We start from the raw sequence: 54,093 nt of genomic DNA, 5'->3' as shown, positions 1-54,093 counted from the left end.
GGCGCCTGGCCCACCAGGGCCAGGGCAAAGCCTGCCTCCTGCAGCGCCTCGGCGATGCCGAGGCCCACGCCCTGATGGCCCCCGGTGATCACGGCGAGCCTCATGCCATCCTCCGCGCTGCGCGCAGCGAGAGGGCGGCGATGGTCAGGGCCGGGTTCACCGCCGCCGAAGTGGGCAGGACCGAGGCATCGGTGATCCAGAGGTTGGGGTGGTCATGGGCGCGGCTGAAAGGGTCCACCACGCTGGTGCGCGGGTCCGCCCCCATCCGCGCCGTGCCGCATTGATGGCTGGGCGTCTTGCGGTCGAAGGGCCGCGACAGGACCAGGGGAAAGCCCGCCTGGCGCAGCTTGGCCTTCAGCGTCCTGACGAGCGCCAGATGCGCCTCCCAGTTCGACCTCCGCCAGTCGAGGCAGATCTGGCCGTCCCGCAGCGTGACGCGGCTTTCGGGATCGGGCAGGTCCTCGGACATGGCGTAGAAGTCCCAGGAATGTTTCGCGATCCAATGGGCGATGAGGCCCGGTACTCCTTGGGCCTGCAGGATCGGCCCCGAGATCTTGCCCAGAAGCTGGATATTGCCCAGGGGTGCGCCCTCGGGGCCCTTCAGGTAGAAATCGTTGATCTGGAAGGTCTTTTGATAGATCGCCGCGTTCCGGCGCAGGGGATGCACCGCCAGCACCGCCGAGGCATTGTGGTTCATGAAGTTCCGCCCGACCTGGTCGGAGCCATTGGCCAGGCCCCTGGGGTGGCGCGCATCGGATGACCCCAGAAGCAGCGCCGCCGTCTGCACGGCCCCTGCGGCCAGGGCGAAACTCTCGGCCTCGATGGTCTGCGGCTGGCCGTTCTGCAGGACCTCCACCGCCAAGATACGGCCCGTGGCATCGGCGCGCAGCCGCGTGGCGCGGGTCTGGGTGAGCAGGGTCACATTGGGATGACGCAGCGCCTGGATCAGCGCGGTCTCGGCATCCATCTTGCCGGAACCCGCATTGGGGAAAGCATCCCAGGGCGTGGGCGCACGTTTCAGCCAAGCGTCCAGGTCCACTCCCAGCGGCAGGCTGGAGGGATGCAGGCCCACCGCCTTGAGCCGGGCGCGGGCCCAGGCGATGGAGGTCTCGTCCGGCACGGGCGGGAAAGGATAAGGGCCCGAATGGGGCGGTTCGGTCGGATCCTCGCCGATCTGGCCGCGGACGTTGTAAAGCCGCTCGGCCGCCTGGTAATCGGGTTCCAGCTCGTCATAGCTCAGCGGCCAGCCCGGGGTCGTGCCGCCCATGTGGCGGAGCGGCGAGAAATCCTCGCGGCGATAGCGGATCAGCACCGCGCCGTAGAATTTCGAATTGCCGCCGACATAGTAGTAATTGCCGGGGTTGAAGGGCTGGCCCTTGCCGTCCAGCCAGACCTGGCGCGGGCGGAAATGGCCGCGGCCAAAGATCGCGCGGTCGTCGCGGGTCTCGGGCGTGTCGGTCAGGTGATCGCCGCGCTCCAGCACGAGGATCCGCCGCCCAGAGGGCGCCAAGGCCGCCGCCAGCGTCGCCCCGCCCATGCCGGAGCCGATGATGACGAGGTCGGGACGCATTACGGGGCGATCCTTTCCTCGGTCTTGGGATCGAAGGCCACGGCTTTTTCCATGTTGACGGCAAAGTCGAAGACCTGGCCGGCCGCGACCGAAGCATCGGCGCGCATCCGGGCGATCGTGTCGCGGCCGCCCAGCGTCATGGTGACGAAAGTATCGGCGCCGGCGGGCTCGGTCACGGTGACGCGGTTTTTCAGGCTCACGATATTGCCGGACTTGCGGTCGGCGCCCTCGGGGTCGGTGATGGCCTCGGGGCGGATGCCCAGAAGGATCTCTTGCCCCGCCGCCAGGTTGGTCTGCGACAGGCGCAGAAGCTGGGGAGCACCTTCGCTGTCGGTGATCTGGGCGTGATGCGCGCCCTCCTGGACCACGACTTTCGCGGGCAGGATGTTCATCGCCGGGCTGCCCATGAAGGTCGCCACATAGACATTGGCGGGCGTGTCATAGATCTCTTTCGGCGTGCCCAGCTGCTGGACATGGCCCTTGTTCATCACCGCGATCCGGGTCGAGAGCGTCATGGCCTCGATCTGGTCATGGGTCACATAGACGATGGTGGTTTTCAGCTTTTGATGCAGCTTCTTGATCTCGGTGCGCATGTCGACGCGCAGTTTCGCGTCCAGGTTCGAGAGCGGTTCGTCGAAGAGGAAGACATCGGGGTTGCGGACCAGGGCGCGGCCCATGGCCACCCGCTGGCGCTGCCCGCCCGAGAGCTGTCCGGGCTTGCGGTCCAGAAGGTGGTCGATCTGGAGAAGCTTGGCCACCTGGGCGAGGGCGCGGTCACGCTCGGGCTTCGGCACCCCGTGCATTTCCAGGCCGAAGGTCATGTTCTGCCCCACGGTCATGTTGGGATAAAGCGCATAGCTCTGGAACACCATGGCGATGTTGCGCTTCGACGGATGCACCCCGTTGACCACACGGCCCTTGATGGCGATCTCGCCGCCCGAAATCGCCTCGAGCCCCGCGATCATGTTCAGAAGCGTGGATTTCCCGCAGCCCGAGGGCCCGACGAGGACGAGGAACTCGCCCTCCTCGACCTGAATGTCGACACGGTGCAGGACCTGGACCTGGCCATAGGATTTGGTGACGTTGCGGATATCGAGGAAGCCCATAGGTCAGCCTTTCACGGAGCCAGCCATCAGGCCGCGCACGAAATAGCGGCCTGCGACGATATAGACGACGAGGGTGGGAAGGGCGGCAAGGATCGCGCCCGCGAAGTGGACGTTGTATTCCTTCACGCCGGTGGACGACTGCACCAGGTTGTTCAGCGCCACGGTCATGGGCTGGGAGGTCCCGCCGAAGGAGGCTCCGAACAGGAAGTCGTTCCAGATATTGGTGAATTGCCAGATGACCGAGACGACGGCGATGGGACCGGACACGGGCAGAAGGATGCGCCAGAAGATGCGGAAGAAGCCCGCGCCGTCGATCTGGGCCGCCCGCACCAGCTCGGTCGGGAAGGCGGCATAGTAGTTGCGGAAATACAGCGTCGTGAAGCCCAGGCCATAGACGACATGGACCAGCACCAGGCCGGGGACCGAGCCTGCGAGGCCGAGTTTGCCAAGCGTCACCGCCATGGGGATCAGGACGATCTGGAAGGGGATGAAGCAGGAAAACAGCATCAGCCCAAAGACCCATTTGTCACCGCGAAAGCGCCATTTGGTCAGGACATAGCCATTCAGCGCGCCAAGGATGGTCGAGATCGCCACCGCCGGCACGACCATCAGGATCGAGTTCAGGAAATAGGGGCGCAGGCCCGTGGGCTCGACCCCGATCTGGGCGGTCGACCAGGCGGCGCCCCAGGCCTCCAGCGTCCAGACCTGCGGCAGGGCCATCATGTTGCCTCCGGTGATCTCGGAGAGGGGTTTGAAGGAATTCACCCCCATGACGTAAAGCGGCAGAAGGTAGAAAAGCGCGAAGAGCACCAGGACGAGCTGGATGCCTGCGCGGGCGGCGCGGCCGGTGCCTGCGGCGCTCTCTTGGGCCACGGCGGACATCAGGCTTTCTCCTTCAGTTCGGCATAGATGTAGGGGACCATGATGGCCGCCACGGTCATCAGCATGATCACGGCCGAGGAGGCGCCCACGCCCATCTGGTTGCGGGTGAAGGTGTAGGAATACATGAAGGTCGCGGGCAGTTCGGTGTCGCGGCCCGGGCCGCCTCCGGTCAGCGCGATGACCAGGTCATAGGATTTGACCGACAGATGGGCCAGGATCACGAAGGCCGACATGAAGGCGGGGCGCAGAAGGGGAATGACGATGCGGCGGTAAAGCTGCGGGGTCGAGGCGCCGTCGATCTGGGCGGCCTTCAGGATCTCGTTGTCGATGCCGCGCAGGCCCGCCAGGAACATCGACATGACGAAGCCGGAGGTCTGCCAGACGGCCGCGATGACGATGCAATAGATCGCGAAATCGCCATCCTTGATCCAGGTGAAGTGGAACGAGGTCCAGCCCCAGGATTGCAGGATATGCTCCAGCCCGATGCCGGGATCGAGGAACCACTTCCAGGCCGTGCCCGTGACGATGAAGGACAAGGCCATGGGGTAAAGGTAGATCGGCCGCAGCATCCCCTCGCCCCGGATCTTCTGGTCCAGGAAGATGGCCAGCATCAGGCCAACGCCCATGCAGATCGTGATGTAGAGCCCGGCAAAGATGCCGATATTGACGATGGCGGTGTTCCAGTTCTCCAGCGCCCAAAGCTTGGAGTAGTTGGACAGGCCGACGAACTTCCACAGCGGCAGCATCTTGGACCCGGTGAAGGACAAGATGACCGTGAAGAGGATGAAGCCGTAGACGAAGAAGATGGTGACGGCGAAGGAGGGGGCCAGCACGAGTTTGGGCAGCCAATCCTGCAGGCGCGTGCGGAAATCTGGCTGGGGGGATCCAGTCATGTTGGGCACTCCGGGACGTTTGGGGGGAGGGGGCACCCGAAGGCGCCCCCAGATCGTTACTTCGCGGCAGCGACAGCGGCGGCCAGCGCCGTGGCCGCCTCGGTTCCGCTGGCGAACTTGCCGTTCATCGCGCCGGTGATCACGTCATAGGCGGCGTTCTTGACGGCGGCAGGGGCTGCATGGCCATGGGCCATGGAGCCCACCAGCGAACCCTTGGCATTGGCCTCGGCCAGGTCCGCGATGCCCTTCTTGCCGCAGTCGTCGAAGTCGGTGTCGGGCACATCGGTGCGTGCGGGGACCGAGCCCTTGACCACGTTGAAGGCCGATTGGAAGGTCGGGCTCTCGATGGCCTGGGCCATGGCGAGTTGCGCGGCCTTCTTGTCATCGCCGTCCACGTTGAACATGGCGAACTGGTCCGAGTTGAAGGAGACCGCGCCTTGCGTGCCGGGGAAGCGGATGCAGACGAAATCGGCGCCGGGCTTCTGGCCCGCCTTCAGGAACTCGCCCTTGGCCCAGTCGCCCATGATCTGCATGCCCGCCTCGCCCTTGATCACCATGGCCGAGGCCAGGTTCCAGTCGCGGTTCGAGAAATTGGCATCGAGATAGGAGGAGAGCTTGATGAAATGGTCGAAAGCCTCGGCCATCTGCGCGCCCCCCAATGCCTCGGGGTCCAGTTCGACGAAGGCCTTGTTGTAGAAATCGACGCCCTGGGCCAGGACCATCGAGTCAAAGACCGTCGCATCCTGCCAGGGCTGGCCGCCATGGGCGATCGGCGTGATGCCCGCCTCTTTCATCTTGTCCAGCACCGTCACCAGTTCGTCCCAATTGGTCGGAACGGCCAGGCCCGTCTTGTCCAGCGCCGCCTTGTTGATCCAGACCCAGTTGGTCGAATGGACATTGACCGGCGCCGAGACCCAATGCCCGTCATACTTGGCGAAGCGCTGCAGGGCCGCCGGGATGACCGCATCCCAGCCCTCCTTGGCCGCCACCTCGTCGAGGTTGCCCAAGCTGCCCTGTTCGGCCCAGTCCTGGATGTCGAAGCCCAGCATCTGCACGGAGGTCGGCGCATCGCCCGCATTGACGCGCGCCTTCAGCGTCGTCATCGCAGCCTCGCCGCCCCCGCCCGCGACCGGCATGTCGACCCAGCCGATGCCTTGCCCGGCCAGCATGTCCTTCAGCACATTCAGCGCGGCAGCCTCCCCGCCGCTGGTCCACCAATGCAGCACTTCCACATCGGTCGCGCGGGCAAAGCTGGTCGTCATCGCCAGAACCGCCGCAGCCGTCATGGTCTTCCCGAAAAATCCACGCATCAGATAGCCTCCCGTTGATTGCGTTTCTCTCGTTGACCCCTGACCCAGCGTCAGATCGTCTTCACCCAGGGTGCGCGCGTGCGGCCAACCCGCATCGCGACCGATTTCACCTCGAGGAATTCCTCCAGCCCGTAAGAGCCGATTTCCCGGCCGAGGCCGGATTGTTTCATGCCGCCGAAGGTGACTTCGGGGAAACCGTCCATCCAGGTGTTGGTCCAGATGGTGCCCGCCTGCACGCGGCGGGCGAAGGTCAGGCAGGTGTGGACGTTTTCGCTCCAGACGCCCGCCGAGAGGCCATAGGAGGCGTCGTTGGCCAAGGCGATGGCCTCCTCCAGGGTGCGGAAGGTCAGGACCGAGAGGACCGGGCCAAAGACCTCTTCGCGGGCGATCGCCATGTCGGCGGTGACATGGGTCACGATGGTGGGGGCGTAGAACTGGCCCTTGAGGCCCGGGATCACCAGCGGGCCGCCGCCGAGGGCCACCCTGGCGCCCTGGGCCTCGGCCGCGCGGACGAAGCCGTCGATCTTGGCATTGTGTTCGGGGGTGACGATGGCGCCGACTTGCGTGGCCTCGTCCAAAGGGTCGCCAAAGGCCACCTGTTTCGAGAGTGCCACGACGCGGGCGGTGAAGGCCTCGGCGATGTCCGCGTGAACGATGATCCGGCTGCCCGAGTTGCAGCATTCCCCGGCGTTGAAATAGATGCCGAAGGTCACGGCATCGGCGGCGCTTTCGAGGTCGGCATCGGGGAAGATGACTTGCGGGTTCTTGCCGCCAAGCTCCAGGGCGACCTTCTTCAGGCTCTTGCCCGCCTCGGCGGCGATGGCGCGGCCGACGGCACTGGACCCGGTGAAGGTCACCATGTCGACCTCCGGGTGGCTCACCATCCGCGCGCCCACCGGCTGGCCGAACCCCAAAACGATGTTGACCACGCCCGCAGGCAGGCCCGCCTGGACCAGCAGCTCGCCCAGCATCGCGGTGGTCGAGGGCGTCAGTTCCGAGGGTTTCACCACGCAGGTGCAGCCCGCGGCCAGGGCAAAGGGCAGCTTCTGGCTGAGGATCCACATTGGGAAGTTCCAGGGCGTGATGACCGAGACCACGCCGCGCGGCTCCTTCAGGACGAGGCCCAGCATGTCGGGGCCCAAAGTGTTGTGGCTGTCGCCCTTTTGCGTCCGCGCCAAGGAGGCCGCATAGCGCCAAAGGTCGGCCGAGCCCGTCACCTCGCCCCGCGCCTGGGCGATGGGCTTGCCGGTCTCGAGGCATTCCAGAAGGGTCATGCGTTCGGCGTGCTGTTCGATCAGGTCCGCGACCCTGAGGAGGATCGCGGCGCGGGCCTTGCCGGTGGTCTCGGCCCAACCCGGCAAGGCAGCCCGGGCGGCCTCGACAGCGGCATCGACTTCAACCTGGCTGCCCTTGGCGGCGGTGCTGACGACCACGGCATGGGCAGGCGAGAGACGCTCCGACACCGCCCCATCGGCGCTGTCCTGGAACTGGCCGCCGATCAGGTGGCGGGCGTGGAAGGGCGCGGGAAGGGGCTTTCCGGTGGCATGGGTCAGGGTCAGGTCATTCATCTCATGCACCTTTGAAATCGGGTTTGCGTTTGGCGCGGAAGGCTTCGACACCCTCGGCCTTGTCCAGGCTGGCGGCCGTCATGCCCGAGGCGAGCGCCTCGATCAGAGCGGGGGTGTCCTCGCCGCGACCGGCATGGATCATGTATTTCGCCACTTCTGTGGCGCGCGGAGAGGTCTCGGTCAGCCGGGCGGCGATGGTCATGGCGGCCTCAAGCGGCGTATCCGAGACCTCGGCCACGAAGCCCAGGGCATAGGCGCGTTCGGCCGAGAGGCGGCGCCCGAACAGCGCCATCTCCTTGACCACGGGCTCTGGCAAGAGGCGGACCAGCCGCTGCGTGCCCGACCATCCCGGCACGATGCCGACCCCGGTCTCTGGCAGGGCAAGCGTCGCGCCCGGGGCCATCACCCTGATGTCGCAGGCTGCGGCAAGCTCCAGCCCGCCGCCGAAGGCATGGCCTTGCAGGACGGCGATGGTCGGGCAGGCCAGCCGCGCCAGACGGTCAAAGATCCGGTGGCCGCCGCGCACCCAGTTGCGCGCGAAGTCCTCCGGCGAGAGCCCGCCCCAGGCGTTGATATCCGCCCCGGTGCAGAAAGCGCGCGTCCCCTCGGCGGTCAAAAGCAGCCCCCGGGCGCCCTCGCGCTCCACATTCTCCAGATGCGCCGAAAGCGCCTCCAGCATCTCCACGGTCAGGGCGTTCAGCTTGGCCGGGTTGTCGAGCCGCAACTCGACCAGCTCGCCATGGCGGATCAGGTGGATCATGGCTGCCACCCCATCGGACCTTGCGCCAGGATCGACAGGGGCAGCGTCACCGCCTCGGGCGCCACCCGCACCCGCCCGCCCGAGGCCGCCACGATGTCACGCGCGGGCTCGATGCCCGGCATGATCTCGGTCGCCACCAGGCCCTCCGGCGTCAGACGGATCACGCAGCGTTCGGTGACGTAAAGCACCTTCTGCCCCTGGGCCACGGCGCGGGCCCCCGAGAAGGTGACATGTTCCACCTTCTCGACCATCTTGGTGAACTTGCCCGGGCGCACCACTTGCACGCCCTGCTCGGTCAGGGCGATCTCGGCCCCGGCCTCGAACCAGCCGGAGAAGACGATCTCCCGCGCATGGGAGGTGATATCGACAAACCCCCCGCAGCCCGCCGTCAGATAGGGCTTTTTCCCCAGTTTCGAGACATTGACGTTGCCCTCCACGTCCACTTCCATGAAGGAGAGGAAGGACAAATCGAAGCCGCCGCCCTGGAAATAGGTGAATTGCTGGGGCGAGGGCATGAAGGCATCGGCGTTCGAGGCACAACCAAAGGCAAAGCCCGTCAGCGGCATGCCCCCCACCGCGCCCTGTTCTATGGCCCAGGTGACGGCTTGGGGATGGCCTTCCTCCAGCAGGACATAAGGCACCATGGCCGAGATGCCGAAGCCGAGGTTGGCGGTCATGCCCGCCCGCAGTTCCATCGCGGCACGGCGGGCGATGATCTTTTCCACGCCATGGGCGGCGGGGGCAAAGGAGGCCCAGGGCCGCATGATCTCGCCCGAGATGGCCGGGTCATAAGGTGTCTCGCAGGTCTGCTTCTGGTCGGGGTCCAGCACGATCAGGTCCACAAGGTGGCCCGGCACGCGGACGTCATGGGGCCGTAGCGAGCCCCGCGCGGTGACGCGCTTGACCTGGGCGATCACCAGGCCGCCATGGTTGCGCGTCGCAATCGCCTGGTCGAGGCCGCCGAGATAGGCGCCCTCGTGTTCATAGGTCAGGTTGCCATGCTCATCCGCCGTGGTGGCGCGCAGGAGGCAGACATTGGGGGCAATGTTGGGGAAATGCAGCCAGGTCTCGCCCCCGAACTCGACCCGCGCCACGATGGGGGCCGCGGCGCCCTTGGCATTCATCGCGCAGCCCTCGCGGACCGGATCGGCAAAGGTCTCGAGCCCCACCTTGGTCAGAACCCCGGGCTTCCGCGCCGCCACGTCGCGGTGCATGTCGAAGAGGATCCCCGAGGGCACGTTATAGGCCGCGATCCGATCCTCGGTGATCATCTTCCAGATCTCGGGCATCGGCAGGTTCGAAGAGCCCGAAGGGTAAGACCCCGCGATCACCCGGGTCAAAAGCCCGTCCTGGGCGATGTGGTCCATGCCCTTGACGCCATACATGTCCCCCGCCGCGATCGGGTGGATCGAGGTGAGGCCGCGCGGATGCCCCTCGGCCCGGAACCGCGCCCCGATGGCCTCCAGCATCTTGTCCGGGCAACCGAGCGCCGAGGAGGAGGAGACCGTCAGGACCGCCCCATCGGGGATGCGCGATGCGGCCTCTGCCACGGATACCAGTTTGCCCATCTTCCCCTCCTCACGCGGCTTTCCGCGATTCTCCCTTTCGGGATCGTTCCAAATTGATTACTGGAACGTTCTATATCTGTCAATCGCCCTGTATGAAAGGAACCACCGATGCTGACCCGCTATGCCTTCTTCGAAGGGGACCTGACGCCCGGCCTGGAAGCGGCCTTCCGCGAGGCGGTCCGAAGCGAGCTTCTGCCGACCTGGGAAGCTTATCCCGGTGCCGTCGCCGTCCGGGTCAGCTTTGGGGTGGAACGCGACGCGGGCGCGCCCTCTTTCCCGCTTGTCCTGGCGGTGGATTTCCCCGATCGCGCGACGCTGGAGCGCGCCCTTGCCAGCCAGGAGCGCCTGGACAGCCGCGCCGCGACCCAGCGCGTGCTGCCCCGTTTCTTCACCGGCCGCATCCATCACCATGTGACGGAGTGCCTGTGATCATCCGCGCAGGCGCGTGACCAGGTCGACGGCGGCCCGGGCCTTGTGCGCAATCGCCTCCCAGGCACCCGTGGCGATATCGGCCTGGGTGGCGATCCAGGTGCCGCCCACGGCGCGCACCTGCGGCAGCGCCAGCCAATCGCCCAGGGTCTCGGCGGTCACGCCCCCGGTGGGATTGTAGCCAAGGCCAGTATGGACATAGGGCGCGGCGATCGACTTCAAGAGCGCGATGCCGCCGGCCGGGACGGCGGGGAAGAACTTGACCATCTCGCAGCCAGCCCGCAGCGCCATCTGGACCTCGGTCGCGGTGGCGATGCCGGGGGCGAAGGGCAGGCCCGCGCCTTGCGCCTCGGTCAGGACCAGGGGGTCGATCCCGGGCGAGAGGGCGAAGCGGGCGCCTGCCGCCTTGGCCTCGTGAACCTGGTCTTCGGTGAGGACCGTGCCCGCGCCCACCAGCATGGCGGGGCGGTGACGGGCGATCTCGGCCAGGCCAGCCAGGGCCTGGGGCGTGCGCAGGGTGATCTCGGCCAGCGGCAGGCCGCCCGCGATCAGCGCATCGGCCAGTGGCAGGGCATCCTCGGCCCGGTCGAGGACGATGACGGGGACGACGCCAAAGCGGGCAAGCTCATGGAAGACGGACATCTGGGGCCTTTCAGTCAAGCGGCAGGAGGGCGGATTTCGGCGCCCGGGCGCCGGGGTGGCGCAGGACCACGGAGGAGAGCGCCTGGCCCGCGCGGATCGCCCGGTCCACGGGGTGCCCCATCATGCGGGCAGCAAGGTAGCCCGCGTTGAAGGCATCCCCCGCGCCGGTCGTGTCGCGGATCTCCGACACGGGCGGGGTCTCGATCTGGCCCGCGTGGCAAGTCACCGGCCCGGCGCCGTTCTTAACGACGACCTCCGTCACGCCCGCCGCCTGGAAGCGCTTCAGCGTGGCCTCGGGCGAGGTATCGCCGAAATGCGTCTCCTCGTCGTCGAAGCTGGGCAGGGCGATGTCGACGAGCGGCAGGATCGCGGTCAGGGTCTGGCGCAGCTCCTCGGGCGAAGGCCAGAGCCGGGCGCGGATATTGGGGTCGAACGACACCCGGGCACCTTGGGACCGCGTACGCGCCAGGGCGGAAAACAGCGTTTCGCGCGCCGGGGGCGCCAGGATCGCCAGGGTGATCCCCGAGAGGTGGATGAGCGATGCGCCCGTCAGCGCGGCCTCCAGCGCCTGGGGGTCATCGGCCAGGTGGCGCGCGGCCGAGGTCTCGCGCCAGTAGTGAAAGCTGCGCTCGACGCCATCGAGCTCGATCAGGTAAAGCCCCATCCGGCGGTGATCGTCGCGCGAGACGCCCGAGACATCCAGCCCATCGGCCACCATCTCGGCCGCAAAGGCATCCGACAGCGCGTCCCGCCCCAGCCGCGTCACCATGCCGACCCGGGCGCGGGGGCCGAGGACCTGGGCCATGTGCCAGGCCGTGTTGAACGTGTCGCCCGCAAAGCCCCGGGCGTAAAGCCCGCCCTCGACCGGGGCCAGTTCGATCATCGCCTCACCGATGGCGCAAAGCTTCGGGGTCATTGCGCCTCCGGCCAGGGGGTGGCGCGGATGGCGCCGGTCAGCCAGGCGGGCCAGTCGCGTTCGAAGAAGCTCCGCGCGGGATCAAGGGCGCGGTTGGGCCGCGTGCTCAGGTGCAGCGCGCCGTCCTGCCAGCGGACCAACATCTGCGCCTCGCGGTCCTGGGCCCGTTCTTCGCGGAAGCGGTAGCTCTCCAGGGGCCCAAGCGCGCTTTGCGGCAGGCCGGTGCCCGAGGGCTCGCAGATCGCCCGCGCCCCGCGGGAGCCGGCGCCCTGGGAGATATAGTGGTCCAAGGCCGTCAGCACGGCCTGCGAGGCCAGGGCCATCTGGCGCCACTGAACCGCACGCGCCGCCTCGGCGGGGCGGGAGGGGGCCACGCCCTGCGCCTGGACCCTTGCCACCAGCGCCTCCGAAGCCAGGCGGGCCGTGCGGACCTCGTCGGGGGTGCAGAGGATGCCGGCATGGTCGCTCATCCGGGCCTGGATCTCGTCCTTCAGCGCCTTGACGCCAAGACCCCCGGGCCGCAAAGCGGCGCGCAGGTCGGTCAGCGCCTCGGCCAGCCCCTCGGGCGCGGCCACAGCCGTCTCCGCGCCCGCCGCATGTTCGGCCACGCGGGTGCCGAAGACCTGGCCCGCGTTCAAGGCGGCGCCCCCGGGACGGGTGACGCCATGGGTGCCAGCCGCCTCGCCGACCGCATAGCAGCCGGGCAAGGAGCTTCTCCCCCAGCTGTCCACCGCCACGCCGCCGTTCATGTGCTGGTTGTTGACGGCGAACTCCAAGGGCTCGGCCGCGATGTCGACCTTGTAGCGGCGGTAAAGCTCGATCGCCAAGGGGTTCATGTGGCGCAGGCGGTCGATGGGAAGCGCTTGCACGGCGCCCGCCGTGGCCAGATAGGTGCGGACATCGGGGTCAAGGCGGTCCAGCGAGAAGGCCTGGTCGATCGCTTCCGGATTGCGGTTGAAATCCATGAATACCCGGCGGCCCATTTGCGTCTCGCGGAAGATCGCAAGGTCGATGAGGCTTGACCCGAAATCCAGCATCCGCGTCGCATGGAAGGGCCATTGATAGCCCTTGCGGAAGATGTTCGACGCCATCTCTTGCGTCGTGCGGTAGTAGTCCTTCAGGAAGGCATGTTCGCGGCCCTCGGCATCGACCGAGAAGAGATGCGGCAGGGCCTGGACATAGGTGCCCGAGAGGTTCCAGGGAAAGCCCTCGCGCCGCGTGCCGATGCCGAACTGGCTTTCGGTGAGGTTGACCAGCGTGATCCCGGCCTCGAGCGCGAGGCCAAGCGCGCCGAAACAGCCGTTGGGATAGACAGAGTCGCGGTAAAGCTCCCCGGGCCCGCCCCCGGCCAGCACCACGACAGGGGCCGCGAAGACCGTCAGCCCATAGGGATTGGCCTCGCTGCGCGCCGCCATCCGCATCGCCAGAAGCCCGGTCACCCGGGACTTCCGCAGGATCGAGACGGCGGTCGTGTGGTTCAGGATCGGCACGCCAAGGCGCAACGCCTCTTCCGCCAGGACCTTGACCATCAGCCGAGAGGTGCGCGGCCCGCAAGAGGTCGCGCGGCCGACCTCGTCATGGTCGGTCTGGTAACGCAGGGTTCCGCCCAGGGCGTCCTGCGGCAGGGGCAGGCCCATGTATTGCAAGGAGGCCATGGCGCGCACCGAGCCCACGGCCTCGACATAGGCCGTGTCCGCATCCATCGCGCCACCCGCGCCGATGGCCTGGGCCATCGACCGGAAATTGTCGCCCCGGTCGGCGGTATTGGCGGTGTGCAGCGTCTGCTTGTCCGAGCCCGAACAGGCCGAGGTCCCGCCCCAGGCGCTTTGGCTGATCACCACCACATCGACGCCGCGCCGCTTCATCTCGACGGCCGCACGCAGGCCCGCTGCCCCGCTGCCCACCACCACGGCGGCGGCACGGATCAAGGGCAGGCCCTGCGCGGTCTCGGTGGGCGGGGTCTCGGGGGGCAGGCGCGGCATCTCGATGTCGGTCAGGGCGTCGAGGATCTCTTGGGTCATCTCCATCGTCAGGCCCCCGGGATATCGACCCAGGCGCGGGTGGCGGCCGAGGTCATGCAGGCGTCGACGATCTGGCAAATGTGGTGGCCGGTGTCGAAATCCGGCCAGGACGGGCGGCCCGTGGCGATGGATCGGGCGACCTCACAGGCCTCGATGATCTTGGTCTCGTTATAGCCAAGCGCGAAATTCGGCAGGGGCAGGAAGGCGCGGTAGGTGGGGTTCTCTGGCCCCACGTCGATGGCACGGTAGCCCCGGCGGCCTTCGCGGTCATCGTTGGTGTAGAACTGCAGCCGGTTCACCTGGTCGTAATCGTAGGCGAGGCTGCCCTTGGTGCCATAGATCTCATAGGTCTGGCGGAATTTGCGCCCGGTGGCCACGCGGCTGAAGTCGATGATCCCCGAGGCGCCGTTCTCGAACCGGCAAAGAAGGTTGGTGGCATCGGGATTGGTGACTTCTCCCCCGGGGCGGCTCCGGGTCAGGATCAGGTTCTCGGCGATCAGCGAGGAGACGCGGCCCACCAGGAATTCCATGAAGCTGAAGACATGGGAGCCCGTGTCACCGATGATCCCCGTGGGGGCCAGCTTGCCATCGGCGCGCCACATGAAGGGGGCGAGCGGGTCGCCGAAGACATCGATATGCTGGCAGGCCTTGAAGAGGCGGATTTCGCCGATCTCGCCCGATTGGATGATCTCGCGCGCGAGGTCATGGACCGGGTTGCGCGGGAAGGCATGGCCCACGCGGCTGATGACGCCCTTGGCCCGGGCGAGGTCGGCAAGCTCCCGCGCCTCGGCGGCTGTATCGGCGAGCGGCTTTTCACAATAGACATGCTTGCCCGCCTCAAGCGCCGCCTTGGCGACGGGATAATGCAGGTGATCGGGCAGGCAGATGTCGATCAGGTCGATTTCGGGATCGGCCACGACCGACTGCCAGTCCTGCAGGATCCGGGCGCCGGGCGCGCGCGCCGCCAGATCGGCCGCCGCTGCCGGATTGGCCTCGACCAAAGCCACGACCCGCGCGCGCGGCGCATCGGCGAAGAAATGCGGATAGGTGGCCCAGGCCATGGTGTGAACCTTGCCCATCCAGCCACTGGCGCCCAGAACCGCCACTTTGATCTCGGTCATGCTTTCCTCCCGAATCCGCCCAAGGCGGGAAAATGGAACCTTCCAATAAAATAGTGGAAGGTTCCAAAATGGTCAATCCGAGAGATCAGGCGTCAGATGTTCTCGCGCGTGTGGATCTGGAAGGGCACGATGCGGGTGTGGTTCACCCCATCGGCCGGAGACTTCGCGGCCCGGATCATCCCCCCGATCAGCGCATCGGCCAGTTGCCGCAGGGGATGGGCGATCACGACGGAGAGGGTGCCGTCCAGAAGCCCGGCCCGGGTGCTGTCCATCAGGTCATAGCCCACGACGACGAGGTTGCGCCCCGCCCGCCGCAGGGCCGCCATGGCCCCGGTGATCCCTCCGCCCGAGACGAAAAGGGCCTTCAGGTCGGGGTTCTGGGTCAAGAGCCGTTCCGTCATCTCCTCGGCCACGGCGGCGGATTCGAAGGTCGAAAGCGGCTCCAGCAGGGTGAACTCCGGGGCATATTCGCGGAAATAGGACCGGAAGCCGGCCTCGTTCATCTCCTGGTTCCGATAGCGCGGATTGCCCATCAGGATGCCGATCTTGCCCGGTCCCTGACAGAGGTGATGCACCGCCCAGGCCGAGGTCCGCCCGACCTTCCAGTTGTCCAGGCCCACGTAATGCACCAGCCCCGCCGCCGAGAGCTGACCGATCAGCGCAAAGACCGGCAGGCCTCGGGCTTGCAGGGTCTCGACCGCCTCGGTCACCACGGGATGGACGGCCGTGGTGACGCAGACCGCATGACAGTCCTCGCCGAGCGCCAGGATGCGGGCGGCGGTGTTCTGCGGCGAGAGGTCGTCGAGGAACTCGATCCGGACCTCGACATCGACCGACTCCAGCGCGGCGGCGGCCTCGCGGATGGCGGCGGCGCAGGTCTGGTAGAACTGGCGATGTGGCTGCAACAGAAGCACGCCGAATCGAAAGCGCGGCCGGTGGGCTGCGACCTTGGCCTCGATCGTGCCGAGGCCATAAAAGCCGATGCGCGCCGCCGCCTCTTGCACCAAAAGCCGGGTCGGCTGGCGCACATTCTCGGCCCCCGCCAGGACGCGATTGACGGTGGCCACCGAAACTCCGGCGGCTTTGGCGAGGTCGGGGATGGTTGGACGTGTCATTTCATCTCATTTTCCGGTCTCGCGTGATACGCTGAGACGAAATCCATGGCGTGAAACATCGCATCTTGATCGAAGCCCCGTCAAGCGGGCAATGTCGGCCGCAACGACGGGCTGCGGCCCCGGGGGAGAGTTTCGGACAGCCAAGCGACCGCAGGGGCGATGATTTCGCCCCCTGGCCTCGCTTTGCCTGAAGGAGGGAAAGATGGACGACCTGCAATTCGGCACGCGGAACAAGAGGGGCGATTGGGCGCCGAAAGAGCCATTGCAGATCGCCTCCTCCTGGGCCGTCCCCTTCCGCCTGGGCCAGTTCCTGAAGTTCATCCCGGGATACCTCTTCCCGTGGAATGCCTTCCACATTGCGACGGCGCTCCTCTACTGGTTCTACGTCGTCCCGCCGGTCGAGACGCTGCAAACGCTCTCCTGGGGCTGGGCGCTCTGGCTTTACGCGGTCAATGCGGCGGCGATCTTCGCCCTCTACGGCTCGGTCGAGTTCTTCTGGTACGTCAAGCGCAAGCAGGGCACGCGGTTCAAGTACAACGGCAAGTTCCCGGCCGATCAGCCCTCGGATGTCTTCTGGTTCAAGAGCCAGAACATCGACAACTTCCTGCGGTCGTTCTTCATCTCGATCCCGCTCTGGACCCTGGTCGAGGTGATCTTCCTTTACGCCTTCGCCAAGGGCTATGTCCCCTGGCTGACCTGGAGCGCCAATCCCGTCTACCTGGCCGCTCTGGTGCTGCTGTGCCCGGTGATCCACGAGGTGCATTTCTTCTGCATCCACCGGCTGATCCACACGGACTTCCTGTACAAGCACGTCCATTCCGTCCACCACAACTCGGTCAACCCCTCGCCCTGGTCGTCGCTGTCGATGCATCCGGTGGAAGGTTTCCTGTACCATGCCGTGGCGCTCTGGCACCTGGTCATCCCCTCCAATCCGATCGTGGCGATGTTTCAGCTGCATGTCGCGGGGTTTGGCGCGGTGAACGGGCATATAGGCTTCGACAAGCTGGAGATCACCGAGGATACGCCTTTGGAATCCCATGCTTACGCCCATTACCTGCACCACAAGTATTTCGAGGTGAATTACGGCGGCGATGGTCTGATCCCACTCGATAAGTGGTTCGGCTATTGGCACGACGGCACCAAGGAAGCCGAAGCCCGCATGGAAGCGCGCTTCGAGGCCAAGAAGGCGCGGGCCAACGCCAAGCGCTGATCCCCGGGCGGGAGGCCCGGGACACACCCAAAGCAACCGCCGGAGCACCGGTACAACGGGAGGAGAGACCATGACTTTTGCACGGACCTTGAAGGCGGCGGCGCTCGCCACGCTGATGGCAAGCTCGGCGATGGCCGCCGATATCGCGGTGATCGGGGGCTCGAACGACGATGCCTTCTGGAACATCATCAAGAAGGGGATCGACGATGCGACCCCGGCGGTCGTGGCCAATGGCGGCTCGGTCAACTACCTGCGCCTGGTGAATTACGACAACTTCGCCCCCGACGTGGTCCAGCTGATCCGCACCGCCATCGCCCAGGAGGTCGACGGCCTGGTCATCCCGAACTGGGTGCCGGAGGCCGAGGATCCGGCGATCAAGGAAGCCGTGGCAGCGGGCATCAAGGTCATCCTGATGAACGCGGGCGGCGCGGAGAAGGCCAAGGAACTGGGCGCCATCAACTACGTGGGCTCGGATGAATATGTGGCGGGGCAGGCGGGCGGCGCCTATTTCGGCAAGGCCGGGCAGAAGAACGTGCTGTGCGTCAACACCCTTCCGGGCGCGGCCAATACCGAGGCGCGCTGCAAGGGCGTGATCGACGCCATCACCGCCGCGGGCGGCAAGGGCGCGCAGCTCCCTCTGCCCTCGACCTCGTTCGGCGACCCGACCGCCGTGGCTGAGGCCATCAAGGCCGAGATGCTGAAGGACGAGACCATCGACGGCGTCATCACGATCAGCGCGGGCGATGCCGACAGCGCGGCCATCGCCGTGGCCCAGGCCGGACGGACGATCTCGCTCGGGACCTTCGACATGAACCAGGCGGGGCTCGACCGGATCAAGGCCGGCACGCAGTCCTTTGCCATCGACCAGCAGCCCTATCTGCAAAGCTACCTGGCCGTCTCGATCCTGGCCTCGGCCATCGACTTCGGCACCGACCTGCCGACCAACCCGGTGCTGACCGGCCCGGGCATCGTCGATGCGTCCAACATCGATGCGACCCTCGCAGGCGTCGCCAAGGGCGCACGCTAAGCCTGCAGGCCCGCCGTGCGCGCGGCGGGCCCATCTTTCCGGGGGAGACATGATGAACCGCAATTCCACCCTGGGCGGGCTCTTGCGCCGTCCTGAAGCTGGGGCTTTCCTTGGCCTTGTCGCTGTCCTTGGCTTCTTCGCCATCTTCGGCGGCGTGACCTTCCTTCTGCCGGGCGGGATGGCCTCCTGGATGAATGTGGCCGCCAACCTCGGCCTGATCGCCATTCCGGTCGGCCTGTTGATGATCGCCGGAGAGCTGGACATTTCCGTGGGCGCCATGGTGCCCTTTGGCGCCATGACCGTCGCCGTCCTGTCGGGCCATTACGGGCTGCCGATCTGGGCGGGCATCGCCGTGACCATGACCTTCGGCGTTATGATCGGCCTGATCAACGGTTACATGGTGATCAAGTCCGCCGTGCCCTCCTTGATCGTGACGCTGGGGACTTTGTTTGCGGTCCAGGGCGTGGTCCTCGGCCTGACCGTGCTGATCACCAAATCCACCTCGGTGGCTCTGACCGTCACCGGCCCCGCCAAGGCGATCTTTGGTGACTTCGTCATGGGCGGCCAGGTGCAGGTCATGGTGCTGTGGTGGCTGGCGGTGACCGCGGGTTATATCCTGTTTGTCCACTTCTCGCGCTATGGGAACTGGATCTTCGCCATGGGCGGCGACAAGGTTTCCGCCCGCAACGCTGGCATCCCGACCGAGCGGATGACCATGCTGCTCTTCGTCCTGTCCTCCACCTCGGCCGCCTTCGTCGGCATGTGCCAGGCGATCCTGTATAACTCCGCCCAGGTGGCGGGCGGGCAAAGCTTCATCTTCAACGCCATCATCTCGGTCGTCGTGGGAGGCGTCCTGCTGACCGGGGGCTTTGGGTCTGTCGTGGGGATCTTCTTCGGCACGATCACCTTCGCCATCGTGACCCAGGGCATCTACTACACCGATTTCGACCGCAACTGGTCGTCGCTGATCATCGGCGTGCTGCTCCTCTGCGCCGTCCTGATGAACAACACCTTCCGCAAGATGGCCCTGGCCTCTGCCCCAAAAAAGGTCGCGAAATGAGCACGATCCTGTCCCTTCAGGGTGTCAACAAAAGCTTTGGCCCCATCGATGTGCTGCATGACATCAACCTGGATGTGAAGGCGGGCGAGGTCCTGTGCCTGCTGGGCGACAATGGCGCGGGCAAATCCACCGTGATCCGGCTTTTGTCGGGCGTGCATCAGCCGACCTCGGGCCAGATGGTGATGGATGGCAAGCCAGTCACCTTCCGCAACCCGCGCGAGGCCGCTGACCACGGCATCGCCACGGTCCACCAGTTCGGCGGGACCTTCCCCCTGATGTCGATCGGCCGCAGCTTCTTTGTCGGGCGCGAGCCCACGCGCTGGGTTGGGCCCTTCCGCATCTACGACCGTCGGAAGGCCAACGAAATCGCGGTCAAGGCGGTGCAGAACTTCGGCATCACAAGGATCGACGACGGCGACAGGCTGGTCGGCGGCCTCTCGGGCGGCGAGCGTCAGGCCTTGGCCATCGCCCGCGCCGTCCATTTCGGCGCACGGGTGCTGATCCTGGACGAGCCCACCGCCGCCTTGGGCGTGAAACAGGCCACCCATGTCCTGCGCATCGTCAACGAGGCCAAGAAGCGCGGCCTCGCCGTCATCTTCATCACCCACCAGGTCATGCATGCCATGGCGGTGGGCGATCACTTCGCCGTCCTGATCCGGGGCGCGGTCGCCGCCGACTTCCACAAGGGCGAGAAGACCCGCGAAGAGATCACCGACCTGATGGCCGGTGGCGCCTCGATGTCCGCCCTGGAGGCCGAGATCGCGGCTTCAGCGTAACCCGGGGGGCTCTCCCATTCATCCCCCGGACATGCGCCCAAGGGCGCATCACGACGGTCCGGGCCGTTCCACTGGCCCGGACCACTTCGACAAGGAAACCGACATGCCCACCTGGATTCGCGCCTGCGCCACCGAGGATATCGACGCCGACGACATGATCCGCTTCGACCATGGCGCCCGGACCTTCATCATCGTCCGCTCCGAAGACGACACGTTCCACGCCCTGGACGGGATCTGCAGCCACGAGAAGGTCCATCTCTGCGATGGGCTGGTGATGGATGGCCGCGTCGAATGCCCGAAACACAATGCGACTTTCGATTACCGCACCGGCGAGGCGAAACGTGCGCCCGCCTGCATCAACCTGAAGACCTTCCCCGTCAAAGTCGAGGATGGCCAGGTCTACCTGGAGCTGTGAGATGACCTTCCAACTTGCTGCCTGCGCGGAAATGCTGTGGCGCGACAAGCCCATCGCCTGGCGGGCCGCGCGCCTGAAGGAGATGGGTTTCGGCGTGGGCCTGTGGAATTGGCCTGCCTGGGATATCAACGCGCTGATCGCCACCGGGGCGAATTTTACCATCATGAACGGCTATCTGCAGGGCCGCCTGACCGACGCCGAGGGCTGCGAGATGCTTCTCGCCTCCGCCGCCGAGACGGCCAAAGTGGGCCAGCGTCTGGGCGTCCACCGGCTGAACCTGCATGGCACGGGGCTGGGGGACATGGGGATCCCGATCCCCCGGATCGGCGCCTTCGCCCCGGGGATGGAGCAACGCGCCCGCGACACCCTGCACCGGATCTGTGACCTGGCCGAGGCCTCGGGCCAGGTCTTCACGCTGGAGAACCTGAACCCCATCGACCACCCCGGCTGCCCCTTTGGGTCGACGGCGGCGGTGCTGGGCCTCGTCTCGGCAGTCAACCGGCCGCAGCTGCGCATCAACCTCGACCTTTACCACACGCAGATCGGCGAGGGTGATTTGATCCGCTGGTGCCAAGCCTGCCTGCCCTGGATCGGAGAGGTCCAGGTGGCCGACAACCCGGGCCGGAATGAGCCTGGGACTGGCGAGATCAACTACCCCGGCGTGGCCCGCGCCTTGAAGGCCATGGGCTATTCCGGCCCCGTCGGCCTCGAAGGCTTTGCCTCGGGCTCCGAAGAAGCCGCGCTCGAGGCCTTCCGCAACGCATTTACGGTGTAACCATGGTCCACAAAGCCAACCGTCCGACCGTCCATGACATGCGCGCCATGAAAGCGCGGGGCGAAAAGATCTCGATGCTTTATGTCACCACGCTGGAGGAAGCCGCCGCCGCCGATGCGGCTGGCATCCATATGCTGTCGATCGAGAGCCGCTTCTTCTCGCCGGAGATGCGCGAGGCGGCCGGGCGCTGCTTTGTCCAGGTCGGCCTGCCCTTCGGCCCTTACGGAGGCCTTGCGACGGCGGAAGACTACCTCCGCGCGGCCTTCAAGTTCACCGCCATGGGGGGCGATTGCTTTTACTGCGCCGCAAGCCTCGATATCCAGAAGGCGCTTTGCGACAACCACATGCCCGTCGTGGCCCATGTCGGTCTGATCCCCTCCTATATCACCTGGACCGGCTGGCGCGCCGTGGGCAAGACGGCTTCCGAGGCCCGGGCCGTCTGGGACCATGTGAAACGCCTGGAATCCATCGGCTGTTTCGGCGCCGAGCTGGAAGTCGTCCCGGACCGCCTGGGCGCCCTCATCAGCGCCAATACAACCATGATCATGCTGGGCATGGGCGCGGGGCCGGGGGCCGATGCGCAATACCTTTTCGCCGAGGACGTCCTTGGCTGCACGGATGGCCACAAGCCGCGCCATGCCAAGACCTACCGCAACTTCGCCGCCGAATATGCACGGCTGCAGGAGGAGCGCATCGCGGCCTTCCGCGAATTCATCGCCGATGTGAACTCCGGCGCCTATCCGCAGCCGCAACACGATGTCGCCATGGCGGACGACGAATACCAGGCCCTTCTGGCCGATCTTTCAAAGGACAAGTCATGCTGAACACTGCTCTCCTCGGCGCCGGCCGGATCGCCGGCGTCCATGCCACCGCGATCTCGACCCATCCCGGCTCGCGCCTCGTGGCGGTCGCCGATATCAATGCCGAGGCTGCGGGCAAGCTCGCCGCCCAATACGGCGCCGAGGCTCGCAGCGTCGATGCGATCCTCGCCGACCCCTCGATCAACGCGGTGCTGATCGCCACCTCGACCGACACCCATTCCGACCTGATCGAGCGCGCCGTGGCCGCGGGCAAGGCGGTGCTCTGCGAAAAGCCGGTGGATCTGTCGCTGGCGCGTGCGCAGGCCTGCCTTGCCAAGGTGGGTGGCGCCCCGGTGATGATCGGCTTCAACCGCCGCTTCGACCCGAACTTCGCCGGGCTGAAAGCCGCCCTGGATGCGGGCGAGATCGGCAAGGCGGAACTGCTGTCCATCACCTCCTTCGACCCCGCCCCGCCGCCGGTGGCCTATATCAAGGTCTCGGGCGGGATCTTCCGCGACATGATGATCCACGACTTCGACATGGCGAATTTCCTGATGGGTGCCGCGCCGGTTGCGGTTTTGGCCACCGGCTCCTCGATTGTCGATCCCGCCATCGGCGCGGCCGGAGATGTCGATACCGCCGTCGTGACCCTGACCTACGCCGACGGCCGCATCGCGGTGATCAAGAACTCGCGCAGGGCGGTCTATGGCTATGACCAGCGGGTCGAGCTTCTGGGGTCCGAGGGGCTTTTGCAGGCAGGCAACATGCTGGAATCTACTCTGGTGAAATCGACCACGGGCGGCGTCACCAGCGCCAAGCCGACGTATTTCTTTCTGGAACGCTACATGCCCGCCTACCGCGCGGAATGGGCGGCCTTCGTGGGTGCCCTCCACGCTGACCAAAGTGTGCCTGTGACGCTTGAGGACGGCGTTGCAGCCTTGGCGATGGCCGAAGCCGCAACCCTGTCGTTGGCCAAGGGCGAACCGGTGCGGTTGGCGGATCTCGGCTGACCGAGAGGAAAGGGAAGGTCGTTCGTTGGAAGCTTCGAACGACCGCTTCGGCGCATTGTTTGACCCGCTCCCATGGGCTGCAACTGACCGCTTTCCGCCCCTTGCAACGATCCGGGCCTGATCGAATTGTTCCGCCCCTTGTGACGATCCAGGCCGTCATCAACGAGGTTGGCCCCTTGCGACGAACCAAAGTCACATCGACATTCGCTCATTACCATTCAATGGGGGTTCCAGAGGGATCATGTCCGAACGGCAGTCAGTGAGTTATCGAAACCCCGAGGATCTGTTGTCTGATCCAGGTCGTTCTCGGGTCGGTCTCGTTCCGTCGGTGCCAGAAGACCGAGACCGGGAACCTCCGCACGGGAATGGGCGGCTCAGCTGTGACGAGGCCGAAGCCCGCTGCAAAGGCACGCGCGACGCGGGCTGGCAGGGTGACGAGGGCGCCAGACTCGGCTGCGGCGGCCAGCGCGGGCAAAAAGGCCGGCAGGCCCAGGATCACGCGACGGCTGCGGCCCATGGCCTCCAGCTGGTCGTCCACCACCCCTCGCAGGTCGCCTCCGGGTGAAATCAGCACATGGTCGGCGGCGCAGTAGGCATCGATGCTGATGTCCGGCGCCTTTGGCAGGGCTTCAGGCCGGCCCGCGACCAGGAAGGATTCCTCGTAGATTGTCTTGCCGGAAACCATTTCCGGCAGTTCCCAGACGAAGCCCAGCACCAGATCGGCCCGGCCTTCCGACAGGGCGTCCATGGCGGCTCCACGCCCCAGCGGCAGGACCGACAGGGTTAGTCCGGGGGCGAGCTGACGCAGCCGCGCTGCAAGGGGCGGGATCAGGACGGCCTGTTCGGCATCGAGCGCTGCGATGCGGACAAGGCCCGTCGCCGTGGCGGCGTCGAAATCCCGCGCGGCCCCCAGCGCGCCCCGCAGGGCATCGACGGCTGCGGCAACTGGCGCCTCAAGGGCAAGTGCGGTGGCCGTGGGCTCCATCCCATGCGGACGACGCAGGAAAAGCTCATCCCCGAAGATGTCACGCAGCCGCTTCAGCGACTGGCTGATGGCCGACTGGGTGAGGCCCAGTTCGGCCGCCACATCCAGCGCCTTGCGGTGCCGCACCAGCCCCAGAAAGACCAGGAGCAAGGTCAGGTCCAGGCGGCGGAGTTCTGATGTGCTTAACTCAGACATGATGCTTATTCATTATCAATTCTTTCATTTGCCGCATATCTCGGATGCGCAGAATGAAGCAAGGAGAAAGTGGGATGCGCGTCGCGATCATCGGCACCGGAAAGGTCGGCTCTGCCATCGCCAGGGGACTGAGGGGCCGTGGCCATGCCATAGGCCTTGGTGCGCGCGATCCGCAGGCGGCCGAGGTCGTCGCGCTGGCCTCCGAGACCGACGCCAGGCCGATGCTGCCGGCTGACGCCGCCGAGGCCGCCGATGTCATCATCCTGGCCCTGCCCTGGGGCGTGGCCGAAGGCGCCGTCAAGGCCCTGGGGTCGCTGGAAGGAAAGACCGTCATCGACTGCATGAACCCGCTGGGGATGATCGACGGCGCCCTGGGCCTGACGGTCGGGCACAAGACCTCGGGCGGCGAGATCGTGCAGGGCTGGCTTCCCCAGGCGAATGTGGTCAAGACCCTGAACCAGGTGGGGGCCGAGATCATGGCCCGGAACGCCCATTTGCCTCTGCGCCCGGTCATGTTCATGGCCTGAAACGATGCGGGCGCGAAGGCGCAGGTGGCGGAACTTCTGACCGACCTCGGCTTTGCGTCGCTGGACGCGGGCGACCTGACCAAGGCCCGCCTGCTGGAGCCCTTCGCCATGGTCTGGATCAACCAGGCCCTGTTCCGGGCCAAGGGCCGCAACTGGGCCTTTTCGGCGGTGGAGGGCTGAGCAATGACCGACATCCTGACCGCCTCCTGCCACTGCGGCAAGGTTCACATCACGATGCCCGCCAGCGCGGCCGGGGTTTTGGCCTGCCATTGCGGCGACTGCCAAAAGATGCATGGCAATTTCAACGCCTTCGTCGCCGCCTCCCGTTCCGACATGACCGTGACAGGAGAGGAGGCGCTGGTCTGGTATCAATCCTCCGAGGCCTCGCGCCGGGCTTTTTGCGGGACCTGCGGTGCGCGGGTGGTCAAAGAGATCACCGCCGCCGGACGCTGGCTGGTCTCGGCCGGGCTGATCAACGGGCCGACGGGCCGACGGATCATCAAGAACCTGTGGGAGCCGTCGAAGCCCGACTGGTACGACCTGCCCAAGGTGGCGTCATGACGGGTCCGGTCACCATCGTCGTGCGCCGCAGGGTCAGGCCCGGGCGCGAGACGGATTATGAGGCCTGGCTGGAACGCCTGACGCACGGGGCGGCTGCGCAGTTCAAGGGCTATCTGGGGGCCGAGTTCCACCGCCCTGCCACCCCCGGGGGCGCCTATCGCAGCGTCTTTCGCTTTGACAGCATGGACCATCTTGACGCTTTCGAGCGGTCGGACTTCCGGGCCGCAATGCTGGCCGATGCCGCGCCGCTCTTTGCCGCCGATGCGGCTTGGGAGCGGCTGACCGGCCTTGAGTTCTGGTTCGACCCTCCCCCCGGCACGAAGGTCCCGCAACCGAGCCCGCACCGCATGGCGCTGGTTCTGATCGCGGTGGTCTTCACGCTGGTGCTGGCACTGAACCTGATCCTGGGGCCGCTGATGATCGCCTGGCCGCTGCCGCTTCGGGTGCTTGTGACGGTCTGCATCCAGGTCGGGCTGATGACTTACGTCATCATGCCCCGCCTGACGCCGCTGATCGCCCGCTTCATCTATCCGAAATCGAAAACCCTCTGAAAGGACGAGACAATGTCTGCCTCCATCGACGTGCATACCAAGAAAAAAGTCCTGATGATCGCCGCCAACCCCGGCACCTCTCCCACCACCGGCTGGCCCGTGGGCTTCTGGTGGGCGGAGCTGACCCATCCCTACTGGACCTTTTCGGAAGCCGGCTACGAGATCGAGATCGTCAGCCCCAAGGGCGGCGATCTGGTGGCCGACGGGTTTTCGGACCCCGAAGACCCGTCGGGCTATTCCGCGCATGACCTGATTTCTCTTGGTTTCAAGAAGTCGGCCACCCATGCGGCCCTCCTGAAAGGCACGAAATCCATCGCCGAGGTGGACCCGACGGCTTATGACGTGGTCTTCCTGGCCGGGGGGCAGTCGCCCATGGTCACCATGATCGACGACACCGCGCTGCATGCCTTCGTGGCCCGCGCCTATGAGGCGGGCAAGATCGTCTCGATCGTCTGCCACGGCACCTGCATCCTGCTGAGAACGCGGCTGTCTAACGGCGACCTGCTGGTCAAGGGCAAGACCTGGACCGGTTTCGCCAACAGCGAAGAGGCCTTCGCCGACGCCTGGGTGGGCCAGAAGATTCAGCCCTTCTGGATCGAGGAAGAGGCGAAGAAGCTCGAAAGCACCAACTTCGTGGTGAATTCGATGTTCAAGGCCTTTGCGCTGCGCGATCGCAACTTGATCACCGGCCAGCAGCAGTTCTCGGGCGGGGCGGCGGCTGAACTGGTCGTCCAGACGCTGGGCCGTTGAACGCACCGGGCCGGGTCAAAGGCGCCCGGCCCGGCCTCTCCACATCCTTGGGAGCCATCATGAACCACCCCCCGCAGACTGCTGTCCTGACCCATGCCGAAGGCCGCAAAGCCAGCTGGTTCGAACTGTTCTTCGACCTGGTCTTCGTGGTCGCGGTGGCAGCCCTTGGCGGTGCGCTGTCGCATCACTACGACTGGGCGGGCCTGGCAGAGTTCGGGTTTCTGTTCCTTGTCCTCTGGTGGCTCTGGCTGGGGCACACCTTCCATGCCAGCCGCTTTGACGAGGACCGTCCGGACCAATGGGCGATCGGCTTTGCCCAGATCCTTGCCGTCGTGTTCATCGCCCATGGGGCCGGCGACGCCTTCGAGGCCCGCGCCTGGGCCTTTGCCGGGGGCGTGGCCGGGTTCAAGGCCTTGCTGATGCTGGGCTACCTGCGCGAGATCCGCAGGCCCGGGCTGTCGCGTCTTTGCACGCTCTACGGCGCGACTTACGGGGGGCAGGCCCTGCTCTGGGCCGGGTCGATCTGGACCGAGCCTGCGACGCGCCAGACGCTCTGGGCGCTGGCCCTGTTGATCGACGTCGCGACGCCCTTCCTTGTGGCGCGTGAGACCCATCACGCGCCGCCACACCCGGAGCATTTACCCGAAAGGTTTGGCCTCTTCACCATCATCCTCCTGGGCGAGACCGCCGCCGCCGCGGTCCATGCCCTTGACCACGGGCCCGAATTGCACGGCGACACCCTTGCCGTGGCGCTGATGGGGGCGGGCTTGGGCTTTCTTTACTGGATAGGCTACTTCCGCCGCGCCCGCGGCAATGCCGAACGGCACATCGCAGATGCCGCTGCCGGGCGGAGCCTGCGGCTCTGGGCTTACGGCCACATTCCGCTCTATCTCGGAATCGCAAGCCTCGGGGCTGGGACGGTCTATCTTGCCCATCACATCGACCTGGCAGGGCCCGCGCCATGGGTGTTTGCCCTGGGGGCGGCATGCGCTATGACCGGGGTCACCCTTGTGTCCTTTGCCACCCACGGCCGCTCGCTTTCCTCGGGTTGGCCCTACTTTCTTGCTGCCTTGATTGCCGCCGCTGCGCCGGTTGTCTCATCAACTGCACCCGTCTTGGTCGCGGGCATTCTGGCCCTGGCCGTTGGCCAGATCGCGATGTCCCTGGCTTTCCGCAGGATGGGTTGAACGGAGAGACAAGACTTGCAGTCTGGAACGACTGCTTTCCGCCCCTTGCGACCATCCACGCATGGTCGGCGTGCCCGGCCCATTGCTGACGGTCGTCGCCCGAAGTGATCTTTCGAGAGCCAAGGGAAAGCAGTCGTTCGACGGCTCGAGGGTCTTGGGGAACGATCGCTTGCCTGTTCCGAACGGGACCTGGGGCGGCTTTGGCCGACCCTCGCTGCGGTGCCCGTGCAGGTCCCCGAAACCGACCGACCGTTTTCGCCTCGGCGCTCTACCTTTGGCGCGGGACGGGACGTTTCGAGGTTGGCGGCCTCCAGGCACGGCTTTTGCAAGCCCTGCCTGGTCCAGTCATTGGTCCCCGCTCTGGAGAAGCATTCAGGAGCCTGCTACGCGTCGGCGACAAGGCGGGAAAGGCGGCGGAGGCCGCATCGACCGCCCAGGGGCAAAGGCACGGCTGACCTTGCAGGAGAAGCCTCCAGCCGTCAGCCGGGGTTACAACAACAGCCGATGCGTGGTGGGCGCGAAGCGGCGTTCCATCGTCGCATCGGGGTGTCGGGGGCGCGGGGGGAGATCCAGCGCCACGGTGGCACCTGTCCGGATCGCCTCTTCGATGGCGAGAAGTGCCACCATATCGGCCAGGCCTTCCGCGCCGTCGGCTTCGGGCGCGGTCCCCGCCGCGATGCAGTCCGAGAAATAGGCCAACTGCCCCGCGAAGTGATCCACCGCCGGGAAATCGGTGACCGTGACGCGGTCCCCCTGCCGCAGCCGCAGCGACATGGCGTTCTCGAAGCGGAAGGCGGGGTCAAGGATCAGCTCGCCCTGGGTGCCGAGGACGCGGCAGTATTCGACGCCTTCCGTGCCGAAGGAGCAGAAGAACTGCGCCAGGCCTTGCGGGAAACGCAGGGTGACGGCGACATGAGCGTCGATCTCGGTGAAACGGGGGTCCTGTGGCGGGCGGGAGGCCATGGCCTGAACCGCCAGGGGCTCCGCGCCAAAGACATGGCGGGCGGCGTTCAGGCAATAGACGCCGATGTCTTGCAAGGGCCCGCCCCAGTAGCTGGCTTGCAAACGGTGGTTGCCAATCGCGCTTTGGAAGCCGAAGGCAGAGGTGAAATGTACCGGCTGGCCGATCTTGCCCGCCCTGATCGCCTCAAGCGCGGCCAGCGTCCCGGGCTCGTTGTGCAGCCGGTAGGCGGTCATCAGGAACCGCCCCGAGGCCTCGGCGGCCGCGATCATGGCGCGGCTTTCCTCCAGCGTCGTGGCCAGCGGCTTTTCCACCAGGACATGCTTGCCCGCCCGCAAGGCCCGAATCGCGTAATCGGCATGCATCGAGTTCGGCAGGGCGATATAGACCGCGTCGATCCGGTCAGAGGCCACCAGGGCGTCGTAGTCGCCATAGCCCAGGACCTCGGGGATGGCGTGGAAATCCGCGAGCTCCCGCGCGCGGGGATGGCCGGAGACCAGGGCCTGCACGCGGGAATTGCCGGTGGCAGGAACGCCGGGCAGGAAGGCCTCTTGCGCGATCCAGCCCGCGCCGATGACGGCATAACGGATCATGCGCGCACCGGTTTCTTGCCGAGAATGATCATGGCCAGGATCTCCTCGTCGGTCACCTCGTCGACCTTGACCGTGCCGACCAGTTGCCCGTTCTTCATCACCGAGGCTCGGTCGCAGAGCTTCATCACATTGTGGATGTCGTGCTCGATCAGGATGATCCCCAGGCCTTGCGCCTTCAGCTCCTGGATCAGCTCCGCCACCATCTGGGTCTCGTGCGGGCCAAGGGCGGCCGTGGGCTCGTCCATGATCAGGATCTTGGCGTTGAAATAGACCGCCCTTGCGATGGCCACCGATTGCCGCTGCCCGCCCGACAGCGCCGAGACCGGCACGTTGAACTTGCGGAAGTTCGGGTTCAGGCGACCCATGATGCGGCGGGTCTCGGCCTCCATCCGCGCGTCGTCCATGAAGCCCAGGGGCGTCAGCATCTCGCGCCCCAGGAACAGGTTGGCCGAGGCGTCCAAGTTGTCCGAGAGTGCCAGGGTCTGGTAGATCGTCTCGATGTTGAAGGCGCGGGCGTCGCGAGGGTTCTGGATGGTCACCGGCCGCCCCTCGATCAGGATCTGGCCCTGGTCGGCCTGGTAGGCGCCCGAGAGGCACTTGATCAGCGTCGACTTGCCCGCGCCGTTGTGGCCCAGAAGCCCCACGACCTCGCCCGGACGCAGGTCGATGGTGACGTGATCCACCGCCTTGATGCCACCGAAGGAAATCGAGATGTCGCGCATCTCCAGAAGCGGTGTCATGTGCGTTCCCCCATGCGCTTGCGGTAGAAGATGTCGATCCAGACGGCGATGATCAGCACGCCTCCGACGACGATGTTCTGAAAGGGCGTGTCCACCCCGATCATGGCCATGCCCGATTGCAGCGATTGCATGACCAAGGCGCCCAGAAGCGCGCCATAGATCGTGCCGACCCCACCGGCCAGGGCCGTGCCCCCGATGACGGCGGCGGCGATGACCTTGAGTTCATCCAAGGTGCCGATGTCATTGCCATGGCTTTGCAACCGCGCCTGGGCCACCAAAGCCGCAAGCCCGCAAAGGAACCCCATCAGCGCAAAGATCTTGACCGTCATCATCCGGGTGTTGATCCCCGAAAGCTCGGCCGCATCCGGGTTTCCGCCGATGGCATAGATATAGCGCCCCAGCCTTGTCTTGCGGGCGATCACCGTCATGGCCACCGCCACCGCCACCAGGATCAGCACCGAGATCGGCAAGCCGTGATAGGCGACATAGCCCTCGGGGACGTCCATGCCCTGCGCCTCGAACATGCGCTTGAGCTTGCCCACCGGGATTTCATAGGAATTCACGAGCGCCACGAAGCCCAGGATGCCGCCGGCGATCATGGCAACCAGCAGGCCCTCGGCCCAGACGGGCTTGACCAGGAAGCCATGCCGCATCTTGCCACGCCGCGCCGCGATCACGGCTGCGGCTGCGGCCAGGGTGGCAAGGCCGCCCAGGACCCAGCTCCACTCCGGCCCCATGACGCCCTCGGTCCCGCCGAAGGCCAAAAGCCTTGGGTCGCGCAGCGCGACCGATTGGCCGTTGGTCGTGTACCAGGCGACGTTGCGCCAGATCAGCAAGCCCCCCAGCGTCACGATGAAGGAGGGGATGCGCTGATAGCCCACCATCCAGCCCGTGGCCGCCCCCATCGCCGTGCCCACGCCCAGCCCCAAGAGGATGGAGACGACCAGCGTCGTCCCGGTCCCAAGCCCGGTCACCGGCACCAGCCACTGGGTCTGCAGCATCCCCATCAGGGCCGAGCAGGTTGCCAGCACCGAACCCACCGAGAGGTCGATATTGCGCGAGACGATGACGAAGACCATCCCCGTCGCCATGATGCCCACGGAGACCGTCTGCACCGAAATGTTGAAGATATTGCGTGCCGAAAGGAACGTGCCTCCGGTCTGGAATTGAAACACCAGGCAGAGCACCGCAAAGGCGATGATCATGCCAAAGAGGCGCTTGTCCAGTTCCAGCGTGTCGGCAAGGCTGCGGCGGGTTGCATCGCTCATGGTCTTGTCCTTGCAAAAAGGGCGCCGCCCCCGGGGGGACGGCGCCTGTTCTGTCCGAAGGGTTTACTTGCAGACCTCGACGGTCGCGCCGCCCTGGCAAAGCAGGTCCTTGGTGATCCAGCCCGCATCCAGGACGACGTTCAGGTTGTCCTTGGTGATCGGAACCGGCTTCAGAAGCACCGAGTTCAGGTCCTTGCCGCCGGGCGACTTGAAGACGGCCGAGCCTTCGATCTTGTCCATCGCGGTGCCCGAAGCCAGGGCCACGGCGATTTCACCGGCGGCCTTGCCCAAGGCGCGGCTGTCCTTCCAGACCGAGACGGTCTGCGTGCCAAGCGCCACGCGGTTCAGCGCCGCCATGTCGCCATCCTGGCCCGAGACCGGCATCCCCGCCAGGCCCTGCGCCGTCAGCGCCGCCACGACGCCGCCCGCGGTCCCGTCGTTCGAGGCCACCACGGCATCGACGCCGTTGTTGGTCTCGGTCAGGATCTGCTCCATGTTCTTCTGGGCATTGGCGGGCTGCCAGTCGTCGGTATAGGCCTCGCCCACGATGGTGATGTCGCCCGCATCGATGGCCGCCTGCAAAACCTCTTGCTGGCCGCCGCGCAGGAAGTCGGCGTTCGGATCGACGGGCGAGCCCTTGATCATGACATAGCGGCCCTTGGGCATGGCCTCCAGCACGGCGCGGGCCTGCATGCGGCCAACCTCCACGTTGTCGAAGGTCAGGTAGAAGGCGCGCGGATCGTCGATCATGCGGTCATAGCCCACAACCGGGATGCCCGCATCGGCTGCGGCATCCAGGGCCGGCCCGATCGAGGCCGAGTCCTGCGCCAGGATGATCAGCGCCGAGCACCCTTGGGTGATCATGCCCTCGATATCGGCCAATTGCTTGGTGGCCGAGGTCTGGGCATCGGCCGAGACATACTTGGCGCCCGCAGCATCCAGCGCGCCCTTGATGGCGGCTTCGTCGGTCTTCCAGCGCTCTTCGCGGAAGTTCGACCAGCTGACGCAGACCGAAAGGTCGGCCGCTTGGACAGTCGTTGCCAGCCCGGCCACCGCAACGGTGGCCAGCAGAATGGACTTCATCATTGGTATTCCTCCCTTGGAATGCTGGCTTCCCGGGCCAGCGGGCGTATTCGCCGGGCTTCATAAGATGCAGATTCGCAATCTTTGTCAATTTCAATCTCACGCAATGGTCATTGCCAACACTGTTTTCCGCTTCGCAACGTCCAATGCTTGCGCGGGCGGCGCCCGGGCCCTAGTCTGACGCCCAAAGGAGAGGCCCATGTCCGACTACCGCCCGCCCGAGACCTATGAAGACCTGATCCGTCTGATCCATGACCGCTATGAGAACACGTCGAAAAGCTATCAGAAGATCGCGCTGTTCCTGACGCAGAACCCCAATGACGTGGCGGTCATGTCGGTCAATGCCATCGGCGAGAAATGCGGCATCCATGCCTCGGGCTTCGTGCGTTACGCGCAGACGCTGGGGTACAAGGGCTTCAAGGAGATGCAGACGGTCTTCCAGCGCCGCCTCTCCACCGCCGCCCCGGGCTTTGACGCCCGCATCAAGGCGCTGGAGCATGAGCTGGGCGCGACCGAGGGCGGCATCGGCCATCTGCGCGACCTCGTGGTGCGTGACATGGCCTCGTTGCAGGATCTTTTGGCCAATACCAGCGCGGCGGATATCGAAGCGGCGGCGGCCCTGATGGAGGCGGCCGATACGATCTACCTGGCGGGCCAGCTGCGCTCGGCCCCGGTGGTGGAGCTCTTGCGCTATGTCCTGACCATGCTGGGCAAGCGGACGGTGCTTCTGGACACGGGCGGGGGGCTGGCCACCCATATGGCCAAGGTGGCGCGTCCCAGTGACCTGCTCTTCGCCGTCAGCTTCCGGTTCTATGCGACCGAGGTGGTGAACGTGGTCGAAGAGACCGCCGCCCGGGGCGTGCCCGTGGTGGCGATTTCCGACTCGACGCTATCTCCTTTGGCGAAATCCGCCCGGGTGCTTTTTGCGGTGCCCGAGCACGAATACACCTTCTCCCGCAGCCTGGCCGCGCCGATGTGCCTCGCGCAGGCGCTGTGCGTGGCGATGGCCGGCCTGCAACAGGGCGAGAAGCCGCGCATCCCGGTGGTGACTGGTCCGTAAGAATTGGCCGGTAACCCGGGGTGTACCCCGGGCTACGCCAGTGACACGCGCGCACCCTTCCGGCAAGGTCGCTCTGTTTCGACAGCGTAGCCCGGGGTAAACCCCGGGTCTGGGCCCGCATGGAAAGGGGCGGGACGGCTGCTCCATCCCGCCCCCCTCGATGCGGCCTCCCATGGGAGCGGGGTTACAGCCGCAAAGGTCCATCCGGCGTGGGCATGCCGCCCGCGACGGCACCCCAGACCGATTGGTCGAAATTCACGATGGCGCCGGTCATCAGGCCCGCGTCGTCCGAGACGAGGAAGTTGACCGCCCGCGCGGCCTCCTCGGGATCGACCAGGCGGCCGAAGGGCAATTTTGCGGCTGCCTTGGCCTCCCAATCGGGGTCCTGTGCCTCTTGCAGCCCGCGTTCGTTGTCGGACGCCATCCAGCCGACGTTCAGCTGGTTGACCCGGATGCGGTTGGCGAGGACGGAGAAGGCGGTGTTGGCGGTCAGGGTCGTCAGCGCCCCTTTCGACGCGCAATAGGCGTTGATGAAGGGCTGCCCCGCCAGCGCGCTGATCGAGCCGATGTTGCAGATCGCGCCCTGGATGTCCTTGGCGATCATCAGCCGGATCGCCTCCTGCATCAGGAAATAGGGCCCGCGCACATTGGTGGCGAAAAGCGCGTCAAAGGTCTCAGGCGAGGTGTCCACGATGGTCCCCCGCGCGGTCGAGGCGCCCGCGTTCACCAGCACATCGAGCCGGCCGAAGAGCCGGTCGGTCTCGGCCACGACCTTGCGGCAATCCTCCACATTCCCGAAATCGGCCTGGACGAAATGCGCCCAAATCCCATGCGCCTCGGCGATGTGGCGCGCCACCAGGGCGCCGCGCTCGGCATTGCGCCCCGTGACCACGATCCCCTTGGCCCCCGCCGCGGCCAGCCGCCGCGCAATCGCAGCCCCCAGGCCCTGCGTGGCCCCGGTGACGACGCAGACCTTGCCGTCCATCCGGTTCATTTGGCCACCTCGTAGCCCGCCGCCGCCATGACCCGCAGCAGCTCCTTGTGGCCCTTCTTGGCCATCTCCAAGGGCGGAGAGACCTTCGGGTCCTGCTCTGCCTCGACGACGAACCAGCCCTCATAGCCCTTGGCGGCGAGCGCCTTGACCAAAACCTCGAAGTCCAAGGACCCATCACCCGGCACGGTGAAGGCCCCCTTCACGACAGCATCGAGGAAAGACTCCCGGCTCCGGTCCAGCCCATCCACCACGGCCTGGCGGATGTCCTTGGTATGGACATGGGTGATGCGCTTGTGGTGGTTCTCGATCACCCGCAGATTATTTCCACCCGCAAAGGCCATATGGCCCGCATCGAAGAGAAGCGGCACGGTGGAGTGCTTCATAAGCAAATCCAGCTCCTCTTCCGTCTCGATCGCCGCCGCCATGTGGTGGTGATAGGAGATCGGCATGCCATTCCCGGCGCACCAGTCGGCGAAGTCAGAGATCTTGCGGCCGTAGGTCGCAATCTCGGCCTCGGTGAGCTTGGGTTTCGTGGCCAGGGGCGCGGATTTCACGCCCTGGACCGAGCGCGCCGTCTCGCCATAGACGATGCAAGGAGCCCCCGCCGCCTTGAAGAAGGCATGCTGCGCGGCGATGCGGTCCTTTTCGACCTCGATATCGCCATCCAAGAGCAGCCCCGAGAACCAGCCGCCGCAGACGGAAATCCCATGCCGCGCCAGGATCGGACCCAGTTCGGCCATATCCATCGGAAAGCGCCGCCCGGTCTCCATCCCGGTAAAGCCCGCGACGGAGGCCTGGCGCAGGCACTCCTCCAGGGACACATCGTCCGAGAGTTCGGCCAGGTCGTCATTCCACCAGGCGATGGGGGCAATGCCCAGTTTCGCTTTCATATTAGACTCCGATACGTTGCTTGGCGCGGATGGCGATCTGGGCCTCGCGCGCCTTCTGGACGCTTTCGCGGTTGGACACTTCGGGGACGCCCACGTCCCAATCGGCATCCCCGGGGACCCAGGAATAGGCATCCGTGGTGATCGCAATCACCGTGGTCCGGTCATTGCCCCGCGCCCAGTCGAGCGCCTCGGCCAGGTCGGCCAGGCTTTCCACTTTGCGCGACAAAGCCCCCATCGAGGCCGCATGGGCCGCGAAATCGACATGCAGCGGGTTCGCCTTGTCGGTGATCCGGCAATCTTGCAAGAGGTTGTTGAACCCCGGCACGCCCTTGAATTGCTGCAGACGCGAGATCACCGCGTAACCGCCATTGTCGCAGACCACCACGATCATCTTGTGACCCGAAAGCACCGTCGAATAGATGTCCGAGTTCATCATCATATAGGTCCCGTCGCCCAGCATGACGATGGGCGTTCCCCCCAGGCTCCCGGGGCCCTCCTGGGCCATCGCACAACCCCAACCGGCCGCGATCTCATAGCCCATGCAAGAGAAGCCGAATTCCAGGTCGAAGGTGTTGGGAGACTTCACCCGCCAGCCCTTGGCGACCTCGCCCGGGATGCCGCCCGCCGCGGCGATCAGCGTGTCATTGGGGGCGGCGAAGGCATTCACCACATTCACGACCTGGGCATAGGTCGGCACCGGGGCATTGGTGGGCGCCTGGTGGCTGTCCAAAAGCGCATTCCATTCGGCGAAGAGCGCCTTGCCGCGGGCCAGATGCTCCACCCGCCAATCGCCCAGGGCGGCGTCCAGTTCCGTCAGACCCTCCAAGGCGTCGCAGACCACGGGCAGCGCGCGGTGCTTCAAGGCATCGAACCGCGCGGCATTGATGGCGATGAAGCGGGCATCCTGGGCAAAGGCGGTCCAGGAGCCGGTGGTGAAATCCTGCAACCTTGTGCCGAGGGCCAGGATCACATCCGCCTCCTCGGCCAGGGCATTGGCCGAGGTCGAGCCGATGATCCCGATCGGCCCGCAATGGGCCGCGTCGTCATGGGTCAAGCCGCCCTTGCCCGCGATGGTCTCGACCACGGGGATGCCACGCTTGACGGCAAAGGCGCGCAAGGCCTCTTCGGCGCCGGAATAGCGCACGCCGCCGCCCGAGATGATCAGGGGCTTCTTGGCGGTCTTCAGCAAAGCCGCCGCCTCGGCCAGGGCGTCACGGTCGGGGCGGGGGCGGGGGATGCGCCAGACGCGCGGTTCAAAGAAGGCCTCGGGGTAGTCGAAGGCAATCTCCTGGATGTCCTGCGGCAAAGCGATGAAGGCCGGGCCGCAATCGGCCGGGTCCAGCATGGCGCCGACCGCCTGGGGCAAGCTTTGCAGCAATTGCGCCGGATGGGTGATGCGGTCCCAATAGCGCGTCACCGCCTTGAAGGCGTCGTTCACGGTGATCGTCGGGTCGTTGTAATGCTCGACCTGCTGCAGCACCGGATCAGGCAGGCGGTTGGTGAAGGTATCCCCCGCGATCAAGAGCAAAGGCAGGCGGTTGGCATGGGCCGTCCCCGCCGCCGTCACCATGTTCAAGGCGCCCGGCCCGATGGAGGAAGTGGCCACCATGATCTGCCGCCGCCGCTTGGCCTTGGCAAAGCCGATGGCGGCCAGGGCCATGGACTGCTCATTCTGCCCGCGCCAGGTCGGAAGCTGGTCCTGCACGGCCTCCAAGGCCTCGGACAGGCAGGTCACATTGCCATGGCCGAAAATCCCGAAGACCCCGGCGAACAGCGGCACGCGCTGCCCTTCGATCTCGGTCATCTGCGCACAAAGCCAGCGCACCAGAGCCTGCGCCATCGTCAGTCTTGCCATCTTCCCCTCCTCGGATTCGCGGCTTCAGCATAGGGGATTGCATTGACCATTGACAATAGGCAATGGAAGCAATGAATATTGTTGCAAGGAATCTGCCCCCGCCATCGGCTCGGGGCACAGAGGGGGAACCACATGATCCGTATCGCCGTTCTGGGCTGCGGCCGCATCGGTGTGATGCACGCGGCCAATATCGCCGCCCATCCGCGCGCGGCCCTGGCGGGTGTCTATGACATCCATGCGCCGGCCGCCCTTGGGGTGGCCAAGACCACGGGGGCGCGGGTTTTCGCCTCGGTGGAGGAATGCCTGGCCGATCCGGGCGTCGATGCCGTGCTGATCGCCACGGCGACCGACACCCATGCCGACCTCCTCGAGGCCTGCCTGGCCGCAGGCAAGCCGGTGCTCTGCGAAAAGCCCATCGACCTGTCGCTGGCCCGGGTGAAGACCTGCGCCGAGCGGATCAAGGGCAATACCCTGCCCGTGCAACTCGGCTTCGTGCGCCGCTTCGACCCCGGCCACCGCGCCGTGCGTCTGGCCATTCAGGCGGGCCAGATCGGAGAGGTCCATCAGGTCACCATCACCTCCCGCGATCCGGGGCTGGCACCCGAGGCCTATCTGCGCGCCTCGGGCGGGATCTTCCGCGACATGACGATCCACGACTTCGACATGGCCCGCTTTATCTTGGGCGAGGAGATCACAACGGTCTTCGCCACCGGCTCGCGGCTGGTGGGGCCCGATCTGATGGCGGCCTTGGGCGATTTCGACACGGTCACCGTGGTCTTGACCACCGCTTCGGGCAAACAGGCGGTGATCGGCAATTCGCGCCGCGCGGTCTATGGCTATGACCAGCGGGTCGAGGCCTTTGGTTCGGCCGGCATGGCGATTTCGGAAAACCGCCGCCCCCATGCCATGCGCCTGACCGGGGCCGCCACGACCGATGCCGCGGCACCCCTGCTGGATTTCTTCATCGAGCGCTACCGCGAGGCTTTCGACGCCGAGATCGACGCTTTCGTCACCGCCATCGAAAGCGGCTCTGCGCCGGAGGTGGGGTTCGAGGATGGGGTCCAGGCCCTGGTCCTGGCCGAGGCCGCGCTTCTCTCGGCCACCGAGGGCCGTGCCGTTCAAGTCTCCGAGGTGCTGTGATGTATGGCTCTTTCGGATTGTTCATCGGCGGCGCCTGGGTCCAGGGGGCCGAAACCGCCCCGGTCTTTTCCCCGGTCAGCGAGAAGCCCCTGGGGGATTGCCCCCAGGCGGGTGTGTCTGACACCGAGGCCGCCATCGACGCGGCCGCCCGGGGTTTGAAGGCCTGGGCTGCCACCCCGGCCTTCTCCCGCGCCGACGCGCTGCACAAGATTGCCGACGAGATGACCCGCCGCACCGATGAGGCCGCGCGGATGATCAGCCTCGAAACCGGCAAGCCGATTGCCCAGGCGGGGCGGGAATGGGGGCTCTCCATCGACCAGTTCCGCTGGTATGCCGAGGAGGCCCGCCGGATCTATGGCCGCATCGTCGAATCCCGCGTGCCGGGTGGCCGCTTCGAGATCCACCACGAGCCGGTTGGGATCGTGGCCGCCTTCACCGCCTGGAACTTCCCGGCGGCGCTGATCGCCCGCAAGGTCGCGCCGGCCTTGGCGGCGGGCTGTTCCGTCATCGTCCGGCCCTCCTCCCAGACGCCGGGCGTGGCCATGGTCATGGTCGATTGCTGCCGGGCAGGGGGGCTGCCGGAAGGGGCCTTGGGGCTGGTCGTGGGGCCGACGCAGGCCACCTATGCGCCGATCATGGCGGACAAGCGCGTCCGCAAGGTCTCTCTGACCGGCTCTACCCGCGTGGGTCAGCAGATGATCCGCGACGCGGCCTCGACGCTGAAGAAGGTCTCGATGGAGCTCGGCGGCAATGCCCCGGTCATCATCTATGACGATGCCGACCTCGAGGCCTGCCTGAATGTCACCGTCCCCACCAAATTCGCCAATGCCGGTCAGGTCTGCGTGACGGGCGACCGGTTCTATGTCCATGAAAGCCTGCATGACGCCTTCGTCGCGGGCTTCAAGGCGCGGGCCGAGGCGATCAAGCTGGGCGACGGGCTTGACCCAACGGTGGGCATGGGGCCCTTGATCAACGCAGGCCGCCTGGACGAGATGGAGAAGATCACCGCAGGCGCGCTCTCCGCAGGCGCGCGTCTGGTGACGGGCGGCGCAAGGGCGGGCTTCAACGCGGGCCATTTCTACCTGCCCACCGTCTTGGCCGATTGCACCGATGACATGGCCGTGATGGCCGAGGAGAACTTCGGCCCCATCGCCGCCATCACCCGCTTCCGCGACGAGGCCGAGGTGCTTGGGCGCGCCAATGCCTGCGACATGGGGCTGTCGGCCTATGCCTTCACCTCGAACCCCGGGCGGGCACGGCGCACGGTGGCGGCGCTGAAGGCCGGGATGGTGGGGATCAACTCCTTCGCCATGGCAGCCTCGGAGGCGCCCTTCGGCGGCACCAACCACTCCGGCATGGGGCGAGAGGGCGGCGCCGAGGGCATCCGGGATTACCTCGACGTGAAATCCAGCCAGGTGGTGTGGGCATGATCGCGAACCGTTTGAAATCCCTTTGGGCCGAGGGGAAACCCGCCATCAACGGCTGGTGCAGCATCGGCAACCCCTTCACCGCCGAGATCATGGCGGCGCAGGGGTTTGATAGCATCACCATCGACATGCAGCATGGCGCGCTGGATTACAGCGCCGTGCTGCCGATGTTCCAGGCGATGCGGGCGAGCGGAGCCGTGCTCATGGCCCGCGTGCCCTGGAACGAGCCCGGGGTGATCATGAAGGCGCTGGATGCGGGCGCCTATGGCATCATCTGCCCGATGGTGAACACCGCGGCCGATGCGGCGACCTTCGTCAAATGCCTGCGCTATCCGCCCCATGGCGAGCGCAGCTTTGGCCCGACCCGCGTGTCTTTCGCCGCCGGCGCCAATTACGCGGGCGAGGCCAATGACAATATGCTGGGCCTCGCGATGATCGAAACGGCGGAAGCCTTCGCCAATGTCGATGCCATCGCGGCCACCCCGGGGCTCGACGGGCTTTACATCGGCCCGGCCGACCTGACGCTAAGCCTGACGCAAGGCCGCCTCGCCCCCGGCTTCGACCGCGAAGAGCCCGAGATGGTCGAGGCGATCCAAACCATCCTTGCCGCCGCCAAGAAAGCGGGCATCCGGGCGGGCCTCCACTGCGGCACGCCGGACTATGCCGCCAAAGCCATCGGCTGGGGCTTCGACCTGACCACGGTCGGCGGCGACTCACGCTTCCTCTCCGCCGCTGCCGGGGCCGCGGTGACGCGTTTCCGCGCGCTGACCCAAGGCGAAGCCCGCACCGAAAAGGGAGCCTATTGATGCCCCATCTTCTCGTGGCCGGAAAGCTGCACCCTTCTGGGCTGAAGCTCTTGCAAGGCTCGGGCCATAGTTTCGATTATGTCGAGGCCATCACCGAGGCCTCCTATCAAGAGGCCCTGCCGCGGGCCGAGGCCATCGTGATCCGCACCCAGCCGCTGGGGGCCGCGTCCATTGCCAAGGCGCCGGGGCTGCAGATCGTCTCGCGCCATGGCGTGGGATATGATGCGGTGGATGTGGCGGCGCTGAACGCCCGGGGCATCCCGCTTTGCATCGTGGGGGATGTGAATTCGGCCGGCGTGGCCGAACATGCGATGATGCTGATCCTCGCGGCCTCCCACCGGCTTATCGCGGCGGATCGGGCGACCAGGTCGGGCAACTGGGCCTGGCGGAACGGGCTGCAGACCCATGAAGTCGCGGGCAAGACCCTGCTGATCGTGGGTTTCGGCCGGATCGGGCGGCATCTGGCGGGGATGGCGCGGGCCTTCGGCATGAAGGTCGCGGCCTATGACCCCTATGTGACCGACTGGCCCGATCTTGCCACCCGCGTCACCGATCTGACCGAGGGCCTGCGCGCGGCCGATGCGGTCTCCTTGCACCTGCCGCGTGCGGACCGGGTGATCCTGGGCGCCTCCGAGCTTGCCGCGATGAAGCCCGGCGCGGTCGTCGTCAACACGGCACGCGGCGGCCTCATTGACGAGGCCGCCCTGGCCCGCGCCCTGGCCGGTCACCTTGGCGCCGCCGGGATCGAAGTCTTCGACGCCGAGCCTCCGGCGCAAGATCATCCGCTCTTTGGCTTGGAAAACGCCATCCTCACCCCGCACAATGCCGCCCTGACCGTGGAATGCGCCGAGCGCATGGCCCTGGCCTCGGTGCAGAACGTGCTTGATTTCTTTGCGGGGCGGCTCGACCCCTCGCTGATCGTGAACAAGGTATCCTGATGAAAAAGCGTCTCAACATCGGCCTGATCGGCACGGGTTTCATGGGCAAGGCCCATGTCTTCGGCTTCACCTCGGCCCCCAAGGTCTTTGACCTGCCCTTCGATCTGCATCTGCACACCGTGGCCGATATCACGCCCGAGGCCTCCGAGCGCGCGCGCCTCGCCCTGGGCTTCGAACAGGCCACCGCCGATTGGCGCAGCATCATCGCCGATCCGGCCATCGATGTGGTCTCGATCACCGCGCCCAATGCCCTGCACAAGGAGATGTCCTTGGCCGCCATCGCCGCCGGCAAGCATGTCTATTGCGAAAAGCCGCTGGCGCCCCTGGCCGCCGACGCCCTGGAGATGACCCTCGCCGCCGAGGCCAGGGGGGTGAAGACCCAGGTGGGCTTCAACTACCTCTGCAACCCGATGCTGGCGCTCGCGCGTGACATGATCCAGGCCGGAGAGCTCGGTGAGATCCGCGGCTATCGCGGGCTCCATGCTGAGGATTACATGGCCGACCCCAATGGGCCCTGGACCTTCCGCCACGACCCGGCAGGGGGCGGGGCGCTGGCTGATATCGGCTCTCATGCCTTGGCCACGGCAGAGTTCCTGTGCGGCCCGATCACCCGCGTCATGGGCGATTGCGTCACCATGATCCATGAGCGCCCCGACGGCCGCGGCGGGCGCCGCGCGGTGACGGTCGACGACCTCGGCCGCGCCTTCCTGCGGTTTGAAAACGGCGCCTCGGGTTCCATCGAGGGCAACTGGATCGCGACGGGTCGCAAGATGCAGCATGACTTCGAGGTCTATGGCACCAAGGGCGCGCTGGCTTTCTCCCAAGAGCATTTCAACGTGTTGAACTTCTTCAACACCGCAGACCCCAAGGGCCGCCAGGGCTTCCGCCGGATCGAAGCTTCGCCGGATCACGCGCCCTATGGCCTTTTCTGCGTCGCGGCAGGCCACCAGATCGGCTTCAACGACCTCAAGGCCATCGAGGTCGCAGGCTATGTCCAGGCCATCGGCGGCGCGCCCGAGCCCTTCAACTTCCGCAAGGGCCTGCGCATCCAAGCGCTGGTCGAGACGATCCAGGCCTCCTCGCGCGAGGAACGCTGGATCGACGTCAAATGAGCCTGCGGGTTGGGGTCATCGGCCTCGGCGTCATGGGGGCCGATCACGCGCGGGTCTTGCAGGGCGAAGTGCGGGGCGCCCATCTGGCCGCCACCTGCGATCCGGTGGGGGAGTGCTCCCACCGCGACCCGCATGAGATGATCGAGGTGGTCGATGCGGTGGTCATCGCCTCGCCCGATGCAACCCATGCGGATCTCGCGCTGGCCTGTCTCGCGGCGGGCAAGCCGGTGCTTTGCGAAAAGCCGCTCGGTGCCACGGCGGCCGAGGCCTGGCGCGTGGTCGAGGCCGAGGTCGCCTTGGGCCGCCGCTTGGTGCAGGTGGGCTATATGCGCCGCTTTGACCCGGCATATCTCGCGATGAAGGCCTGCGACGTGGGGGAGCCCGCGCTCTTGCACAACATCCACCGCAATGCCCAGGCGCCCGATTGGTTCGTGGGGGCCATGCCGATCACCAACTCTCTGGTGCATGAGATCGACATCTCGCGCTGGCTTTTGGACGACGAGATCACCGAGGCCCGGGTGGTGGGCCAGGACCCGATGCTGGTGACGATGCAGACCGCCAAGGGCGTGCTGATCTCGACCGAGGTCTTCATGAATGCGGCTTACGGCTATCACGTGCATGCGGAATTGGTGGGGCGGGCGGGGACGGTTGCCATGGCGCAGCCGACCCGGGTGCTGACCAACCGGGCGGGCGCGCATGGCCATGGCTATCCGATGAACTGGGTGCCGCGCTTTGCCGAGGCCTACCGCGCCCAGATGAATGCTTTCGTCGCGGGGGCCCGCAGCGGCAGCCTTGCGGGCGCCTCGGCCTGGGATGGCTATGCGGCCACGGCGATTGCCGAGCAGATCATCCCGGGGCTGGCCTCGGGCCTGCCCCAGACCATCACCCTTCCCGCCAAACCCCAGCTTTACGAGGCCTGAATGAAATTCGCGATCAACCGGACCTGCGCGCCGGGGCTTTCCCTTGCCGATTTCATCGCTTTGGCCCAGAGAGTGGGCGTCGGCGCGGTGGAAATCCGCAATGACATCGAGGGAAGGGAATTCGCCGATGGCACGCCCGCCGCCGAAGTCCGCGCAAGGCTGGAGGATGCGGGGCTCGTCGTGGCCTCTGTCAACGCGTTGCAGCGTTTCAACGACTGGACGCCCGAGCGCGCGGCGGAGGCCGAGCGGCTGGCCGCCTATGCCGCCGCGCTTGGCGCGCCGGGGCTGGTGCTCTGCCCGGTCCATGTGCCCGAGGGCTGGGACCAGGCGCGCTCCGAGGCGCAGCTGCGGGACGGCCTTGCCGGGCTGGCGCCGATCCTGAAAGCCCATGGCGTGACGGGCTATGTCGAGCCGCTTGGCATGACCCATTCCACCATGAAGCGCCAGGAAATGGCCGTGGCTGCGATGGAGGAGGTCGGCGGGCCCTGGCAGCTTTGCTATGACACCTTCCAGTTCTTCCGCTGCGGCGATGACCGGCTCTTCCCCGCCCATATCGGTCTGGCACACATGTCGGGCATCACCGACCCGGGCGCGCCGGGTGACCTGGTGGAACCCCAGCGCGGCCTGATCTTCCCGGGCGACCGGGTGGGCAATATCGCCCAGCTTCAGGCGCTGAAGGCGGCGGACTACCAGGGGTTCGTCTCGATGGAGCCCTTCTCTCCCGCCGTCCAGAACGACCCCGACCTGGCGCAGCACCTGAGGGCCAGTCTCGACTACGTCGCAGCTCTCCTGGCCTGAAAGGCAAAACCCCCGCCGGATCGCTCCGGCGGGGGGTTCCTTTTGCGCCCTCAGGTCCTTGTCTTGACGCCCGAGGATCTGCGGCTGGCGAGCGTCGTCAGCACGGCCGCCACGATGATCACGGCGCCCGTCGAGGCCTGGACGTAAAAGGACGGCACCTGCGCCAGGGTCAGCAGGTTGTTGATGACCCCGATCAGCAAGACGCCCGAGACCACGCCGATGATGTTCCCCTTGCCGCCGCCAAGCGAGACGCCTCCGATCACCGCCGCCGCAAAGGCCGAGAAGATGATGCCTTCGCCCTGCGTCGTCACCGCGCTGTCCAGGCGCCCGGTCATCAGCACCCCCGCCAGCCCCGCCAGCAGCCCGGCAAAGACGAAGGCCGACCAGATCACTCGGTCCACGTCGATGCCCGCCGCCCGCGCGGCCTCTTCATTGCGGCCGATGGCGTAAAGCGCGCGGCCATAGCGGTGGTATTGAAAGATGCAGCCGACCAGCACCGCCACCGCCAGAAAGACCAGGACCGAGACCGGAAGCCCCGCGATCTTGGCCGAACCGAGGTAAGTCAGCGCCGCGCCCGGGGAGTATATCGACCGCCCGTTCGAAATGATCAGGATCGAGCCGCGCAGCAGAACCAAAAGCCCCAGGGTCGAGATGAAGGGGTTCAGCCCCACCCGCACCACCATGAAACCATTGAAGAACCCGATGAGGCCCGCCGAGCCCAGGGCCACCAGAAGCCCCGCCCAGCCCGGCAGCTCGACCCCATATCCCCCCGCCGAGGCCGAGGCCATCAGCACCGCCGCCAGCATCGGCGCAAAGCCCACGATGCCCTCCAGCGACAGGTCCAGCCGCCCGATCAGCACGACGAAACTGAGGCCGATCGTGGTCAGGCCCAGGACCGAGACCTGTTCCAGGATGTTGATCAGGTTGATCGTCGACAGGAACCGCGGCGCCACCACCGCCCCCACGATGACCAAAAGCAAAAGCACCGGATACATCGTGAAGCCATGCGCCACGAATCCCTGCCCGAAGGCCTGCCACCGCGACCTCTCTGCGCGCACCATCATGCCACCCCCTCCATCCGCAAGATCAGATCCTTCATGCTGTAATCGCCCACCAGTTCGCCCACGATCTCCTCCTCGAAGACGATGACGACGCGGTTGGCGAGTTGTGAGATTTCGTCCTCTTCGTCCGAGACGACGACGACGCCCATGCCCTTGGCCGCAAGATCGCGCAGGAGGCCGTAAAGCTGTTCCTTGGCGCCGACATCGACGCCGCGCGTGGGGCTGAGCGCCACGATGACCTGCGGATCCCGGCACAGCGCGCGGGCAAAGACCACCTTCTGCTGGTTGCCGCCCGAAAGCTGCCCCACCGGCTGCTCCAGCGAGGCCGCAATCACATTGGTCCGCCGTGCAAGGTCGCCGACATGGGCCGCCTCCCGCCCCCGGTCGATGAAGCCCAAGCCGCCCGACAAGAGGTCGAGGCCGCCCAGGGTCACATTCTCTCGCACGCCCAGAAGACCCACATAGCCCGAGGCATGGCGGTCGGTGGGCACCAGGCCAATCACCGGCAGCTTGCCCGAGGGGCTAAAGACCCTGCCCCCCAAAGGCGCCTTGTGACCGGCAAGGATCATGGCCAGATCCTCTTTGCCACTGCCCACCGGGCCCGCCAGGGCCACGATCTCGCCCTTGCGGACCTGGAAATCGACCGTGCCCTTGCCCAGGCGCAGGCCCCGCGCCTCCAGCAGCGGCGGCGCGGAGGCATCCGTGAAATCCTCGCGCACCGAACGCTGGGTCTTTTGCCCCATCATCAGGTCGGCGATGGTCTCGACGTCGAGGCTGCTGACCGCCGCCCGTTCCGTCACCGTCTGGCCATCGCGCAGGATGGTGACGGTGTCGGCGATCTCGAAGACCTCATCCAGGTGATGCGAGATATAGACGAAACTCACCCCTTGGGCCTTCAAGGCCCGCACATGGTCGAACAGCACGCGCTTTTCGGCATTCGAAAGCGCGGCGGTGGGTTCATCCAGGATCATCACCGGAACGCCGCGATTGAGCGCCTTGATGATCTCCAGAAGCTGCCTCGTGCCCGCGCCCAATTGCCCGGCCAAGGCCGTCGGGCTGATCTCGATGCCCCAGGTCTCCAGAACCTGGGCCGCGCGGGCGATCATCTGGCGGTGACTGACCCAGCCGCGCCGGCGCACGGCGGGGTTTTCCAGGAACAGGTTCTCGGCCACGGTCAGCAGATCGAACAGACGCGGGGTCTGCTGGACATGGGCGATCTCGTCCCGCAGGGCGGCCGCATAGCTCTCGCCATTGGCGATGATATCGGCCTGGCCGATGCGGACCCGCCCGCTGTCGGCCGCCACGATACCGCTGAGGCACGAGACCAGCGTCGATTTCCCCGCGCCATTGCGGCCCAGAAGCGCGTGGATCTCACCGGGGAGCACGGTGAAATCCACGCCCCGAAGCGCGCGCGTGGAACCGAAGGTCTTGGTGATCTGGCGCATCTCTACGATGGGCGCCTTGGGTTCCACGACCATCGCTTACTTCGCCAGCTGGTTGGCCCAGAGGCCCGCGTCATCGACATTGTCCGCCGTGACGAGCGTCGCCTTCAGCTGGTATTGCGGCCCGACCGGGGTCTCGATGACCTGGCCATCGTCGCGGGGGCCAAGCTCGATCTTGCCGCCGCCCGAGACGAGCTCGATCAGCTCGGCCGTCTTGGTGGCATAGGCCGAGAGGGGCTGGGACACGGTCGCATCCAAGGCCTTGTCGCGGATGAGCTGCAGGCCCTGGGGCGTGCCGTCGATGGCCACCCGGATGACCGAGGCCGCATCGCCCACCGCCGCATCGCGTCCGGCGGCCTTCAGCTGCGCATTGACGGCGGTCGCCATGAGTTCCGAGGCCATGAAGATCCCCGCAAGGTCCGGCGTCTGGGTCAGCACGTTCTGCGCCGCATCGGCCGCCATGTCGGCGGTCCATTCGGTCGGGCGCTGGATCACCTTCACATCCGGTGCCAAGGCCGCCATCGTATCGGCAAAACCCTTCGAGCGGTCCAGACCATTGGGCGTGGTCAGGGCGCCCTGCAGCTCCAGCACAGTGCAGGTCTTGGCGGCCCAGCACTCCTTGCCCTGCAGGCGCTTGGCCATTTCGGTGGCGCCCTGCACGCCCGCATCCAGGTTGTCGGCGCGGATCGTCGCGGTGACCATGCCGCCGGCCGGGGCGTCGTCGATGGAAAACACCAGCGCGCCGGCCTCATTCGCGCGCTTGACCGCCGGGACGATGCCGGCCGAGTCCAGGGGCGCAAAGACGATGACATTGGCGCCATTGGCGATCAGGTTTTGCAGCGCATCGACCTGGGCCGCGATATCGCCATTCGGGTCGGGCGAGCCCACGACCGTCATCCCCTTGTCGGCAAAGGCCTTCAGCGAAAGCTGCAGCATCAGGGTCTGGAAATCGTCTTTCAGGAACTTGGGCGTAAAGCCGATGGCCACCTTGGAATTGTCAGCCAGGGCGCCCGTGGCCATGGCAGCCAGGGTCAGCGCACCGAGCGTGCGGCGGGTCAGTTTGTTCATGTCTTCCTCCACTGTTGCAGGCGCGCCTTATGGGCGCCCGTCCTCGTCCCGGGCTTTCGCCCCGGTCCCTCTGGCCTTCGGAACCCCCTCCCCGGGGTCCTGTCAGGCGATCTCTGCGACTTGCACCAGGCGGCGCTCGGCCAAGGAGCGGTAGGCCGCCTCGGCCAGGATCAGCGCCCGGCGGCCGTCCTCGAAACTGGCCAGCGGCTGGGCGCCCTGTTCGACGCAATCCACGAAACCGTCGATCTCGGCCATGAAGGCCTCGAGATAGCGTTCGAGGAAGAAGAACTGATAGGGCTCGGCGCCTTCGGTCCGGGTCGCGGTGAAACGGCGCAGCTCATGCGGCTTGCGGTTGTCCGAAATCAGCATGCCCTTCGATCCCATGAGCTCCACCCGCTGGTCATAGCCGTAGACGGCGGTGCGCGAGTTGTTGATGTGGCATTGCTTTCCGCTGCCCGTGCGCAGGATGACCATGGCGCTGTCGATCTCGTTCAGCTCGGCGCCAAGCGCCGGGTCGATCAGCGCGCCGGCGAGGGCGAAGACCTCGGTGGGCTCCTCGCCCAGCATGAAGCGGGCGAGGTCGAAGTCATGGATCGTCATGTCGCGGAACAGCCCGCCCGCGGCCTCGAGGTAGGCGCGCGGCGGCAGGCTAGGGTCGCGCGAGGTGATGATGACCTGGTGCAACTCGCCGATCTCGCCCGCCTGCATGGCCTTGCGCGCGGCGGAATGGCCGGGGTCATAGCGGCGGTTGAAGCCCAGCTGGATCGGCAGCTTGGTGCCCTTGATCCGGTCGGCGCAGGCGTTGACGCGGGCGAGGTTCAGGTCGATGGGCTTTTCGCAGAGCACCGCCTTGCCCGCCGCCACCGCCATCTCGATGTAATCGGCATGGGTGGGGGTCGCGGTGGCGATCAGGACGGCATCGACCTGAGGGCTGGCAAAGACCTCTTCCGCACTGGCGAAGGCGCGCACACCCTGAGCCTCGGCCACCTTGGCCGCCGAGGGCGCATGCAGGTCATAGACCCCGGCCAGCGTCGCGCGGGGATGGCGCGCCACATTGGCGGCATGCATCTGCCCGATCCGCCCACATCCCAGAACCGCCATGCGCAACATCTTCTCCCCCTCACGCAAATCTTTCTTCGTTGGTGCAATACCTGTTGCATGATCCTGAGTCTGTCAATAGGAATTTTGAAAGGATGAACTTCGCAATATGTGATGCAATGGAGGATGGCATGAGCAGGGTGGATGGCAAGGTCGGGATCGTGACCGGGGGAACGCAAGGCTTGGGCGCGGCGGTGGCGCGGCACCTGGCGGCCCAGGGCGCGCGGGCGCTGGTGACCTGCGGGCGGAGCCTGCCCAAGGGTCAGGCGGTGGCCCAGGCGATCGAGGCCGAGACGGGATGCCAGGTGCGCTTCGTCCAGGCCGATCTGGAAAGCGTCGCCGATTGCCGCAAGGTGGCGGCGGCGGTGGATGAATTCGGCGGGGTCGACATGCTGGTCAATGCGGCGGGCATCACCGACCGGGGCGACATCCTGACGACAGATGAGGCCCTCTTCGACCGGATGTTCGCCATCAACACCCGCGCGCCGTTTTTCCTCATGCAAGAGGCGATCCGGCGCATGGTCCAGGCGGGCAAGCCGGGCGCCGTGGTCAATATCGGCTCGGCCGCGGCCCATTCCGGCCAGCCCTTCATCTGCGCCTATAGCGGGTCAAAGGGCGCCCTGGCGACGCTGACGCGCAACGTGGCCTTTGCCGCGATGAAGAACCGGGTGCGGGTCAATCAGCTGAACATCGGCTGGATGGCGTCGGATGGCGAGGACCGGATCCAGCGCGACTACCACGGCGCCGATCCGAACTGGCTGGAGGCCGTGGCGGCCTCGCAGCCCTTCGGCCGGCTTCTGGCGCCGGAAGAGGTCGCCAAGGCGGTGGCCTTTTTGCTGTCGGACGACTCCGGGATGATGACCGGCGCGGTCATCCATTTCGACCAGTCGGTCTATGGCGCCTACCCTTCCGCGCCCCCGGTCCCCGAGACGGCACTGAGCGCCTAAAGGCAGTTGTAGCGGGTGTAAAGCAGGCTGGGCGTGAGGCGGCTGGCCGGCTGGACACCCGCCCGCGCCTGGGCGATGCAGTCCACCGCCCCTGCGATCTCGCGGTCGAAGTCATGGCCGATCGTCACGTCCATCACGCCTTTTTCCAGCAAGATCCGGACGTTGGCGGTCAGCTCATGGCCCACGAAGACGACCTTGCCCGCCAGCCCCTCATCCTCCAGCGCCCGCCCAATCCCCAGGTTCGCGCCCGAGACATTGTAAATCGCCCCTGGCGCGCCATGCATCGCGATATGGCGGCGGATCGCGTCATAAACCACCTCGACGCTTTCATCCGAGCTCACCTTCTCCTCGATGCTCAGCATCGGAAACTCGGACCGCAGCACCTGGCGGAAGCCCTGTTCGCGGTCCAGCTGGCAGCGAAACGGCACCGAGCCCACGAACAGCACCCGCCCCGGCGGATGGCGCGGCATCAGCCGCCCGCAGAACCAGCCCGCCGTCGAGCCGCTGGCAAACTGGTCCGAGCCCACGAAGGCCGTCCGCCCCGAGGAGGGCAGGTCCGAGGTCAGGCAGACCACCGGCACGCCCCGCGCCACCACGCCCTGCACCGCCCGGTTGACCGCCGGATGTTCGCGCGCCACCAGCACCAGCCCATCGGCCCCCTCGGCCACCGTCTCGATGCGATGCGCCATCTCTTCGGCGCTGATCGCGTGGGAAACATGCAGCTCGGAGTGGAATTCGACCTCCGGATGGGCCACCCAATAGCGGTCCGCCGCCTCGGCCGCAGCCTGGTTGAACGACCGCCCTGATTCCGCCAGAAGCCTCAGCCGCAGCCTCTCGCGCGGCGCGGCCCGGGGCTCAGGCGGAGCCTGGTCGACCCGCGCCGCCACATCGCTTTGCAAGATCGCCTGAAGCTCGCGAAAGCCCGAAAGCCCAAGGGTCTGCGCCAAACGCACGAGGCTGGAGGCATGGACATCGCAGCGCTTGGCGACCTCGGCTGAAGACAAGAGCGCCACCGCCCCGGGATTGGCCAAGAGGAAATCCGCCAGCCGCCGCGTGCCCTTGGAGAAATTGCCCTGAACGGCCAGAAGGTGGACGCGAAGCTCGTCAGCGGTGGTGGGTTTGGCCATATGCATCTTCCTGTTGTGCAGGAAGCATAGCAGTCGGTCAGAGATATGCAAGTTTCATTGCATTAGCGCCCAAATGCGTGCGTTGGCGGCAACCTCTACCTTGGCATGAAGATTGGACCGGGTGTCTTCCCGTCCGCGATGAGGGCAGCCTTTCGCCGCAAACCTCGCGCAACCATTCTTCGCCACGCATGCTGGGCCATCTGCTTCGTGCCGTAATCTGGCGGGGAAAAGTCGACAAGATATGGTTGATTGGCCGCTCTAGAGTTTGCCTGAAAAGTCTCGGAACTGACCCAACGGCAGCTTTCCGTCCCTTGCAACCATCCGCGCGTGGTCAACCTTCTCGTCCAAAAGCAGACGGTCGTGCTCGGATACGGCGCAAGCCGGGCGGATCTGGAAGGAGCAATGGATCGCACTTCCCGTTCGGCCAGTTTTGGTCACGGGACGGCCGGGACTGATCTCGCCATGGTCGCCTGCGGCAAGCATCAAGCCTCCAGCTGAATCAGTGTGACGTGCTCATGGATGACGCCGCGCCGGATCCACTCCTCCGGCAAATGGTCGTCATATTGGCCGAGACGGTAGAAACGGGACCAGGTCCTCGCCCATCCGTCGAGATGCGAAATCTGAAACACCGGCGAACTTCTGAACCTGGCGCCCAGACGGATCGTGGGATGCTTTTCGACATGACCGATCAACACCGGGCAGCCCCGGTCGAACACCGCGCACCAAGGATCCACAAAGGGGGCGTCATGCAAGTCAGACGCACCGGGTCTCTCGCGGCTGGGATCGTCGAGGTGACGCAGGATATCGTCCAGCTGTGGCGCCTCCCCGAGGGCCGGCCCGAGTCGAAACAGGAGAATGAGGGCCACGAACACGGGGTTCTCCTGCAAAACGTCTATTGGGTTCGAGGTTTGCATCTCGGCCCGGACATGTTCGATCATGGCGGACAGCGGCCTGATCGGCGGAAGGTTCAACACGGGTGACATTTGAATGCCCTTCGTCAGTTGAGTCTTGACTTGTTCTCGAAGGCCAGGGCCGCCTCGATCATGCGCTGCACCATGCGAAGGGATAGCGCTGCCGTTCCCCCCGATCGTTCGACGAGGTCTTGGACCACTTCGATCCCCTCCTTCGACAGATCGCGCCGCCGTCCAACGCGTTCGGCGAAGGCGATGAGATGTTTCCTTGTGGGGAGGCCGACATGGATCGGCGGACACCTGCTTCTCAAAGGAGCGGGAACAGGGCGGATGTCGTTACCGGTCAGGAACCAGCTGACGAGGGACATGTCGAAGGGAATCTCGAAGTAAGGACAGTTCCACTTTCCGGCCGTCGAGGGTTCGAGCAGCGGCAAGAGGCCGTTGCAGAGATCAAAACTGTTCCCTTGTCTGCTGGTCATCCCGCCAGCCTTCTCGATCTCATCCATGATCGCGATCGGGTTCCCTGGGCGCGCTAGCCCAGATGCGACTTTGGTTTGGTGGAGAGTTTCGCCTTGCGATGACCTCGGCCAAGGACATGGGCGCGGAAGACTTCGGCGGGGGTTCGGAAGCCCAGGCACTTCCGTGGGGTCTCGTTCAGGGAAATTCGGCTTGCATTTCTGCGGCGATCTCATCCGCGCGATGTTCATTGGCAAGCCGGAAAAGATTGATTCCGTCACGGAGCGGAAACAGCCGCTCTCGGTCTTCCTTCTTCAGGTGCGCCATCCCGGAGGCGGCCTGCCTGCGGTCCGTCAGCGCTTTCGCCCGTCGCGAAATCCTGTCGTGGTCGTCGTTGACCACGTGAACGACGGGGCTTTTGATCTCCTCTGGCAGATCTTCCGATGGGGTGCTCTGCGCGCCTTCAGCCTCATTCGATAGGTCAACCATCTTGACCGCGCGGGCGCGTCTGAGCTTGCGAAGAACCTCCACAAGATGGCTTTCGAGATCCCTTTGCGTTTGATTGGGCGGGAAAGGACATTTGATGAAGGGGAACGTGGGCATGGTGGGACTCTTTTGGCAACGCGGGACCATTGGCTGGTCGCAGGACAGCCAAGGCGATCTCTGGAGGATGGGGTTAGGCCAGGTTTTGGGCCCTTCAGCCAAGGCGCAGTCGGTCGCGCAAGCGCCGTCAGGTCGTTTCGAGCATGTCGTTCATCCGGTCCGGCAGGCAAACCTTTGCTGGCGCCCGCAGTTGCGATCGTAGGCGTGCGAAAACCGGGTCTCCTATTGGGAGACCGGCGTTCTGGGCGGGTGACGTGATTCCTTGGCATCACGCTAAGGCTGGATAGCCGCGCCCGTCAACCCGGATTCCGCAGGCGCAAACAATATAAGTATATGTTTCAGAAAAATAAATTTGCGAAATTCGGACTGCGAGCCAAGGTATGGCTCTGTCGTTAGGGTGAAGAAGGGCGGGCTTGTTCCGCGCAGGTCCAACGGAAAGCCTCCTGGCTGGGCGCGAAAGCCATAGACAGTGCGACTGTGGAAATCCCGTCAGGTAGCGAAAAACATCCGGGAGCGTCGACGTCTTTGGGGGGCGAATACGGAGCCTTGCCTCCTATCGTAGACTTGACGATCAAGCATCTGAACAGGTCGGGGACGCGTCGTGAGGCGCAGGACAGAAGCCCGCTTTGACTTCCTGGAATGCCACGCCCTTAGACAGGTTGTTTAAAACGTTCCGGCTTGATCTCAAAGTTTGGCGTCCGCCAGATCCAGGCGTCGATGGGCTTCACGGCCAATGAAGATTTGGTCACCGGCAACCTTTGCTACGATGCCACCGGGAGGAAGCATTTATCCAGCTTGACCTTCGCTCAACACTTTTTTGATGTCACGACAGACAGTTACCTGATGCCCTTGATGTCGACTGCCGTCGGCGCGACCGATTCGTCGTCGACATGGCTGCCGGCCATTCCAGAATTTCTCGGTTCTCTGGCCTCCGCGCGCGTCCTAGGTTCAGGACTCATTGAGTTTCAGAGCCAGAAGATGACAGTTGCGGCGAGTGCGATGGCCGAGAGGTAGACCTTGGGACATCTGTCGTAGCGGGTTGCGATCCTGCGCCAGTCCTTGAGG

55 protein-coding genes and 3 pseudogenes (1 of these 58 only partly in view) are annotated in these 54,093 nt (G+C 65.9%); 26 read left to right on the top strand and 32 right to left on the bottom strand.

Features of this window, described 5'->3' with window-relative positions:
- The 9 genes in view from GV832_RS17505 to GV832_RS17465 are tightly spaced (at most 56 nt apart) and all read right to left on the bottom strand, a layout consistent with a single transcriptional unit that may run on beyond the window.
- On the bottom strand, positions 1–104 hold the 5' portion of the coding sequence (locus GV832_RS17505; RefSeq protein ID WP_168776174.1) for a 3-ketoacyl-ACP reductase. The gene continues 649 nt to the left of window position 1, outside the view; the window shows 104 of its 753 coding nt (coding positions 1–104); the start codon lies at positions 102–104; its stop codon lies off the left edge, out of view.
- On the bottom strand, positions 101–1,570 hold the full coding sequence (locus GV832_RS17500; protein WP_168776173.1) for a GMC oxidoreductase: 1,470 nt from the start codon (positions 1,568–1,570) through the stop codon (positions 101–103). The genes GV832_RS17505 and GV832_RS17500 overlap by 4 nt, the downstream gene beginning before the upstream one ends.
- Positions 1,570–2,676 (bottom strand): ABC transporter ATP-binding protein, encoded by a 1,107-nt coding sequence (locus GV832_RS17495; protein ID WP_168776172.1) that lies wholly within the window; start codon positions 2,674–2,676, stop codon positions 1,570–1,572. Before GV832_RS17495 ends, GV832_RS17500 begins: the two co-directional genes overlap by 1 nt.
- Positions 2,677–2,679: 3 nt before the next feature.
- Positions 2,680–3,558 carry a carbohydrate ABC transporter permease gene (locus GV832_RS17490; protein WP_168776171.1) on the bottom strand — a complete coding sequence of 293 codons (879 nt, stop codon included), beginning with the start codon at positions 3,556–3,558 and terminating at the stop codon, positions 2,680–2,682.
- Positions 3,558–4,451 carry a carbohydrate ABC transporter permease gene (locus tag GV832_RS17485; protein ID WP_168776170.1) on the bottom strand — a complete coding sequence of 298 codons (894 nt, stop codon included), beginning with the start codon at positions 4,449–4,451 and terminating at the stop codon, positions 3,558–3,560. Before GV832_RS17485 ends, GV832_RS17490 begins: the two co-directional genes overlap by 1 nt.
- A 56-nt stretch (positions 4,452–4,507) precedes the next feature.
- Positions 4,508–5,761, bottom strand: coding sequence for an ABC transporter substrate-binding protein (locus tag GV832_RS17480; RefSeq protein WP_168776169.1), 1,254 nt, complete (start codon positions 5,759–5,761; stop codon positions 4,508–4,510).
- Positions 5,762–5,811: 50 nt separating this feature from the next.
- A complete protein-coding gene (locus tag GV832_RS17475; RefSeq protein ID WP_168776168.1) occupies positions 5,812–7,329 on the bottom strand; it encodes an aldehyde dehydrogenase family protein in 1,518 nt (505 codons plus the stop codon).
- A gap of 1 nt (position 7,330) precedes the next feature.
- On the bottom strand, positions 7,331–8,089 hold the full coding sequence (locus GV832_RS17470; protein WP_168776167.1) for an enoyl-CoA hydratase/isomerase family protein: 759 nt from the start codon (positions 8,087–8,089) through the stop codon (positions 7,331–7,333).
- The gene (locus tag GV832_RS17465) at positions 8,086–9,657 is read right to left on the bottom strand and encodes an acyl CoA:acetate/3-ketoacid CoA transferase (RefSeq protein WP_168776166.1); all 1,572 of its coding nucleotides are present in this window, start codon (positions 9,655–9,657) and stop codon (positions 8,086–8,088) included. Before GV832_RS17465 ends, GV832_RS17470 begins: the two co-directional genes overlap by 4 nt.
- A 108-nt stretch (positions 9,658–9,765) precedes the next feature.
- Here GV832_RS17465 and GV832_RS17460 point away from each other — a divergent pair, with 108 nt between their 5' ends.
- Positions 9,766–10,086 (top strand): hypothetical protein, encoded by a 321-nt coding sequence (locus GV832_RS17460; RefSeq protein WP_168776165.1) that lies wholly within the window; start codon positions 9,766–9,768, stop codon positions 10,084–10,086.
- Here GV832_RS17460 and GV832_RS17455 read toward each other — a convergent pair whose 3' ends face one another.
- From GV832_RS17455 to GV832_RS17435, 5 genes are all read right to left on the bottom strand, one after another.
- Positions 10,087–10,728, bottom strand: a complete 642-nt coding sequence (locus GV832_RS17455; protein WP_168776164.1) for a bifunctional 4-hydroxy-2-oxoglutarate aldolase/2-dehydro-3-deoxy-phosphogluconate aldolase — start codon at positions 10,726–10,728, stop codon at positions 10,087–10,089.
- Positions 10,729–10,738: 10 nt separating this feature from the next.
- Positions 10,739–11,644, bottom strand: a complete 906-nt coding sequence (locus tag GV832_RS17450) for a sugar kinase (protein ID WP_168776163.1) — start codon at positions 11,642–11,644, stop codon at positions 10,739–10,741.
- Positions 11,641–13,671 carry an FAD-dependent oxidoreductase gene (locus GV832_RS17445; RefSeq protein WP_227754505.1) on the bottom strand — a complete coding sequence of 677 codons (2,031 nt, stop codon included), beginning with the start codon at positions 13,669–13,671 and terminating at the stop codon, positions 11,641–11,643. The genes GV832_RS17450 and GV832_RS17445 overlap by 4 nt, the downstream gene beginning before the upstream one ends.
- 2 nt (positions 13,672–13,673) lie before the next feature.
- Positions 13,674–14,786: a Gfo/Idh/MocA family protein gene (locus GV832_RS17440; protein WP_168776162.1), complete on the bottom strand. Its 1,113-nt coding sequence runs from the start codon at positions 14,784–14,786 to the stop codon at positions 13,674–13,676.
- Positions 14,787–14,878: 92 nt separating this feature from the next.
- Positions 14,879–15,901, bottom strand: coding sequence for a LacI family DNA-binding transcriptional regulator (locus GV832_RS17435; RefSeq protein ID WP_168776161.1), 1,023 nt, complete (start codon positions 15,899–15,901; stop codon positions 14,879–14,881).
- Positions 15,902–16,103: 202 nt separating this feature from the next.
- On the opposite strand from GV832_RS17435, the gene GV832_RS17430 reads away from it, so the two are divergent.
- The 8 genes from GV832_RS17430 to iolG (GV832_RS17395) all read left to right on the top strand — a co-directional run bounded on the left by GV832_RS17430 (position 16,104) and on the right by iolG (GV832_RS17395) (position 22,974).
- On the top strand, positions 16,104–17,111 hold the full coding sequence (locus tag GV832_RS17430; RefSeq protein WP_168776160.1) for a sterol desaturase family protein: 1,008 nt from the start codon (positions 16,104–16,106) through the stop codon (positions 17,109–17,111).
- 70 nt (positions 17,112–17,181) lie between these two features.
- Entirely contained in the window at positions 17,182–18,138 is a 957-nt protein-coding gene (locus GV832_RS17425) for a substrate-binding domain-containing protein (protein ID WP_168776159.1), read from the top strand.
- Between the two features lie 49 nt (positions 18,139–18,187).
- The gene (locus GV832_RS17420) at positions 18,188–19,198 is read left to right on the top strand and encodes an ABC transporter permease (RefSeq protein WP_227754504.1); all 1,011 of its coding nucleotides are present in this window, start codon (positions 18,188–18,190) and stop codon (positions 19,196–19,198) included.
- Entirely contained in the window at positions 19,195–19,974 is a 780-nt protein-coding gene (locus GV832_RS17415) for an ATP-binding cassette domain-containing protein (protein WP_168776158.1), read from the top strand. Before GV832_RS17420 ends, GV832_RS17415 begins: the two co-directional genes overlap by 4 nt.
- 103 nt (positions 19,975–20,077) lie before the next feature.
- Positions 20,078–20,389, top strand: coding sequence for a MocE family 2Fe-2S type ferredoxin (locus tag GV832_RS17410; protein ID WP_168776157.1), 312 nt, complete (start codon positions 20,078–20,080; stop codon positions 20,387–20,389).
- Between the two features lies 1 nt (position 20,390).
- On the top strand, positions 20,391–21,164 hold the full coding sequence (locus GV832_RS17405) for a TIM barrel protein (RefSeq protein WP_168776156.1): 774 nt from the start codon (positions 20,391–20,393) through the stop codon (positions 21,162–21,164).
- Positions 21,165–21,166: 2 nt separating this feature from the next.
- Positions 21,167–21,988 (top strand): 3-methyl-2-oxobutanoate hydroxymethyltransferase, encoded by an 822-nt coding sequence (locus GV832_RS17400; RefSeq protein ID WP_168776155.1) that lies wholly within the window; start codon positions 21,167–21,169, stop codon positions 21,986–21,988.
- Positions 21,982–22,974 (top strand): inositol 2-dehydrogenase, encoded by a 993-nt coding sequence (gene iolG, locus GV832_RS17395; protein ID WP_168776154.1) that lies wholly within the window; start codon positions 21,982–21,984, stop codon positions 22,972–22,974. Before GV832_RS17400 ends, iolG (GV832_RS17395) begins: the two co-directional genes overlap by 7 nt.
- A gap of 256 nt (positions 22,975–23,230) precedes the next feature.
- Here the strand turns inward: iolG (GV832_RS17395) and GV832_RS17390 are convergent, their stop codons facing one another.
- Complete coding sequence (locus GV832_RS17390; RefSeq protein WP_168776153.1) at positions 23,231–24,154, bottom strand: LysR family transcriptional regulator; 924 nt, start codon at positions 24,152–24,154, stop codon at positions 23,231–23,233.
- Positions 24,155–24,228: 74 nt separating this feature from the next.
- On the opposite strand from GV832_RS17390, the gene GV832_RS17385 reads away from it, so the two are divergent.
- From GV832_RS17385 to GV832_RS17360, 6 genes are read left to right on the top strand one after another with little or no spacing between them, the layout of a single operon-like run.
- On the top strand, positions 24,229–24,681 hold the full coding sequence (locus tag GV832_RS17385) for an NADPH-dependent F420 reductase (RefSeq protein WP_168776152.1): 453 nt from the start codon (positions 24,229–24,231) through the stop codon (positions 24,679–24,681).
- A 24-nt stretch (positions 24,682–24,705) separates the two neighbouring features.
- Positions 24,706–24,861: an NAD(P)-binding domain-containing protein gene (locus GV832_RS17380; RefSeq protein WP_168776151.1), complete on the top strand. Its 156-nt coding sequence runs from the start codon at positions 24,706–24,708 to the stop codon at positions 24,859–24,861.
- A gap of 3 nt (positions 24,862–24,864) precedes the next feature.
- On the top strand, positions 24,865–25,242 hold the full coding sequence (locus GV832_RS17375; protein ID WP_168776150.1) for a GFA family protein: 378 nt from the start codon (positions 24,865–24,867) through the stop codon (positions 25,240–25,242).
- Entirely contained in the window at positions 25,239–25,793 is a 555-nt protein-coding gene (locus tag GV832_RS17370; RefSeq protein ID WP_168776149.1) for an antibiotic biosynthesis monooxygenase, read from the top strand. The genes GV832_RS17375 and GV832_RS17370 overlap by 4 nt, the downstream gene beginning before the upstream one ends.
- Before the next feature lie 12 nt (positions 25,794–25,805).
- Positions 25,806–26,543 carry a type 1 glutamine amidotransferase domain-containing protein gene (locus GV832_RS17365; protein WP_168776148.1) on the top strand — a complete coding sequence of 246 codons (738 nt, stop codon included), beginning with the start codon at positions 25,806–25,808 and terminating at the stop codon, positions 26,541–26,543.
- A 59-nt stretch (positions 26,544–26,602) separates the two neighbouring features.
- Positions 26,603–27,730 (top strand): low temperature requirement protein A, encoded by a 1,128-nt coding sequence (locus GV832_RS17360; RefSeq protein WP_168776147.1) that lies wholly within the window; start codon positions 26,603–26,605, stop codon positions 27,728–27,730.
- Between the two features lie 489 nt (positions 27,731–28,219).
- Here the strand turns inward: GV832_RS17360 and GV832_RS17355 are convergent, their stop codons facing one another.
- From GV832_RS17355 to xylF, 4 genes are all read right to left on the bottom strand, one after another.
- Positions 28,220–29,284, bottom strand: coding sequence for a Gfo/Idh/MocA family protein (locus tag GV832_RS17355; protein ID WP_168776146.1), 1,065 nt, complete (start codon positions 29,282–29,284; stop codon positions 28,220–28,222).
- Positions 29,281–30,024, bottom strand: a complete 744-nt coding sequence (locus GV832_RS17350; RefSeq protein WP_168776145.1) for an ATP-binding cassette domain-containing protein — start codon at positions 30,022–30,024, stop codon at positions 29,281–29,283. The genes GV832_RS17355 and GV832_RS17350 overlap by 4 nt, the downstream gene beginning before the upstream one ends.
- Positions 30,021–31,292, bottom strand: coding sequence for a sugar ABC transporter permease (locus GV832_RS17345; protein WP_168776144.1), 1,272 nt, complete (start codon positions 31,290–31,292; stop codon positions 30,021–30,023). The genes GV832_RS17350 and GV832_RS17345 overlap by 4 nt, the downstream gene beginning before the upstream one ends.
- A 63-nt stretch (positions 31,293–31,355) precedes the next feature.
- Positions 31,356–32,378: a D-xylose ABC transporter substrate-binding protein gene (xylF, locus tag GV832_RS17340; RefSeq protein ID WP_227754502.1), complete on the bottom strand. Its 1,023-nt coding sequence runs from the start codon at positions 32,376–32,378 to the stop codon at positions 31,356–31,358.
- A 196-nt stretch (positions 32,379–32,574) separates the two neighbouring features.
- Here xylF and GV832_RS17335 point away from each other — a divergent pair, with 196 nt between their 5' ends.
- Positions 32,575–33,435 (top strand): MurR/RpiR family transcriptional regulator, encoded by an 861-nt coding sequence (locus GV832_RS17335; RefSeq protein ID WP_168776143.1) that lies wholly within the window; start codon positions 32,575–32,577, stop codon positions 33,433–33,435.
- A gap of 184 nt (positions 33,436–33,619) precedes the next feature.
- On the opposite strand, the gene GV832_RS17330 is transcribed toward GV832_RS17335, so the two are convergent.
- Genes GV832_RS17330 through iolD form a run of 3 tightly spaced genes read right to left on the bottom strand, consistent with a single transcriptional unit; the run spans position 33,620 to position 37,174 of the window.
- Positions 33,620–34,429 (bottom strand): SDR family oxidoreductase, encoded by an 810-nt coding sequence (locus GV832_RS17330; protein WP_168776142.1) that lies wholly within the window; start codon positions 34,427–34,429, stop codon positions 33,620–33,622.
- The gene (iolE, locus tag GV832_RS17325; protein WP_168776141.1) at positions 34,426–35,319 is read right to left on the bottom strand and encodes a myo-inosose-2 dehydratase; all 894 of its coding nucleotides are present in this window, start codon (positions 35,317–35,319) and stop codon (positions 34,426–34,428) included. Before iolE ends, GV832_RS17330 begins: the two co-directional genes overlap by 4 nt.
- A gap of 1 nt (position 35,320) precedes the next feature.
- A complete protein-coding gene (gene iolD, locus GV832_RS17320; RefSeq protein WP_168776140.1) occupies positions 35,321–37,174 on the bottom strand; it encodes a 3D-(3,5/4)-trihydroxycyclohexane-1,2-dione acylhydrolase (decyclizing) in 1,854 nt (617 codons plus the stop codon).
- A 132-nt stretch (positions 37,175–37,306) separates the two neighbouring features.
- Here iolD and iolG (GV832_RS17315) point away from each other — a divergent pair, with 132 nt between their 5' ends.
- From iolG (GV832_RS17315) to GV832_RS17285, 7 genes are read left to right on the top strand one after another with little or no spacing between them, the layout of a single operon-like run.
- Entirely contained in the window at positions 37,307–38,314 is a 1,008-nt protein-coding gene (gene iolG / locus GV832_RS17315) for an inositol 2-dehydrogenase (protein WP_168776139.1), read from the top strand.
- Positions 38,314–39,744 (top strand): NAD-dependent succinate-semialdehyde dehydrogenase, encoded by a 1,431-nt coding sequence (locus GV832_RS17310; protein ID WP_168776138.1) that lies wholly within the window; start codon positions 38,314–38,316, stop codon positions 39,742–39,744. The genes iolG (GV832_RS17315) and GV832_RS17310 overlap by 1 nt, the downstream gene beginning before the upstream one ends.
- Positions 39,741–40,547 carry an HpcH/HpaI aldolase family protein gene (locus tag GV832_RS17305; protein WP_168776137.1) on the top strand — a complete coding sequence of 269 codons (807 nt, stop codon included), beginning with the start codon at positions 39,741–39,743 and terminating at the stop codon, positions 40,545–40,547. The genes GV832_RS17310 and GV832_RS17305 overlap by 4 nt, the downstream gene beginning before the upstream one ends.
- Entirely contained in the window at positions 40,547–41,485 is a 939-nt protein-coding gene (locus tag GV832_RS17300; RefSeq protein ID WP_168776136.1) for a hydroxyacid dehydrogenase, read from the top strand. The genes GV832_RS17305 and GV832_RS17300 overlap by 1 nt, the downstream gene beginning before the upstream one ends.
- The gene (locus tag GV832_RS17295; protein ID WP_168776135.1) at positions 41,485–42,597 is read left to right on the top strand and encodes a Gfo/Idh/MocA family protein; all 1,113 of its coding nucleotides are present in this window, start codon (positions 41,485–41,487) and stop codon (positions 42,595–42,597) included. Before GV832_RS17300 ends, GV832_RS17295 begins: the two co-directional genes overlap by 1 nt.
- Positions 42,594–43,517 carry a Gfo/Idh/MocA family oxidoreductase gene (locus GV832_RS17290; protein WP_168776134.1) on the top strand — a complete coding sequence of 308 codons (924 nt, stop codon included), beginning with the start codon at positions 42,594–42,596 and terminating at the stop codon, positions 43,515–43,517. Before GV832_RS17295 ends, GV832_RS17290 begins: the two co-directional genes overlap by 4 nt.
- Positions 43,518–44,315 (top strand): TIM barrel protein, encoded by a 798-nt coding sequence (locus tag GV832_RS17285; protein ID WP_168776133.1) that lies wholly within the window; start codon positions 43,518–43,520, stop codon positions 44,313–44,315. It abuts the gene before it with no gap.
- Positions 44,316–44,365: 50 nt separating this feature from the next.
- Here the strand turns inward: GV832_RS17285 and GV832_RS17280 are convergent, their stop codons facing one another.
- From GV832_RS17280 to iolG (GV832_RS17265), 4 genes are all read right to left on the bottom strand, one after another.
- The gene (locus tag GV832_RS17280; protein ID WP_168776132.1) at positions 44,366–45,379 is read right to left on the bottom strand and encodes an ABC transporter permease; all 1,014 of its coding nucleotides are present in this window, start codon (positions 45,377–45,379) and stop codon (positions 44,366–44,368) included.
- Positions 45,376–46,854, bottom strand: a complete 1,479-nt coding sequence (locus GV832_RS17275; RefSeq protein ID WP_168776131.1) for a sugar ABC transporter ATP-binding protein — start codon at positions 46,852–46,854, stop codon at positions 45,376–45,378. Before GV832_RS17275 ends, GV832_RS17280 begins: the two co-directional genes overlap by 4 nt.
- A gap of 3 nt (positions 46,855–46,857) precedes the next feature.
- Positions 46,858–47,886: a sugar ABC transporter substrate-binding protein gene (locus GV832_RS17270; RefSeq protein WP_168776130.1), complete on the bottom strand. Its 1,029-nt coding sequence runs from the start codon at positions 47,884–47,886 to the stop codon at positions 46,858–46,860.
- A 102-nt stretch (positions 47,887–47,988) separates the two neighbouring features.
- On the bottom strand, positions 47,989–48,996 hold the full coding sequence (iolG, locus tag GV832_RS17265; RefSeq protein ID WP_168776129.1) for an inositol 2-dehydrogenase: 1,008 nt from the start codon (positions 48,994–48,996) through the stop codon (positions 47,989–47,991).
- 119 nt (positions 48,997–49,115) lie between these two features.
- Here iolG (GV832_RS17265) and GV832_RS17260 point away from each other — a divergent pair, with 119 nt between their 5' ends.
- Positions 49,116–49,931 carry an SDR family oxidoreductase gene (locus tag GV832_RS17260; protein WP_168776128.1) on the top strand — a complete coding sequence of 272 codons (816 nt, stop codon included), beginning with the start codon at positions 49,116–49,118 and terminating at the stop codon, positions 49,929–49,931.
- Here GV832_RS17260 and GV832_RS17255 read toward each other — a convergent pair.
- On the bottom strand, positions 49,928–51,058 hold the full coding sequence (locus GV832_RS17255; RefSeq protein ID WP_168776127.1) for a substrate-binding domain-containing protein: 1,131 nt from the start codon (positions 51,056–51,058) through the stop codon (positions 49,928–49,930). The two genes, GV832_RS17260 and GV832_RS17255, sit on opposite strands and share 4 nt — an antisense overlap.
- A gap of 327 nt (positions 51,059–51,385) precedes the next feature.
- Here GV832_RS17255 and GV832_RS22100 point away from each other — a divergent pair, with 327 nt between their 5' ends.
- On the top strand, positions 51,386–51,556 hold the full coding sequence (locus GV832_RS22100) for a hypothetical protein (RefSeq protein WP_227754501.1): 171 nt from the start codon (positions 51,386–51,388) through the stop codon (positions 51,554–51,556).
- On the opposite strand, the gene GV832_RS17250 is transcribed toward GV832_RS22100, so the two are convergent.
- From GV832_RS17250 to GV832_RS17240, 4 genes and pseudogenes are all read right to left on the bottom strand, one after another.
- Positions 51,541–51,996, bottom strand: a complete 456-nt coding sequence (locus GV832_RS17250; protein WP_168776126.1) for a DUF6634 family protein — start codon at positions 51,994–51,996, stop codon at positions 51,541–51,543. The genes GV832_RS22100 and GV832_RS17250 overlap by 16 nt on opposite strands.
- Before the next feature lie 59 nt (positions 51,997–52,055).
- Positions 52,056–52,475: a P-loop NTPase family protein gene (locus tag GV832_RS17245; RefSeq protein WP_168776125.1), complete on the bottom strand. Its 420-nt coding sequence runs from the start codon at positions 52,473–52,475 to the stop codon at positions 52,056–52,058.
- A 26-nt stretch (positions 52,476–52,501) separates the two neighbouring features.
- A pseudogene (locus GV832_RS22700) lies at positions 52,502–52,630 on the bottom strand (IS30 family transposase); the annotation flags it as partial.
- Entirely contained in the window at positions 52,624–53,028 is a 405-nt protein-coding gene (locus tag GV832_RS17240; protein ID WP_168776124.1) for a hypothetical protein, read from the bottom strand. The pseudogene GV832_RS22700 and the gene GV832_RS17240, both read right to left, overlap by 7 nt.
- A 669-nt stretch (positions 53,029–53,697) precedes the next feature.
- Between GV832_RS17240 and GV832_RS22760 the strand changes: the two are divergent.
- Positions 53,698–53,865 (top strand): annotated as a pseudogene (locus GV832_RS22760) (hypothetical protein); the annotation flags it as partial.
- 128 nt (positions 53,866–53,993) lie between these two features.
- Here the strand turns inward: GV832_RS22760 and GV832_RS17230 are convergent.
- Positions 53,994–54,093, bottom strand: a pseudogene (locus GV832_RS17230) (IS5/IS1182 family transposase); the annotation flags it as partial.

It is taken from the genome of Stagnihabitans tardus (assembly GCF_009925085.1).
In the GTDB taxonomy this organism is placed as follows: Bacteria; Pseudomonadota; Alphaproteobacteria; order Rhodobacterales; family Rhodobacteraceae; genus Stagnihabitans; species Stagnihabitans tardus.
This window is presented reverse-complemented; position numbering and strand designations above follow the sequence as displayed.

Excerpts from the sequence above, each read along its gene's own strand:
- GV832_RS17500 (WP_168776173.1), bottom strand. The coding sequence starts at position 1,570 with ATGCGTCCCGACCTCGTCATCATCGGCTCCGGCATGGGCGGGGCGACG.
- GV832_RS17495 (WP_168776172.1), bottom strand. The coding sequence starts at position 2,676 with ATGGGCTTCCTCGATATCCGCAACGTCACCAAATCCTATGGCCAGGTC.
- GV832_RS17490 (WP_168776171.1), bottom strand. The coding sequence starts at position 3,558 with ATGTCCGCCGTGGCCCAAGAGAGCGCCGCAGGCACCGGCCGCGCCGCC.
- GV832_RS17485 (WP_168776170.1), bottom strand. The coding sequence starts at position 4,451 with ATGACTGGATCCCCCCAGCCAGATTTCCGCACGCGCCTGCAGGATTGG.
- GV832_RS17480 (WP_168776169.1), bottom strand. The coding sequence starts at position 5,761 with ATGCGTGGATTTTTCGGGAAGACCATGACGGCTGCGGCGGTTCTGGCG.
- GV832_RS17475 (WP_168776168.1), bottom strand. The coding sequence starts at position 7,329 with ATGAATGACCTGACCCTGACCCATGCCACCGGAAAGCCCCTTCCCGCG.
- GV832_RS17470 (WP_168776167.1), bottom strand. The coding sequence starts at position 8,089 with ATGATCCACCTGATCCGCCATGGCGAGCTGGTCGAGTTGCGGCTCGAC.
- GV832_RS17465 (WP_168776166.1), bottom strand. The coding sequence starts at position 9,657 with ATGGGCAAACTGGTATCCGTGGCAGAGGCCGCATCGCGCATCCCCGAT.
- GV832_RS17460 (WP_168776165.1), top strand. The coding sequence starts at position 9,766 with ATGCTGACCCGCTATGCCTTCTTCGAAGGGGACCTGACGCCCGGCCTG.
- GV832_RS17455 (WP_168776164.1), bottom strand. The coding sequence starts at position 10,728 with ATGTCCGTCTTCCATGAGCTTGCCCGCTTTGGCGTCGTCCCCGTCATC.
- GV832_RS17450 (WP_168776163.1), bottom strand. The coding sequence starts at position 11,644 with ATGACCCCGAAGCTTTGCGCCATCGGTGAGGCGATGATCGAACTGGCC.
- GV832_RS17445 (WP_227754505.1), bottom strand. The coding sequence starts at position 13,671 with ATGGAGATGACCCAAGAGATCCTCGACGCCCTGACCGACATCGAGATG.
- GV832_RS17440 (WP_168776162.1), bottom strand. The coding sequence starts at position 14,786 with ATGACCGAGATCAAAGTGGCGGTTCTGGGCGCCAGTGGCTGGATGGGC.
- GV832_RS17435 (WP_168776161.1), bottom strand. The coding sequence starts at position 15,901 with ATGACACGTCCAACCATCCCCGACCTCGCCAAAGCCGCCGGAGTTTCG.
- GV832_RS17430 (WP_168776160.1), top strand. The coding sequence starts at position 16,104 with ATGGACGACCTGCAATTCGGCACGCGGAACAAGAGGGGCGATTGGGCG.
- GV832_RS17425 (WP_168776159.1), top strand. The coding sequence starts at position 17,182 with ATGACTTTTGCACGGACCTTGAAGGCGGCGGCGCTCGCCACGCTGATG.
- GV832_RS17420 (WP_227754504.1), top strand. The coding sequence starts at position 18,188 with ATGATGAACCGCAATTCCACCCTGGGCGGGCTCTTGCGCCGTCCTGAA.
- GV832_RS17415 (WP_168776158.1), top strand. The coding sequence starts at position 19,195 with ATGAGCACGATCCTGTCCCTTCAGGGTGTCAACAAAAGCTTTGGCCCC.
- GV832_RS17410 (WP_168776157.1), top strand. The coding sequence starts at position 20,078 with ATGCCCACCTGGATTCGCGCCTGCGCCACCGAGGATATCGACGCCGAC.
- GV832_RS17405 (WP_168776156.1), top strand. The coding sequence starts at position 20,391 with ATGACCTTCCAACTTGCTGCCTGCGCGGAAATGCTGTGGCGCGACAAG.
- GV832_RS17400 (WP_168776155.1), top strand. The coding sequence starts at position 21,167 with ATGGTCCACAAAGCCAACCGTCCGACCGTCCATGACATGCGCGCCATG.
- iolG (WP_168776154.1), top strand. The coding sequence starts at position 21,982 with ATGCTGAACACTGCTCTCCTCGGCGCCGGCCGGATCGCCGGCGTCCAT.
- GV832_RS17390 (WP_168776153.1), bottom strand. The coding sequence starts at position 24,154 with ATGTCTGAGTTAAGCACATCAGAACTCCGCCGCCTGGACCTGACCTTG.
- GV832_RS17385 (WP_168776152.1), top strand. The coding sequence starts at position 24,229 with ATGCGCGTCGCGATCATCGGCACCGGAAAGGTCGGCTCTGCCATCGCC.
- GV832_RS17375 (WP_168776150.1), top strand. The coding sequence starts at position 24,865 with ATGACCGACATCCTGACCGCCTCCTGCCACTGCGGCAAGGTTCACATC.
- GV832_RS17370 (WP_168776149.1), top strand. The coding sequence starts at position 25,239 with ATGACGGGTCCGGTCACCATCGTCGTGCGCCGCAGGGTCAGGCCCGGG.
- GV832_RS17365 (WP_168776148.1), top strand. The coding sequence starts at position 25,806 with ATGTCTGCCTCCATCGACGTGCATACCAAGAAAAAAGTCCTGATGATC.
- GV832_RS17360 (WP_168776147.1), top strand. The coding sequence starts at position 26,603 with ATGAACCACCCCCCGCAGACTGCTGTCCTGACCCATGCCGAAGGCCGC.
- GV832_RS17355 (WP_168776146.1), bottom strand. The coding sequence starts at position 29,284 with ATGATCCGTTATGCCGTCATCGGCGCGGGCTGGATCGCGCAAGAGGCC.
- GV832_RS17350 (WP_168776145.1), bottom strand. The coding sequence starts at position 30,024 with ATGACACCGCTTCTGGAGATGCGCGACATCTCGATTTCCTTCGGTGGC.
- GV832_RS17345 (WP_168776144.1), bottom strand. The coding sequence starts at position 31,292 with ATGAGCGATGCAACCCGCCGCAGCCTTGCCGACACGCTGGAACTGGAC.
- xylF (WP_227754502.1), bottom strand. The coding sequence starts at position 32,378 with ATGATGAAGTCCATTCTGCTGGCCACCGTTGCGGTGGCCGGGCTGGCA.
- GV832_RS17335 (WP_168776143.1), top strand. The coding sequence starts at position 32,575 with ATGTCCGACTACCGCCCGCCCGAGACCTATGAAGACCTGATCCGTCTG.
- GV832_RS17330 (WP_168776142.1), bottom strand. The coding sequence starts at position 34,429 with ATGAACCGGATGGACGGCAAGGTCTGCGTCGTCACCGGGGCCACGCAG.
- iolE (WP_168776141.1), bottom strand. The coding sequence starts at position 35,319 with ATGAAAGCGAAACTGGGCATTGCCCCCATCGCCTGGTGGAATGACGAC.
- iolD (WP_168776140.1), bottom strand. The coding sequence starts at position 37,174 with ATGGCAAGACTGACGATGGCGCAGGCTCTGGTGCGCTGGCTTTGTGCG.
- iolG (WP_168776139.1), top strand. The coding sequence starts at position 37,307 with ATGATCCGTATCGCCGTTCTGGGCTGCGGCCGCATCGGTGTGATGCAC.
- GV832_RS17310 (WP_168776138.1), top strand. The coding sequence starts at position 38,314 with ATGTATGGCTCTTTCGGATTGTTCATCGGCGGCGCCTGGGTCCAGGGG.
- GV832_RS17305 (WP_168776137.1), top strand. The coding sequence starts at position 39,741 with ATGATCGCGAACCGTTTGAAATCCCTTTGGGCCGAGGGGAAACCCGCC.
- GV832_RS17300 (WP_168776136.1), top strand. The coding sequence starts at position 40,547 with ATGCCCCATCTTCTCGTGGCCGGAAAGCTGCACCCTTCTGGGCTGAAG.
- GV832_RS17295 (WP_168776135.1), top strand. The coding sequence starts at position 41,485 with ATGAAAAAGCGTCTCAACATCGGCCTGATCGGCACGGGTTTCATGGGC.
- GV832_RS17290 (WP_168776134.1), top strand. The coding sequence starts at position 42,594 with ATGAGCCTGCGGGTTGGGGTCATCGGCCTCGGCGTCATGGGGGCCGAT.
- GV832_RS17285 (WP_168776133.1), top strand. The coding sequence starts at position 43,518 with ATGAAATTCGCGATCAACCGGACCTGCGCGCCGGGGCTTTCCCTTGCC.
- GV832_RS17280 (WP_168776132.1), bottom strand. The coding sequence starts at position 45,379 with ATGATGGTGCGCGCAGAGAGGTCGCGGTGGCAGGCCTTCGGGCAGGGA.
- GV832_RS17275 (WP_168776131.1), bottom strand. The coding sequence starts at position 46,854 with ATGGTCGTGGAACCCAAGGCGCCCATCGTAGAGATGCGCCAGATCACC.
- GV832_RS17270 (WP_168776130.1), bottom strand. The coding sequence starts at position 47,886 with ATGAACAAACTGACCCGCCGCACGCTCGGTGCGCTGACCCTGGCTGCC.
- iolG (WP_168776129.1), bottom strand. The coding sequence starts at position 48,996 with ATGTTGCGCATGGCGGTTCTGGGATGTGGGCGGATCGGGCAGATGCAT.
- GV832_RS17260 (WP_168776128.1), top strand. The coding sequence starts at position 49,116 with ATGAGCAGGGTGGATGGCAAGGTCGGGATCGTGACCGGGGGAACGCAA.
- GV832_RS17255 (WP_168776127.1), bottom strand. The coding sequence starts at position 51,058 with ATGGCCAAACCCACCACCGCTGACGAGCTTCGCGTCCACCTTCTGGCC.
- GV832_RS17250 (WP_168776126.1), bottom strand. The coding sequence starts at position 51,996 with ATGATCGAACATGTCCGGGCCGAGATGCAAACCTCGAACCCAATAGAC.
- GV832_RS17245 (WP_168776125.1), bottom strand. The coding sequence starts at position 52,475 with ATGGATGAGATCGAGAAGGCTGGCGGGATGACCAGCAGACAAGGGAAC.
- GV832_RS17240 (WP_168776124.1), bottom strand. The coding sequence starts at position 53,028 with ATGCCCACGTTCCCCTTCATCAAATGTCCTTTCCCGCCCAATCAAACG.